Raw genomic sequence first — 57,671 nt, forward strand, 5'->3', positions numbered from 1 at the left:
CCGAACACGATGGTTAAGCTTCACAGTGCCGATGGTACTGCAGGGGAGGCTCTGTGGAAGAGTAGGTCGTTGCCAGGTTATAAAAAACACTAAGTAAAAACTTAGTGTTTTTTTCTTTTTTGCAAAAAAGTTTCCTATAGAATTACTATGCTTGAAATCGTCGTTTTGAAATTATCAATTTATAACTTAAATATTGAAAAAAATGCACAATATAAAACATTTTTTTCGTTTACATTAACGAAATATTAAAAACAATTATCTAGATAATTAAAGTATTTAATTTGAAGCAGCGTTTAAATATTATAATGTTATAATATATTTTTGTAGGCAATATAAGAGGTTTTTTATTGGCTTGCTTCTAATAAAAGAGTATAATATAACAAATATATAAATTCGATATAAGTGAAGGGAAAAGAACATGAAAGAAGTTACTAGTACTATTTTAAATAATATTATAGAAGAAGAATCTATAGAAGTGCATTATCAGCCTGTAGTTTCCATAGTCAAAAAATCAACTATAGGACTAGAGGGATTAAGTAGAGGAGTTTTTGAAAATGAACTTATAGATCCCCTTTCATTATTTAAAAAAGCATCTAAGGATAAAAAAAACGTATTGCTTGATAGAATATGCAGAGAAAAAGTTATTGAAAATTTTTGTGAAATTTATTTAAAACATAAAGATATGTTATTGTTTTTAAATATTGATATTTCTACTATGACAGATGAAACAGTAGGTTCAGGATTTGTTATAAATCTTGTCAATAAATATAATATTAAGCCTGGGAATATAGTTTTGGAATTTGTTGAATCAAAAGTAAGTAATGTTCAAGCTCTTACCAGGTTTATTGAAACTTATAGAAATTATGGCTTTTTAATAGCATTAGATGATATAGGTTCTGGACGTTCAAATCTTGATAGAATTGCTATTGTAAGACCAGATATAATCAAAATAGATATGGCTATAGTAAAAGAAATTCATATTGATTATTACAAGCAGGAAGTTTTTAAATCCCTTGTAAGTCTTTCTAAAACTCTTGGAGCAATGGTTGTAGCTGAGGGGATTGAAACTGAAGAGGAAGCAATGAAAGCTATTGAGCTTGGTGCTGATATGCTTCAGGGATATTACTTTGCTACTCCGCAAAAAATATCAAGCAGCATGATTAAAACCTTTAATCAGCCTATTAGAAAGGTTGCTTCCCACTATTCTACTTATCTTGAAGAAAAAATACGTCAGCAGAAAACAAAATCAAAAGAATATGGTGATATAATTAAAGATATTTTAAATGAAATTTCTCAGGTGGATGAAAGAAGATTTGATTATAAATTATTTGAAATAATTAATAATTATAAAATTATTGAATGTATCTATATTTTAAACCCAGAAGGTATACAAGTTACTGATACAGTATCTGCTTATGGCAATTATTTAAAGCGAAAAAGTCTTATATTTAAGCCTGCTAAAAAAGGCGAAGATCATTCTTTGAAAAAGTATTATTATTTTCTTAAAAATATGAAAGTAAGTAAGTATCTTACAGAACCTTATATTTCAAATGCTACAGGAAACTTATGTATGACTATGTCCTGTGTATTTAAGAGTATTGATAATAAAAAGTTTATACTTTGTATAGACTTAAATCCGGATTACTTTAACATATAGATTATAGATATACATGTAAGTGCAAAATGAAAGGTTAAGCCTGGAGTTTTGCATTTTGTTTTAAAAAGTCGAAGTTGTATTAATATACATATGAATTATTTCAAATAAATAATTGCAAAAATAACTTGAAATTTTGTCGGATTTTATGATAATATATATTAGAATTGAATAAAATTAAAAAAATATTGCATTTGTTTTTGAATAATAGTTAATTGCAATTTATTATAATGAAAGTTTTACAAATAAAAAATTAGGCGGTGACTTAAGTTGATAGAATTTCAAGGGGTTCATAAGTATTACGGAAATTTACATGTACTAAAAGGTATTGATTTAAAAGTTCAAAGCGGAGAAAAGCTTGTTATTATCGGACCAAGCGGTTCAGGGAAAAGTACTCTTATTAGAGGTATCAACCTTCTAGAGAGACCTGATGAAGGTAAAATTATTGTAGATGGTGTTGATATAACAGCGCCTAAAGCTCCAATAACAAAGGTAAGACAATCTTTAGCAATGGTTTTTCAACAGTTTAACTTATACCCACATAAAACAGTTTTAGAAAATGTAACCTTAGCACCTATATTAGTTAAAAAGGTTCCTAAAAAGGAAGCAGAAGAATCAGGTATGGCATTTTTAGAAAGGGTTGGACTTAAGGATAAAGCATCTTCATATCCATCTCAGCTTTCAGGAGGTCAGCAGCAGAGAGTTGCTATAGCCAGAGCATTAAATATGAAGCCAAAGGTACTTTTATTTGATGAACCAACTTCAGCTTTAGATCCAGAGATGATTCAGGAAGTGCTTGATGTAATGGCTGACCTTGCAAACGAAGGTATCACAATGGTAGTTGTAACTCATGAAATGGGCTTTGCAAGAAAGGTTGCAGATAGAGTTATTTTTGTGGATCAAGGAAAAATTCTTGAAGAAGGGCCTCCAGAGCACTTCTTTACTAATCCAAGCCATGAAAGAACTAAATTATTTTTAAGCAGAATAATGCACTAAATTATAGAATTTAAGGGGGAAATAAAATGAAAAAAGGTAAGTTAATAATCGGAGGATTACTTGTTTCATTAGCAGTTGCATTTACTGGCTGCTCTTCAACACAATCAAAGGCAGTTGGAACAGGTGAAGCAAAAGATATTAAAGCAATAAAAGATAGAGGAGTACTTAAAGTAGGAGTTAAGGTGGACGTACCAAAGTTTGGTTATAAAGATCCATCTACTTCAAAGATTGAAGGTTTTGAGGTTGACATAGCAAAGGCAGTAGCAAAGAAAATACTTGGTGATGAAAATAAGATTGAGCTTCAGGCTGTAAATGCAAAGACTAGAGGACCTTTACTTGATAGCGGAGAAGTAGATATGATAGCTGCAACCTTTACTATTACAGAAGAAAGAAAGAAGAGTTATAATTTCTCTGATTCTTATTTTACAGATGGTGTTGCTTTAATGGTTAAGAAAGCTTCAGGTATAACTGATTTGAAAGGTCTAGATGGAAAGAAAATAGGAGTTGCTCAAAGTTCAACAAGTAAGAAGTCACTTCAAGAAGCAGCAGATAAGGAAGGAATTAAACTTACATTTTCAGAGTTTGGAAGTTATCCTGAACTTAAGGCAGCTTTAGATAGTGGACGTATAGACTGTTTTTCAGTAGATGGAGCAATACTAAACGGATATGTAGATGATTCAACAGTTATATTAGAACAGCGCTTTACTCCACAAGAATACGGAGTAGCATCTAAAAAAGGAAACGATGCATTAGCTAAAGTGATAAACGATACAATAAATGAAATGAAGAAGTCTGGAGAAATTGATAACCTTCTTAAGAAGTGGGGTATAAAATAGTGACAGGTCCATTTGCTTTATTTAAATGGGAAGCCTTATTTCAAGATTGGACTATTTTTGCACAAGGCTTTTTTACAACTATTTTAATATCTTTATCTGCACTTGCTTTAGCTATATGCCTAGGAATTATCTTTGGTGTGTTTGGAGCGCTGCATTATAAAATTCCTAGAACAATAAGTAAAATTTATGTATCAATAATACAAAATACACCATTAGTTATTCAGATATTTTTTCTATATAACATGCTTCCTCACCTAGGTATTACCCTTCCAGTATTCACTGTTGGAGTGCTGGGAGTTGGCATATACCATGGAGCCTATATTTCAGAGGTTGTTAGAGGGGGGATTGGAGCAGTACCTGTAGGACAGATGGAATCAGCACTATCTCAAGGTTTTACTCATCTAGAAGGAATGAGATATATAATACTTCCTCAGGCAATAAGGCTTATGCTTCCGCCTCTTACAAATCAGGCAGTAAGTCTTATTAAAAATACTTCTGTTATGGCGATGATTGCTGGGGGAGATTTAATGTACCATGCAGATTCATGGGCAAGCAATAATCTTTACTATGGACCAGGCTATGTTGCAACAGCTATACTGTATCTTCTGCTTTGTTTACCTTTAGCTAAGTTTGCAGTAAGATTAGAGAAGAGAATCGGGGTGGCACGATGATAAGTGAACTTTTTAAATTGGAATTGCTTTTGTTTTTACTTAAGGGTTTAGGTACCACCCTATATATAGCTGCTATGACTATAATATTCAGTATCATATTTGGAGTAATTCTTGGGATTGCTCGTTATATAAACAATAAAGTTATCAGCAGAATTGCTGGTGTATATATTGAAGTAATTCGTAATACACCATTGCTTTTATTCATACTGGCTGTAAGGTTTATGACTAGTCTTAAGCCTATTAATGCTGGTATAACAGCTATGACTTTATTTACTAGTGCTATAATTGCGGAGGTAGTTCGTGCAGGAATAGCTTCTGTTCATAAGGGTCAGTGGGAGGCTGCTGAGTCTCAAGGGCTTACTTATACACAGACGCTTTTTCACATAATTTTACCTCAGGCTTTTCATAATGTACTTCCACCTTTGTTCTCAACCTTTATCACTGTTATTAAGGATACTTCGTTTGTATGGGCAGTTGGCATTGAGGAGTTGACAGGAAAGGGAATAATTATAATGGGACAGTATGCTTCAACGGTTCAAGTTTTCGCTATTTTTGGTATGCTTGGAGCTATTTATTTTGTTATCAACTATTTATTATCAATAATTGCTCATATGCAGCAGCTTAAGGTTGCTAGTTTAAGAAGAAAATAAAAAGGAAGGAGGTTTTTCTCCTTCCTTTTTATTTTTAGTATTAAATTACCGCTACAATAATATCAGGTTAATTCAATCGTTCTTTTAATCTTAATTCTAATAGTTTTTTTGCAACCTTAGGATTTGCTTTTCCTTTTGATGCTTTCATAAGCTGACCCATTAAGAAGCCTGCAGCTTGAGTTTTTCCAGAAGCGTAGCTTGCAATAGAGTCTGGATTGCTGTCTAATATTTCAGCAATAATTTTTTCAAGCTCTCCTGTGTCGCTTATTTGTGAGAGCCCCTTTTCTTTTACTATTTCTTCAGCGTTCTTCCCGCTATTAAACATTTCTTCAAAAACTTCTTTTCCAGCGGTGTTGCTTATTCTTCCTGATTCTATGAGGGTTAGAAGTTCACAAAGTGATTTCGGCTGTACTGGAATTTGTTCTGAGGGAATTTCTTTTTCTTTAAGGAGCCTTAAAATGTCTCCAAGCACCCAGTTTGCAGCTGTTTTAGGGTTTGCACCAATAGTTAAGACTTCTTCATAAAAATGAGATAGTGCCTTATCGTCTACTATAATTGAAGCCTCTTTTTCTGAAAGACCGTACTGTTTTAGGAATCTTTCCTGCTTTTGTGCTGGCATCTCAGGAAGACTATTTTTTATTCTCTCGATTTGTTCTTCTGCAATTATAATGGGAAGCAGGTCTGGTTCTGGAAAATATCTGTAGTCATGTGCATCTTCTTTTGAACGCATAGGTACAGTTCTTCCTTTTCCACTGTCCCAACGCCTTGTTTCCTGTTTTATTTTATATTCTTCTCCATAAGTGTATAGCTCTCTTTGACGGCTTTCTTCTTTCTCCAGTGCCTTTTGAAGCTCTTTAAAGGAATTAATGTTCTTTAGCTCTACTTTTGTATTATAAGTTTCCTGACCAAACTTTCTTAATGATATATTTGCATCACATCTTAAAGAACCTTGTTCCATTCTGCAGTCTGAAATCTCAGCATATTCAAGTATTGACTTGAGTGTTTTAAGAAAGATAACAGCTTCCTTAGGGGAACGCAAATCAGGTTCTGTTACAATTTCTATAAGAGGTACTCCAACTCGGTTATAGTCGATAAGAGAAACAGGCTCATCTTCCAGGTGCAAAAGCTTACCTGCATCTTCTTCTATGTGAATTCTGTTTATTCTTATTTTTTTCTTTACGCCTTCTATATCTATTTCCACATAGCCTCCGCTGCAGATAGGCAAATCAAATTGTGAAGTCTGAAAAGCCTTAGGAAGATCAGGGTAGAAGTAGTTTTTACGATCCATTTTATTCAGTTTATTTATTTTGCAGTTTAATGCAGTGCCAGCTTTTATTGCTAAATTTACTGCTTCCTCGTTAATAACTGGAAGAGTTCCAGGTAGTCCGAGACAAATCGGACAGGTATTGGCGTTTGGCTTTGCACCAAATTCTGTGGAACAGGAACAAAATAATTTAGACTTAGTGTGCAATTCAGCATGTATTTCAACACCTATTATAGTTTCAAAACTCATTAACTATATCCTCCTTTATTCTAAATTATAGTTCAGGTATTTTATCTGTAAGCTTTAAATCCTGTTCAATAGCATAGGCAGCTTTGAATATTTTTTCTTCTCCATAGTGAGATCCTATTATTTGAAGACCAATCGGAAGTCCTGTTTTGCTAAAACCGCAGGGCAAAGATAAAGCAGGAAGTCCAGCTAAATTTATATTAACTGTATATATATCCGCAAGATACATTTCAAGTGGATTGTGGCTCTTTTCTCCACTTTTAAAAGGAAGAATAGGAGATACAGGACTTAGTATAATATCATACTTTTCAAAAGCAGCTTTAAACTGTTCCTTGATTTTCTTTTTAAGTTTCTGTGCTCTGCTATAGTAAGCATCGTAATAACCAGAGGAAAGGGCATAGGTTCCAAGCATTATTCTTCTTTTAACTTCTCTTCCAAAGGCTTCACTTCTGCTTCTTTCCATTAAATCATCTATTCCGTCAAATTCTTTTGGTCTATATCCGTATCTTATTCCGTCAAATCTTGCAAGGTTTGAGCTTGCTTCTGCAGAGGAAATTATATAGTATGCAGATAAACCTTCTTCGGTTACAGGAAGAGATATTTCCTCAACAATAGCACCTAATAGCTTTAATCTTTCTATGCATTCTTTTATAGAAGCAGCTATTTCTTTGTCAAGACCAGCCTTGAAAAACTCTTTAGGAACTCCAATTTTCATTCCCTTAACGCCGTCTTCCAGGCAGCTTAAATAATCTTCCTTGATTTTATGTTTTACTGAAGTGTTATCAAGAGGGTCATTTCCTTGAATTACTTCGAGAGTTAAAGCGCAGTCTTTAACAGTTTTTGAAAAAGGCCCAATTTGGTCTAAAGAGGAACCAAAGGCAATAAGACCAAATCTGGAAACTAGGCCATAGGTTGGCTTAAGTCCTACAACACCGCAAAAGGCTGCAGGCTGTCTTATGGAACCCCCAGTATCAGAGCCTAAAGAAACTGGAGCTATGCCAGCGGAAACTACTGCCGCAGAACCTCCTGAGGAACCGCCAGGAACTCTTTCAAGGTCCCAAGGATTTTTAGTTTTCTTAAAAGCTGAGTTCTCTGTAGAAGAACCCATTGCAAACTCATCCATGTTTGTTTTTCCTATTATTATTGCATCAGCTTCCTTAAGTTTCTTTATTACTGTGGCATCATAAGGAGGTATAAAATCATGAAGCATTTTGGAGGCACAAGTAGTTTTTACTCCATCAGTACATATATTATCCTTAATAGCTATAGGAACTCCTGCAAATTTTCCGAGGGGCTTACCGGTTTTAACTTTTTCATCTATCTTTCTTGCCTGCAAAAGTGCATCTTCCTTACATAGTGTAATATAGGCATCCACCTTTGGTTCTATTGTCTTTATTCTTTCAAAAAGAGAGGTTATAACTTCCTCAGCGGTAAATTCTTTATGGGCAATACCGCTTTTTATTTGGTGTACAGTCATGGTTTCTATTTTCATATTTATTTCACCACCTATTCAATTATTTTTGGTACTTTTATACAAGTATTAGTCATGGATTTTACATTTTGGTAAAGTTTTTTCTTGTCTTCAAAAACAGAAGTTACATCTTTTCTTAGATGGGGCATTAAATCTTCGCTATAAATATCAAGCTGAACATCAGATAAATCAAATTTATCAATGGATTCAAAATGATTTAGAATGCCTTCAAATTCTTCTGCCATTTTTTCTGCTTCTTCCTCTGTAAATTTTAATTTTGCAAGCTTTGCAATATAATTAACTTCATCTATACTTATTTTCATTTATTTATTCCTCCTTTTCTATGGTTCTAGTCTTTTCATATCTCGTGGAAGCAGGGTAGCTTCTCTTATATTCTCAAGGTCAAGTATTTTCATGGTAAGTCTTTCAAGTCCTATGGCAAATCCACCGTGAGGAGGCATGCCGTATTTAAAACTGTCAAGATAGAAGCTGAAGTCATCAGGATTTAAGCCGAATTTTATTATATTCTCTTTCAGCATTTCATAGTCATGTATTCTTTGTCCTCCTGTTGTAATCTCAAGTCCTTTGTATATAAGGTCAAAGCTTTTAGTGACTCCTTCAATTTCGCTGTCTGGCATAGTATACATTGGTCTTTTTGAAACAGGATATTTAGTTAGGAAAACAAAGTCGCTGTGATAGGTTTCTTTAATATACTTAGAAAGCAGTACTTCTCCCTCAGCATCTATATTTCCTACAGGAGATTTCTTGTTGAATTTTTCAAGCAGAAGCTTTTGTACTTCTCCTAATGGTATTTTAGGAATTTCTACATTGTCTGGAAGCTCTATATTGTGCATTTGAAGCTCTTCACTGCAGGTTTTCTTTAAATGCTTGAATAAAAAGTTTATAAAGCCTTCTTCTAGTGTCATTAGGTCAAATTCATCTTTTATAAAGCCCATTTCCACATCGAGGCTAACATATTCGTTTAAGTGTCTCCAGGTGTTGTGAAGCTCAGCTCTATATGCATGACCTATTTCAAATACTCTTTCAAAGCCTGCTCCTACCATCATCTGCTTGTAAAATTGAGGGCTTTGTGCTAAAAATGCACGTCTGTTAAAGTAATTAACAGTAAACATTTCAGAGCCGCCTTCTGTGCTGGAGGATATGATCTTAGGAGTATGAATTTCTGAGAATCTTTTTTCTCTAAGATAGAGTCTGAATGCTTCTGTTATTTCTTCCTGTATTTTAAAAACTGCTCTAAGCTTTGGTCTTCTTAAACTTATTGTTCTATAATCAAGTTGTGTTTCAAGGGCTGCTTTTATTTTATAGTTATTTATTTCAAAGGGAAGGTTATCGTAGTAGGCTTTTCCTATAACCTGAATACTGTTTACCAGGATTTCTATCCCTCCTGGAGCTTTTTCGTTAAAAGCTTTCTCACCCAGTACTTCTATACACATTTCAAGTTTGAGACGTTCTTCAAATTTTTTATCCAGCACGAGCTGAATAATCCCTGTTTTATCTCTTAACTGAATAAAAGTAATTTTTCCAAGATCATGAATTTTATGAATCCATCCTCTTAGAAGCACGCTGGTATCTGTGCTTTCTTTAACTTCGCAAACATAAGTCCTTTCCATAATAAATTCCTCCTTTTTGTGCTAGTAAATAAAAAATCCGTCCCAATACTTTATATAAAAAAGTACTGGGACGGATAAATATTCCGCGGTGCCACCCATATTAGCAAAAATCTTATTAGGTTTATAGGAAAATAAAAAACCGTTCCTATATTTATATAGGAACGGATAAATCCGCTGTGCCATCCTAATAGATTTTACTCAACTCTGTCGGTACGGATAGTAATAGTTATCGATACCTAGCTATTTTAACGGTAAGCAACCGGTTAAGCCTACTTTTTGCATTTCGGTTAACATCTCAGAGGTGTTCTTCTATATAAGCTTCATATTAGGCTCACACCATTCCTAACTCGCTGAAAATCTACTTTATATATACTCTCCTCGTCATAGATAATAAATTTCTTTTTTATTATTATATAATTAGTATTACAAAAAAGCAATAATATTTATAAAAAAATATTTAAAATTAAGAATAATGAAGTTTGAATGTTATATTAAAACAAAAATATAGATTTAGTAAAATTATTATCTACACTTTGTATCAGTTCAATTTATTTTATATGTGTTTAAAAGTCCAGTCTAATAAATCAATTGCCAAATCAGCTGTAGTATCGTTTCTATCTAATAATGGATTTAATTCAACAAAATCCATGGATTTTATAAGCTTTGAATCTGCAAACATTTTTAGCAGGGTTTCTGTTTCTTCTATTGTCATACCATTATGTACAGGAGTACCTGTACCAGGAACAAACTGAGCATCTATAAAATCTAAGTCAAAGCTAAGATGAACATTTTCAATGTTTTTATTCTTAAGATTTTCAAGCACCTCATTTACTACGTGTTTTATGCCATATTCATGAATTCTTTTAGCTGTGTATACATTTAAATCTTCTTTTTTTATCAAGTCATATTCTCCTTTATCTAAATCTCTGGCTCCCACTATGTACACATTTTCATTTTCTACTTTTTTTCCCTTAAAGTATACATCAACTAAGTCAGGATAACCGATTCCCATAGCTTTAGCTAGAGACATACCGTGTACGTTTCCGCTTTCGCTAGTCTCTTGAGTATTGATATCTCCATGAGCATCTATCCATATAACCGCAAAGCTTTTAAAAGCTTTGCTTGCCCCAGCAACGCTACCAAGTCCTAAAGAATGATCTCCGCCAATAATTAGAGGAAAGCTTCCTCCCATTATTGAAGAGTATACAATATGAGCAAGATTGTTGTTAACCTGAACTATAGGATCAAGATACTTCATGTTAGGATGAGAGAAAAATTTATTATATTCTTTAACCTCAGGCACATAAAGGTCTCCGAAATCAAATACTCTATGATTATGTTTTCCTATTACTTCAACTATTTTTTTTTCTCTTAGTTTTGAAGGACCATATTCAGGTCCCTTTTTATCTGCACCGTAGAAAATTGGTACACCAATAATGCTAATATCCATATACATTACCACCTTTTTATAAACTATATTTAGTATTCCACTAACTACTGTAAAAAAATACTTATCCATATATATCCATAGAAAAATATTTTTATATGATTAAGATTGTGATAAATATATGTTATACTTACAGTAAATAATATTATTTAAGGTGAGTTGTTCTGGAGGACTTTTATGGAGCAATATGTAATAAAAAAAGCATTAAATAATAACGTAGTAATTGCAGAAAAAAATAATAATGAATTTGTTTTAGTTGGAAAAGCTATTGGATTTAACTCCCGTAAAGGCGATAAGATTTCTCAAGATAGAATTGAAAGTATTTTTGTTAAACAAGGGGAAGGGGAGGAGAATTTTAATAAGGTTTTACAGAATATTAGTATAGAGATAGTGGGGCTTTCTGAAGAAATAATATCTTTATGCGAAAAGGAGCTTGCAGTTAAGCTCAGTGAAGCTATACATGTATCTCTTCCGGATCATATCAATTTTGCTATTACTAGAATAAATCAAGGTGTAAGAATTGAAAATCCATTTTTACATGAATTAATGGCTTTATATCCAAAAGAGTATGATTTAGCAAGAAGAGCTTTAAAAATGATAAATGAGAGACTATCAGTTAATCTTCCAGAAGATGAAATAGGTTTTATTGCCATGCACATAAAAGCTGCTGTTAATCAAGAAAAAGTAAGTGCTGCTTTGACATTTACAAAAAAAATAGGTTCTGTTATGGATTTGATTTTAAAGCTTTTAAAAAAGAATTTAGACAAAAATTCCATAGAATATATAAGAACTATTACACATATTAATTTTATGCTTCAAAGAGTAGTTAATAAAAAAACTATTAAAAATTATTTGCTTGACAATATAAAAAAAGAAATGTATAATGAGTACGATTTAGCGATAAAAATCGCATTTAAAATTGAAAATTTGTTTTCAGTAAAAATTCCTGAAGATGAAATTGGTTATATTGCTCTTCATCTTAGAAGACTTTCAGAGATATAAGCAGTGTTACTATTAAATTAGGCACGAGCTTAAAATAATTGCTACTTGTAATTATTTTTTGCTCGTGCTTTATTTTTTTGTATTTACACATCTCTGAATAGGAATACTAGAAAACAAGAACTACAAAAAGGAGGACTTTTAGATGAAAAAATTATTTGCTGTACTTCAGAAAATAGGTAAGTCATTAATGCTGCCGGTTTCTGTTTTACCTGCTGCTGGACTTTTACTAAGGTTCGGACAGGCGGATTTATTAAACCTGCCTTATATGGCACAAGCGGGAGATGCTATATTTGGCAATCTACCAATGATTTTTGCAGCTGGTGTTGCTATAGGTTTTTCAGGTGGAGAAGGAGTTGCCGCATTAGCTGCAGTAGTAGGTCAGTTTATTCTTCAAGCTGTAATTAAAGTAGCAAGCAGCAATGCAGCTATGGCTCTTGCAGAAAAAGCTGCAGCAGCTCAGAATATGTCTATTAAAGACTTTATGGCTACTCCAGCATATAGTGATATAGTTTCTAAAAGTACTATAAACATGGGTGTGTTCGGTGGTATTGCTATAGGTCTTATTGCGGGATATCTTTATAATAAATTCCATAACGTAAAGCTGCCTCAAGTGCTTGGCTTCTTTGGAGGAAAGAGATTTGTACCTATAATTACATCAGTAGCAGCTCTAGCTTTTGGAATAGTTGGAGTTAATGTTTGGGAACCAATACAAAATGCAATAAATATATTTGCACAATGGGCAAGTACTTCAGTGCTAGGACCGGCATTTTATGCAGCTGGTAAAAGATTATTGATTCCAGTTGGACTTCATCATATGTATTATCCGCCATTTTTATACCAGTTTGGAGAATATGTTTCTAATGGTGTAAAATATTTTGGAGATTCTGCTAGATATTTTCAAGGCGATCCGACAGCGGGAATATTTATGGCTTCTGAATTTCCAATTTTAATGTTTGGACTTCCTGGAGCCGCAGTTGCCATTATTGCAGCAGCTAAAAAGGAAAATAGAAAGAAAGTATCAGGTATGATGATTTCTGCAGCCTTTGTTGCTTTCTTAACTGGTATTACTGAACCAATTGAATTTTCATTTATATTCGTAGCTCCTATATTATTTATATTCCATGTGCTTGCAGCATTTTTATCAGGAATTGTTACAAGCCTGTTAAAGATTAGATTAGGATATACATTCTCAGCTTCTTTTATAGACTATCTACTAGGCTTTAAGTTTGCTGGTAATCCTTGGCTTATTTGGGTAGTAGGTTTAGCCTTCTTTGCACTGTATTTTGTAGTATTTTACTTCACAATAAAGGCATTAAACATAAAGACACCTGGAAGAGAAGATGAAGATAACGATATGCAAATGCCTATAAATGCTAAAGGAAGTGAAAGAGCTTTTAAAGTATTAGAGGCTATAGGGGGTAAGGAAAACATTGATGTATTGGATGCCTGCATAACAAGATTAAGACTTACCTTAAAAGATGTAACTAAAGTAAATCAAGGTGCTTTAAAAGCTCTTGGTGCAGCAGGGGTATTAGTGGCAGGAAACAATGTTCAAGCAATATTTGGAACTGAAGCAGAAAAGATTAAAGATGATATAAAAACTATAATATCAAATGGCTATGTGCCTTCAGAAAATTCAGAAAGTCTTGATGATGTAGCTGTAGATAAAGAAAGCAAAGTAGAGTCTGGTTCTTATTCAATATTAAGTCCAATGGATGGAGAAGTAGTTGAATTAAGTGAAGTTCCAGATGAAGTTTTCTCAGGTAAGCTTTTAGGAGATGGTTTTGCAGTTGTTCCAAAAGGTAATAAGGTGTATGCTCCTGCAGATGGTGAGATAACTGTATTATTTCCAACAAAGCATGCTGCAGCTATAACTACAAAGGAAGGTTTAGAGATTTTAGTGCATATTGGTGTTGATACTGTAAGCCTCAATGGTCAAGGTTTTACAGCTCATGTTGAGCAGGGGGATAAAGTTAAAAAAGGAGACTTGCTTTTATCTTTAGATTTAGATTTTCTAAAAGAAAAAGCAAAGAGTGTGGTTTCTCCGGTTATAATAACTAATATGGATAAAGTAGAAAGCATTAAGTTAGAAACAGGAGTGAAAAACTCTGGAGATAAAGCAGCTCAAGTTACAATTAAATAAATTCATAAAAATCCGCATTAAATATAATGCGGATTTTTAGCATATATTAGGTTCTTGGATCAGGATTTTTATGAGAACGAGTAGTTTGAAGGGTATTCATTCCCATGCTGTTTCCTTTATTATTGCTGGGAGTTTTATTTTGTTGTTGATTTTTAGCTTTATTTTCTCCTTTTGTCATAATTATTCTCCTTACATATAAAATTTATATTTATATATAATTTTAGTATTTGCAAATGTTAAAGAATATATGTAAAAGAATTGAGGAAAAATGCTTATAAATGAGTTATAATATAAAAAGTTAAAATAAATATGTTTTATAAATGAAAATTTTATGTTATTATGATAATAACAATGATTAGTATATAATAATAAGTATTACATACTATATACGAGGTGATTTTATGTTAAAGATTGGGTCTCATGTTTCTATGAGCGGAAAAAAGATGCTTCTTGGTTCTTCGGAGGAGGCGGTTTCTTATGGTGCAAATACTTTTATGGTATATACAGGTGCACCCCAAAATACAGTACGCAAGGCTATAGAGGATTTAAATATAGACAAAGCTATAGAACATATGAATAGTAATGGAATAGAAGAGATTATTGTACATGCACCTTATATAATTAACTTAGGAAATAGTGAAAAACTTGAAACTTTTGAGCTTGCAGTAAATTTTCTTCGTGAAGAAATAAAAAGAACGGAAGCTCTGCAAAAAGCAAAACAAATAGTTCTTCATCCTGGAGCTCATGTAGGTGCTGGAGAAGAAAAGGGAATTGCTCAGATTATTAAAGGACTTAATGAGGTAATTGATAAAGAACAAAATGTTCAAATAGCATTGGAAACTATGGCTGGAAAAGGGTCAGAATGTGGCAGAAACTTTGAGCAGCTTGCACAAATAATTGAAGGGGTTGTGCATAATGAAAAGTTAAGCATATGCCTCGATACCTGTCATATAAATGATGCAGGCTATGATGTAGTTAATAATTTTGACGGCATACTTAAAGAGTTCGATAAAATAATAGGGCTAGATAGGTTAAAGGTTATTCACCTAAATGACAGCAAAAACCCATTAGGATCTAAAAAAGACAGGCATGAAAATATAGGTTTTGGAGCTATAGGATTTGAAGCACTATCTTACGTAGCTCATCACGAGCTTTTAAAAGATATTCCTAAGATTCTTGAAACACCGTATGTTGTAGATGAAAATGGGAATAAAAAGCCTCCTTATAAATATGAAATAGAAATGCTTAGAAACAAACAGTATGATCCAAAGGTTGTAGAACGTATTTTAGCTTAAAAGTAATTAAGATTAAACTTAAAGTTTTTTAGAATAAACTTTTCTCTTTATGAAAAAAATAAAATGAACAATACTGAAAGAGGTGAGTTATATGAGAAGAAGAAATAGAATGATGCCTTCTTTAGGTAAGATGGCACTTCTAGGACTTGGCGTTGGTGCTTATATGATGTTTAATAAAAATGATAAAAATCAAGGAAATAATACAAATAATGAGAATAGTAACCAAAATAATAATGGATAATTTAGAGAGCTTGGTATAACCAAGTTCTTTTTTATTGTATATTAAAGGATTGTATATTGTAAATTGCAGTCATAAAGTGCCTGTCTTATAAAATAAAATATAATAACCACAAATTTTTGGAGGTGGCCTATATGAATTTTAAGGACTTGATTAGTAATGATAGAGAGCAGCAGAAGAAGAACAAGTTTGAAGGGACCTTGCTTGATTATCTTGAAATTGTAAAGGAAAATCCAGATGTAGCAAAGCTTGCCCATAAAAGAATGCACGATATAATTGTAGGAAAAGGATTTGAGGTTTTAAAGCCAGAAGAAAATCAAAGGATTAGAAAGATATACGGTAATGAAGTAATAAAAAGATACAATTTTTTTAAGGATGATTTTTTTGGTATTGATAAAGTTTTGATGAAAATAGTTAATTATTTTCATGCTGCAGCTATGAAAGGCGAGGAGTCTAGACAGGTTTTATATTTAGTAGGACCTGTTGGTGCAGGTAAGTCTTCTTTAGTAGAAGCTTTAAAAAAAGCTTTAGAAGCAGCGCCGCCAATATATTCAATAAAAGGCTGTCCTATGATGGAAGAACCACTTCATTTAATACCGAAGCATTTAAGAAAAAACTTTGAAGAATTATTGGGAGTACAAATAGAAGGTGACTTGTGCCCTGCTTGCAGGTACAGGCTTATGCATGAGTATAATGGAGAATATGAAAAAGTTCCCGTAGTAACAAATACTTTCTCAATAAGGTCTAGAAAAGGCATAGGAGTAGTTCCGCCAGTAGATCCCAATAATCAAGATACATCCATACTTACAGGTTCAATAGATATATCAAAGATGGATATGTATCCAGAAGATGATCCAAGGGTATTTTCTTTAAATGGTGCTTTTAATGTTGGAAATAGAGGTATGGTAGAGTTTATAGAAGTATTTAAAAACGATGTAGAGTATTTACACACAATAATAACAGCCACTCAGGAAAAATCTATTCCATCACCAGGTAAGGGCTCTATGATTTATTTTGATGGAGTAATTTTAGCACACTCAAATGAGGCAGAATGGAATAGATTTAAGTCAGACCATACAAACGAAGCTATTTTAGATAGAATTGTAAAAATAGAAGTTCCTTATTGTTTAGAATTAAATGAAGAAATGAAGATATATGAAAAGATACTTAAAAAGAGTAACTTCAAGGCTCATATAGCACCTCACACAATAGAAACAGCTGCAATGTTTGCTGTGCTATCAAGGCTTACACCTTCAGCTAAGGCCGATCCTATGACAAAGCTTAAGATTTATAATGGAGATGAAATAGTTGAAAAGGGTACTACTAAAAAGATTGATATTACTGAGCTTAGAGAAGAAGCAGGTATGAGAGAAGGTATGTATGGCATTTCTACAAGATTTGTAGTTAAGGCTATAGATAATGCACTTACAAATTCTGAACATAATTGTATTAATCCTCTCAGCATTATGGAAAGTATGATAAAATCCGTAAAAGAGCTAGATATAGCTGAGGACGAGAAGAAGAGATATCTTGCTTTTATACAGGATACAATAAGAAAAGAATATAATAAAATTTTGGAAAAAGAAATTACAAAGGCTTTTATTGTTAGCTTTAGAGAACAGGCCGAAACCCTGTTTAACAATTATCTTGATAATGCAGAAGCTTATGTTAATAAGACTAAACTTAAGGATAAAGCTACAGGAGAAGAGCTTCAGCCTGATGAGAGATTTATGAGATCCATAGAAGAGCAGATAGGTGTTTCTGAAAGTTCGGCTAAAGGTTTTAGAACAGATGTTACTTCTTATATGTTCTATGTAGTTAGAAAGGGTGGAAGCATTGATTATACTTCCTATGAGCCGTTAAGAGAAGCTATTGAGAAGAAGCTTATGGCATCTGTTAAGGATTTATCGAGAATAATAACTAAGTCTAGAGTTAGAGATAAGGAACAGGAAACAAAATATAATGCAATGGTAGAGGAAATGAAGGCTAATGGATACTGTGAAAGCTGTTGCGATGTTATCTTAAAGTATGCAGCCAATAATCTATGGAAGGATTGATATTATGGCTATTTTCAAAGAATTTAATTCTATAGACCATGATAGAACTGTAGAAGATAGAAGAAGACATCGTCAGCTTGTTGAAAAATCTATTAGAGAGAATTTAGGTGATATATTATCCGAAGAAAGCATAATTGGTGAAGGGAAAAATAAGAAAATTAAAATTCCAGTAAGAGGACTTAAGGAATATCAGTTCATTTATGGAAGAAATACCCCTGGAGTAGGAAGCGGTGACGGTTCAGAAAAAAGGGGGGATAAAATAGGAAGCGACAAGAGCCAGAAAGGTAAGGGCAGCGGTTCTGCAGGAAATGAAGAAGGAGAAGATATTTACGAAACTGAAGTTTCTATAGATGACGTACTGAATTACCTTATGGAAGATTTAGAACTGCCAGATCTTGATAAAAAGAAATTTTCAGAAGTGCTTTCAGATAATGCTACTAAAAAGTCAGGGTATCAAAGGCACGGAATAAATCCGAGACTAGCTAAAAAGAGAACTGTTATAGAAAAGATTAAAAGAGAACAGGGGAAGAAAAGAGCAAACAGGGAAGCTGATATAGAGGAAGAAATAGAAAGATTTCCTTTTAAAGAAGACGATTTGAGGTATCACAGAGTAAAAAAGACTATGAAAAGAGAATTCAATGCAGTTATATTCTGTATAATGGATACCTCAGGTTCTATGGATAATACTAAAAAATATCTGGCTCGCTCTTTTTTCTTTGTATTATCTAGATTTATAAGAATGAAATACACTAATGTAGAAATTGTATTTATAAGTCACTCTACTACAGCAAAAGAAGTAAACGAAAACGAATTTTTTCATAAGGTAGAGTCTGGCGGAACTTATATTTCCAGCGGTTACTTTAAAGCTCTTGAAATAATTGAAGAAAGATATAGTCCAAGTGTTTGGAATATATATACATTTAATGTAAGCGATGGAGATAACTGGACTGAAGATAATGAAAGAGCTGTTAAAGCTGTTAAAGAATTAATTGAAGTGAGCAATTTGGTAGGGTATGCAGAAATTATGCCAAGTTTTTATTCAGCAGGATTAAAGGAGAGATTTTCAAGGGAAATTACAAGTAAAAAATTTATGTCAGTATCTATAAAACAGAAAGAGGACTTATGGGGTGCCCTCAAAGGTATTTTAAGAAAGGATATAAAGGAGGGCTGAAGATGGAATATACATTAAGTGAGCTTCAAAGTTGGAATGAAGAAATTGAGAATTTGGCTGAAAAGCTAGGATTAGATTTTTATGAGCAGGAATTTGAGATTATAGGCTATAATGACATGTTAGCTTATGAAGCTTATGTTGGTATGCCTTCTAGGTATCCTCACTGGAGTTTTGGAAAGTCTTATGAGAGAAATAGAACAATGTATAGGTATAATCTCACAGGGCTCCCTTATGAAATGGTTATAAATTCTGATCCTTGCCTTGCCTATCTTATGAAGGAAAATACTTTGCTGCTTCAAATATTAACTATGGCTCATGTATATGGACATAATGACTTTTTTAAGAATAATAGATTGTTTAGAGAAGGGACTAGAGCAGATTACACTATTGAAATGTTTAAAAGCCATGCAGATAGAATAAGAAGCTATATAAACGACCCTAGTATAGGTTATGAAAAGGTGGAGAGGGTTTTAGATGCAGCTCATGCTATAAAGCTTCAAATTTCAAGAGTGGCAGGAGAGAAAAAGATAACGGATAAAGAAATAGCTAAGAATCTTATAGAAGATTATAGGAAAAAATGTGAGGTGCGAAGCATCTTAGAGCCTTATGAAAAGCCAGAACCGCCAGATGTAAGCAAGATTCCCCTTGAGCCAGAGGAAGATATAATTTATTTTATTATGAAATATGGAAATTTAGCTGAGTGGGAAAAAAATATACTTCAAATAGTTAGAGACGAAACACTTTATTTTATACCTCAAATAGAGACAAAGATAATGAATGAAGGATGGGCAAGTTATTGGCACTATACTATATTAAAAGAACTTGAGCTTCCAGCTTCACTGCATCTTGAATTTATTAAGCGGCATAACGACGTAGTAGCACCTTGGAGAGGCGGTTTAAATCCTTATTTCTTAGGTTTTAAAATGTTTCAGGATATTGAAAAAAGATATGGAAGAGAAAAAATATTTGAAGTGCGTGAATTAGAGCGCGATTCTTCCTTCCTGAGAAGATATCTGACTCAGGAGCTAAGCGAAGAGCTTCACCTATTTGAATACGTAAAAAAAAGCAGCGACTACTTTATTGAGGAAGTTTCAGATGAACAGGGATTTCCTAATATTAGAAATGTTCTTTGTGAAAATTGCGGTATGGGAATGGTTCCTGTTATAAGAGTTATAGATATGAATTTGAAGGATAGGTCTTTAACGCTGGAGCATGTTTTTGACGGAAGGGAGTTGAATTTAAATTATGCAGAAGCCACGTTAAAGTATCTTCAGGAACTATGGGGACACAGCGTAACTTTAATAACCAAGTCTAATGGAAATGAGGTTAAGTTAAACTGCAATGAAAAAAAGGTAACTTTTAAATTATAGTATTTAACCCTGTTAAGCAGCTTTATTAAAGCTTATGCATAACAGGGTGTTTTTAAATATCTAATCACAAGAGTTTATAGAGGCTAGTAAAATAATAATTTAAGAAATAATTATTGTTTCACTAGCCTTTTTCATCTAATTTATGAAGTAGCTTTAATAACAACATGGTTTTTCCATTTTCCGTTTTTAAGCCTTATAAGGTATAAGGCTCCTCTAACAATCCAATCAATATACATACCTAGCCATACTCCAATAAGTCCTAATCCAAAGGTAATTCCAAGAAAATAACCTAGTGTGATTCTAAAAATCCACATGCCTATCACTGCAGTTATCATAGTATATTTAACGTCCCCAGCTCCTTTTAATCCAGCTGGAAGAACAAATGAACAAGACCAGGCTATAATAAAAAGAGCATTTATTTTTATAAGATTAGAAGATAAATTAATTACATCCATACTTGAAGTATATAAAGATGTTAAAAATGTAGACAAGGGAGCTGATATTAAACCTAATATAGTTAAACATAAAGTTGAAAATAAAACTAAGTATTTTAAAGAGCTTTCAGCTTCATCGCTTTTACCCTTCCCCATTTTCTGTCCTACAATAGCTGTAGCTGCAATACTTAGAGCCATGCCGGGAATATTAAGCATGCTGGCTATTGAGTCAGAAATTGCATTTGAAGCTATAGCTACTGTTCCCATACTTACAATATAAATCTGTGTAATAAGCTTTCCACAGTTAAAAAGTAAAGATTCAATACTGGCAGGTATGCCAATGTTGAATATAGGATTTAGAAGCTCTTTGTCAAAGTTAAACACAGTTAGTTTTGTGAGTTTTATTATTCTTGAGCCTCTTAATAATATATACATAATTATAAATGTTCCAAGGGCTCTAGATATAGCTATTCCAAGAGCTGCTCCTGTAATTCCCATACCAGCAATATTTACAGTAAAATGAGTATTATTTATGTATATACCATATATTAAAACATAGCTTAAAACAACATTAACAATGTTCATATAAATAGTAATCATCATTGGAGTTTTTGTATCACCTGCACCACGAAGTACACCTTTAGCAACTAAATCTATGGACATTAGAGGATAAGTAAGAAGAGTTATAGCTAAGTATATGAATACAGAGCTTATTACCTGAGCTTCTGCTGAGCCAAATAAAATATTTATTACAGGATATCTGAAAATCCAAGTAATAATAGTAATAACTAGAGAAAGTAAAATTGAAGCATAAAGAGCCTGTTTAGCAGAAGCATTTGCTTTTTTTATATTTCCCTGTCCTATAAATTGAGCTACAACTACAGTGCCTCCAACTGACAGTGCAGAAAAAAAGGCAATGAAAATATTGTTTATAGAGTTAACCATTCCTATTGCCGAAACTGCCTCTTTACCAAGGTTTCCTGCCATTATTGTATTAATCATACCCATAGACATTACAAAAACCTGCTCCCAAAGTATAGGCATTGCAAGTTTTAATACATCCTTTTTTATAAGTTTCATAGTTATCTCCTTTATTTTGAATGACTTTTTCAATAATATTATAACTCTATATTAATTAAAATTTAACATAGTAAACCGATTATTTACAATTTTGTAATAAGACTAAAGTACTAAAAAGTATGTGAAATTTATTACATAAATAGTTGAAAAGGACATGTTGAAAATTATTCATCATGTCCTTTATCGTAGGCAACCTTTTCGATTTTAACAGAATATTTTCCTTCAGGAGATACTACTGTTACTTCTTCATTAACTTTATGCTTGTATATAGCTCTTCCTAAGGGTGATTCTATGCTTATTTTATTGTTTATTGGATCTGCTTCTATAGTTGTAACGATATGAAAATCTTCTACATCATCATCAGATAAAAATCTAATAGAGACAATTTTTCCTATTCCCACTTCATCTTCAGCAGTATCATCTTGTATAATCTTAGCGGTTCTTATCATCCTTTCAAGATGGCGTATTCTGCCTTCGTTCCTAGCTCTGTCTCTTTTTGCTGCTTTGTATTCAAAGTTTTCGCTTAAGTCCCCCTGAGCTCTAGCTTCTTTAAGATCCTCGTTAATCTGTTTTCTTACTACTACCTTTCTGTATTCAATTTCTTCTTTCAATTTGTTTATTGCTTCTAAAGTGAGATAATTGTGCAATTTAATCCTTCTTTCTAATATATAATATGATATATTATATATTAGCATAATTTATTCAATTCTATAAGTTTTTCAGAAGGTACAAAATTTTTAAAAGAGTACCGGTATATTATCCATAAATATTTTCTTGAATAATAATTTTACATTACTTTATATTCAGTTTTGAGTTTTGTAAATTAAATTATATTATATATGGTTATATAGCTTATATATTAAAGTAATAGTATAATAATTCATAGCTATTTAAAAATAAGTCATAACAACTGATAATTGATATGTGCGTACTAAAAATGCAGGAGGGTATATATGGAACAAAATAATGAGTTAAAATATGAGATTGCAACCTTTGCAGGAGGATGTTTTTGGTGTATGATTTCACCTTTTAAAAAATTAGAGGGTGTGTTAGATATTAGAAGCGGGTATACTGGTGGGCATAAAGAAAATCCTACCTACATAGAAGTAAAGGCTCAGACCACAGGACACTATGAAGCAGTACAAATTGCTTTTGATCCTGATGTTGTAAGCTATGAAACCTTGCTTGAGATTTTCTGGAGACAGATTGATCCAACAGATGCGGAAGGACAGTTTCAAGATAGAGGAAGCTCATATAGAGCTGCAATATTTTATGAAAATGAAGAACAACGAATAAAAGCAGAGGCTTCTAAAAAAGTATTAGAAGAATCAAAAAGGTTTGATAAGCCAATAGTTACAGAAATACTCCCTGCTTCAGAGTTTTATCCGGCAGAAGAATATCATCAGGATTTTTATATTAAAAATCCAATAGAGTATATGAAAGACAGACAGGCGTCTGGGAGAGATGAGTTTATAAAGAAGTATTGGGGAGAATAACAGAAATTATTAAAATGCCACCTTATATTGAGTATAGTATAGTGCTAATGGGTACAATATATAAAATATATTGCATTATAAATTTATTTTTAAATGAGGTAATTTATATGAGAATAGGTTTAGTACGACATTTCAAAGTAGATTTATATAGAAGCAGGTTTATGACCTCAAGGGAATATAATGAGCATATGTACAATTACGACAGAGCAGAGGTTATTCCAAATGAACTTGTAATTGATAAGGATTGGGATAAGTGCTATTGTAGCAGCATGCCAAGAGCAATAACTACTGCTAGAACTATTTATCACGGAGATATGATAATTACTGATAAACTTGTAGAAATACCTGCAGCAGCCTGGTTAAATTTAAATATTAAGCTTCCTTATTATTTATGGGCAGTATTAGCTAGGTTTGCATGGATGAGGAATCATTTCTCTCAACCAGAAGGAAGAATTAAAACCTTAAAGAGAATCAATGAAATATTAAATGTTATTTTAAGTGAAAATGAAAAAGACAGCAATATTTTGATTGTAAGTCATGCAGGAACTCTTTATGAGATAAAAAAGCTACTAAGGAAAAAAGGTTTTAAAGGTGAAGGTTTTTTGAAGGCCAGCAATGGAAGATTATATGTTTATGAACGTTAATAAGCAGTTTTTAAGAAGGTGGTTAAATAACATTGACAAAGAAAGTTTAATATTATAAGATTACACTAAAATATGTGTAGAATAAGGAATAAAAGGGAGAATTCACAATGGTTAAAGTAGAAAGTTTTTTATTAGATCATACAAAGCTTAAAGCTCCATTTGTTAGAAAATGCGGTGTACTTCAAGGACCAAAGGGAGATTATGTTTCGAAGTTTGATTTAAGATTCATGCAGCCAAATTTAGAAGAACTTCCAACAGCTGCAATTCATACATTGGAACATTTATTAGCAGGATACATGAGAGAAAAATTAGACAGTATAATAGATATTTCACCAATGGGCTGCAGAACAGGTTTTTATCTAGTAGCTTGGGGTGATGTAGAAGTTGATGCAGTAATAGAAGCACTTAATTATTCCTTAAAAAAGGTTATAGAAACAGAAGCTGTTCCAGCAACTACTGCAGTAGAGTGTGGAAATTACAGAGATCATTCTCTATTTGCAGCAAAGGAATACGCAAAATATGTGCTACATAAAGGAATAAGCAGCAACATTTATGGTAAATAATATAGTCTAGTAAAATAAAGTGAAGTAAGATTCTTCACTTTATTTTTTTTCTAAATAATAGCCTATAACTAATTGACATCATTAAAACAAAGATATATAATTTTATTAATTTAATACGATAAAGTGATAAATTAATGAAGTGAAATTTAAGGATGTGAAACTATGAAAACTTTAAAAAGATATATACCAGAAGGTGCAAGAGATTTACTTTTTGAAGAATGCAGCAGCAAGTATGAAATACTAAATAAGTTAAGAAATTTATATATTGGAAGTGGTTTTTTAGAAATATCCTCTCCTACATTGGAGTTTTTCGATGTGTTTTATGATGAAACTATAGCTTTAGAGCAGGAAAGAATGTATAAGCTTTTTGATAATAGAGGGAGAATTTTAGTGCTAAGACCTGATATGACAACTCCAGCTGCCAGAATAGCTGCTACAAAGCTTAAAGAAGCAGTTTATCCATTAAGAGTCTGCTATAGTGGCAATATTTTTAGAATGAATGACTTTTACGAAGGGAAAAATAGCGAAATAACACAGTCTGGAATTGAGATAATTGGGACTGAAAATGTAAGAGCTGATTCAGAAGTCATAATAACTGCAATAAAAGGATTATTAGCTATAGGTTTAAAGAATTTTCAAGTGGAGCTTGGACAGGCTGAATTTTTTAAAGGTTTAATAGAAAATTTAGACTTGGATAATGAACAATTAGATAATCTTAGAACTTTTATTGAGAGAAAGAATTTTTCAGCCTTAAGAGAGTTTGTGGAGAAAAATGAGAAAAGTTTTAAAGAAAGTGCACAGGCGCTGAAAAGTTTGCCAGAACTATTTGGAGGAGAAGAAATTTTTGACAAGGCAAGGAATTTAACGGGTAATAAAAGAGCATTGCAGGCTATAGAAAATATTGAATTAATATATAAAAATATTGAAAGTGTGGGGTTATTGAAACATGTATCCATAGATTTAGGAATGATTCAGCACATGGATTATTATACAGGAATAATTTTTAGAGGCTACAGCAGCGAAATAGGCAGCAATATTTTAAGTGGAGGCAGATACGATAATTTAGTATCTAATTTTGGAAGCGGTATGCCTGCAACAGGTTTTGCAATAAATGTAGATAATGCTATGACTGCTCTTAAAAGACAAGGTTATAAAAAAGATGAGGAAAGAAAAGTTTTAATACATTACAGCAGTAATTTTACAAAAAAAGCTTATGAACTTGTTGATAATATAAGGGCAAAAGGAGTGGTAGCAGAACTTACACTGTTTGATAGGGAGGATAAAAGTTTAGAATATGCTAAAACTAAAGGTTTTGAAAAAGTGATATTTATAAAAGAAAATGGAACAGTTATTGAAGAAGATTTAAAGACAGAATAAGTAATAGGTTGGGTTTAAGGAGTATGGAGGAGAGTATGAGGAATATAAGAATTGCACTTACAAAGGGAAGATTAGAAAAATATGCAGTAAATATGTTTGAAGCTATAGGTGTAGATTGTACAGAGCTTAAGGATAAGGGTAGAAAACTTATATTTAAAGATGATAAAAGTGGAATAGAATTTGTTCTTGTAAAATCTGCAGATGTATTGACTTATGTAGAACATGGAGTTGTAGATATAGGAATAGTAGGTAAAGATACTTTAATGAATCAAAACAAGGATTTTTATGAGGTGGTAGATTTAAAGGTTGGAAAGTGTATGTTTGCACTGGCAGCTCTTCCTGATTTTTTAGATTCTCAGAGTTATAATGTTAAAAAAATTGCTACTAAGTATCCAACAGTAGCTAGAAACTATTTTAGAAACAAGGGAGAAGATGTGGAAATTATTAAAATTGATGGTTCTGTAGAATTAGCACCTATTTTAGGCTTAGCAGATGCCATAGTGGATATTGTTGAAACTGGAAGTACCTTAAAGGAAAACGGACTTATAATTGTAGATAAGATATGCGATATTAGTGCAAGAATGATAGTAAATAAGGCAAGCATGAAGATACGTAAGGAGAGAATAGGAAGCTTAATAGAGAAGGTACAAAGCTATGTAGATAATAATCAAGGGTAGGGTTAAGGGTTACTACTTGTCGCAGCAATATATAAAATATGTTATATGAGCAGGAGGCTTAACTAAGAAGTTTATAGTAAAGGAGAGTTAAGATGATTAAAATTGTTAGTGGCAATAGCTTAGAAGGCAAGGAATATATGAAATCTTTAAAGGAAAGAGCAGAAGCTGTTCAAGTCGATGTTATAAATAGAGTTAATAAAATACTTGAGGATGTAAAGCAGAGAGGAGAAGATGCTGTCATTGAATATACTCAAAAGTTTGACAGCGAAAAAGTAAATAGTGATAACTTTGTAGTTACAAAAGAGGAAATTCAGGAGGCTTATAATAAGGCTGATAAGGATTTTATAGAAGCTCTTAAAGCTGCAATAGTTAATATAAAGGATTTTCACGAAAAACAAAAGAGAAATTCTTGGATTACTACAAAAGATAAGGCAGTAATAATGGGGCAGACAATAAGAGGGCTTAGTAATGTAGGTATTTATGTTCCCGGTGGTACAGCTGCCTATCCATCTTCAGTGCTTATGAATGCTGTGCCTGCTAAGGTTGCTGGGGTTGAGAACTTGTACATGGTTACTCCGCCTTCAAAGGATGGCAGTATAAATCCTAATATACTTGTGGCAGCGGATTTAGTAGGGGTAAATAAGATATTTAAGGTTGGTGGAGCACAGGCGGTAGGGGCTTTAGCTTATGGAACAGAAAGTGTGCCAAAGGTAGATAAGATAGTTGGACCGGGGAATATATATGTAGCCATGGCTAAAAGAGCAGTTTATGGTGTAGTAGATATAGATATGATAGCAGGACCGAGCGAAATTTTAATAATTGCAGATGAAAGCGCAGACCCTAAGTACGTGGCAGCAGATTTAATGTCTCAAGCTGAACATGACGTTTTGGCTTCTTCAATACTTGTAACTACTTCTTTAAAATTAGGTGAAAAGGTAAAGGCTGAATTAGAAAGACAGATAGAAAATTTAAGCCGCAAAGATATTATTAAAACTTCGCTAGAAAATTACGGGGCTATTATTGTTGTAGAGAATATTAGTAAAGCTATTAAAATGGCAAATGAAATTGCTCCAGAGCATTTAGAAGTTATAGTTTCAGAGCCTTTATTACTACTTGGAGATTTAAAAAATGCAGGTTCTATCTTTCTAGGTTCTTATTCTCCAGAGCCTCTTGGAGATTATTTTGCAGGACCAAACCACGTACTGCCAACCAGTGGAACAGCAAGATTTTTTTCACCGCTTTCAGTAGATGATTTTGTAAAGAAATCAAGTTATATATATTACTCAAGAACTGCTTTAAAAGAGGCTAAGGATCAAATTATGAAACTTGCAGAGGTAGAAGGACTTACTGCTCATGCAAATTCTATTAAAGTGAGGTTTGAAGAATGATAAAAAACTTTTTTAGAGAAGACTTAAAGGATTTTAAGCCCTATGATGCAGAAAAAAATGAATACAGGATTAGAATGGATGCAAATGAAAGTTATTTACACTTTCCTGATGAACTGAAAGAAAAACTTTTAGAAGCAGTAAAAGACTTTGCACTTAATAGATATCCAGACCCAACTGCCAGTGATGTTTGCAGAGCCTATGCAGATTACGCAAAAGTAGATTTCAACAGTTTAATGGCAGGAAATGGCTCTGATGAGCTTATTCAGATAACGTCAAATGCCTTTATAAATGACGGTGATAAAGTAATGATATTAAGTCCCGATTTTTCAATGTATAATATTTACATTAAATTAGCTGGGGGAATTCCTATAGTGTTTGATTTAGATGAAGACTTTAAGCTGAATGCTGAAGAACTTATAGATAATGTCAATAGAGAAGAAGTTAAGCTTTTATTTATATCAAACCCTAATAATCCAACAGGTGGAGTAATATCAAGAGAAACAATTATAAAGATAATAGAAGGCTGTAATTGCATTGTAGTAATTGACGAAGCTTACTATGAGTTTTACGGAAAGACAGTAATTGACCTAATAGATAAATATGAAAATCTAATAGTACTTAGAACTTGTTCTAAGGCAATGGGACTTGCTGCACTCAGAGTAGGATTTTTGGCTTCAAACAAAATATTGTTAAATGAGCTGAGGAAGGCAAAACCGCCTTATAACTTAAATGCTGTGACCCAAACTATAGCAGAAGTTGTACTTAGAGAGACAGAGATTATTAACAGTAATATTAAAGCTATACTTGAAGAAAGAGAGTTTCTTCTTCAGGGACTTAAAGAAATTGAAAATATAAAAATATATCCAACAAATTCTAATTTTGTTACAATAAAAGTAAATGATGCGGAGAAAGTAAACAAGAAGTTTTTAGAAGAAGGAATAAAGGTTAGAAGCTTCAAGGCTGGAAGACTTAAAAATTGTCTGAGAATAACTGTAGGCAGCAGAGCAGAAAATGAAGAATTTTTAAAAGTTCTAAGGAGAGTTTAGTATGTATAGAAGTGCTAAGGTAGTTAGAAAAACTAATGAAACAAACATTGAAATAAATCTGAATTTAGATGGAGAAGGAAATTTTGCTGGAGGTACAGGAATAGGTTTCTTTGATCATATGCTTAATCTTTTTGCAAAGCATGGACAATTTGATTTAAGCATAAAGGCTGAAGGAGATTTATTTGTAGACTCTCATCACACTGTAGAAGATGTAGGAATTGTATTAGGAGCCTGCATTAAAGAAGTTTTAAAAGATAAAAGCGGAATAAAACGCTATGGAACAAGTTTTGTACCAATGGATGAAACGTTAGCCACAGTTTCCGTGGATATAAGCGGAAGACCATATTTAGTCTTGGAAGCTGACTTTACAGTAGATAAACTGGGAAATTTTGATACCGAGATGATTGAAGAATTTTTTAGGGCAGTAGCAGTGAATGCAGGACTTACTCTTCACTGCAGGGTGTTATACGGTAAAAATAACCATCATAAAGCAGAAGCAATGTTTAAAGCTTTTGGAAGGGCTTTAGGTGAAGCTGTTACTATTGACACTAGAATAAAAGGAGTTTTATCTACTAAGGGGTCTTTGTAGTTTTACTGAAAGGAGTGAAATTATTTGATAGCTATTATAGATTATGGTATGGGAAACCTAAGGAGCGTTCAGAAGGCTTTAGAGTATTTAGATGTTCCTTCAAAAATAACTTCTGATATAGAAGAGATAAAAAACAGCAGTAAAATTATAATACCTGGTGTTGGAGCTTTTCCTGATGCTATGGAGAATATGAAAAAAATGGGTTTGGATATTGTTGTAAAAGAGGAAGCAAAAAAAGGCAAGGGAATTTTAGGAATTTGCCTAGGAATGCAGCTTTTGTTTGAAGAAAGTGAAGAAATAATAAAATGTGAAGGTCTTGGACTGTTTAAAGGAAGCATAAAAAAGATAAAAGGAAATGTTAAAGTACCTCATATGGGATGGAACAATCTTATCTTTGAAGAAGATTGCAGGCTGCTTTATGGAGTAAAAGAAGGCAGTTATGTATATTTTGTCCATTCTTATTACGCAGAAATAGGCCAGGAGAAAATATTAAATGCTTATACTTTATATGACAGAAAAATACCAGGTATTGTAAGTAAAGACAATGTATTTGGAATGCAGTTTCACCCTGAAAAAAGCGGAGATTGTGGGATAAAGATGCTTAAAAATTTCGGTGAGCTGTAGTATTGGACTGGAGGAAGTTGAAATGATTATTTATCCTGCTATGGATTTAAAAGATGGAAAATGTGTAAGACTTTATCAAGGAGAGTTTTCAAGTTCACAGGTGGTTGCAGATGACCCTGTTTCTACAGCTTTAAAATTTAAAGAAGCAGGTTCAGAGTATATTCATATGGTTGATTTAGACGGGGCCTTGAAGGGAAATGTTAAAAATTTAGAGATTATAACTATGGTTATAGAAAGAGTTAAGCTGCCAATACAGTTAGGAGGAGGTATAAGAGATATTAATACTATAGAAGCTTTAATTAAGGCTGGTATTAGTAGAGTTATACTTGGTACAGCTGCACTTAATAATCCGGATTTGGTTAAAGAAGCTGTAAAAAAGTTTGGAGATAAAATTGCAGTTGGAATAGATGCAAGAGATGGCTTTGTAGCAATAGAAGGCTGGGTTAAGCTTAGCAAAGTAAACTATATTGATTTTGGGAAAAAGATGGAAGAAATAGGAGTTAAAACTATAATCTTTACAGACATAAGCAAAGATGGTACTTTAACTGGACCGAATTTTGAAGCTACAGGACTTCTGAATGAAAGTGTATCCTGTGACATAATCGCTTCAGGGGGAATTAAAGATATTGAAGATATAAAAATACTAACTAGTATGAATTTACATGGTGCAATTACAGGAAAGGCTATATACAGTAAAACTATTTCATTAGAAGAAGCTATAAAGGTTGGAAGAGGTGTATAGCATGCTTACAAAAAGAATAATACCTTGTCTGGATGTAAATATGGGAAGAGTTGTTAAGGGAGTAAACTTTGTAAACTTAAAAGATGTAGGTGACCCTGTAGAAATTGCAAAGTTTTATAATATTGAAGGTGCTGATGAAATAGTTTTTTTAGATATAACCGCAACTCACGAAGGAAGAAAAACAATGATTGATGTAGTTGAAAGGACTGCAGAGCAGGTTTTTATACCTCTTACTGTAGGTGGAGGAATAAGCACAGTAGAAGGTTTTAAAGAGATTTTAAGGGCAGGTGCTGATAAAATTTCAGTAAATTCTGCTGCTATTAGAAACCCAAATTTAGTCTGTGATGCTGCTAGAATGTTTGGAAGACAATGTGTGGTTGTTGCTATAGACGGAAAGAAAAGAGCAGATAATTCCGGTTGGAATGTATTTATAAATGGAGGAAGAATAGATACGGGTTTAGATGCTGTAGAGTGGGCTAAAAAAGTGGAAAGCTTAGGAGCAGGAGAAATACTTTTAACAAGTATGGATGCAGATGGAACTAAAAATGGCTATGATATTGAACTGACAAATGCCATAGCTGATAGTGTAAATATTCCAGTTATAGCTTCCGGCGGTTGTGGAAAACTTGAACATTTTACTGAAGTATTTCAAAAAACTAAGGCAGATGCAGCCTTGGCAGCTTCTTTATTTCACTATAGAGAATTAACTATAGCAGAAGTAAAGCAGTCTATTAAAAATAGCGGTATTGAAGTTAGAATTTAAAATTTAGGTGAGGGTTTATGAATATTATAGATGGAATTAGATTTGACAAGGGATTAGTACCTGCAATTATCCAGAATTATAAAACTGGGCAGGTATTGATGCTTGCTTATATGAATAGAGAGTCTTTTGAAAAAACCTTAGAGACAGGTACAACATGGTTTTGGAGCAGGTCAAGGCAAAAGTATTGGAACAAAGGGGAAACTTCAGGGCATTTTCAGTATGTTAAAAGCATAAGCTTAGATTGTGATGGAGATACGCTTCTTATAAAAGTAGATCAGGTTGGAGCTGCCTGTCATACAGGAGAGGAAAGCTGTTTTTATAGAGAGGTTAAAATTGGAGGGAACAACTAAATGAGAGAAAAAAATGTATTACAGGAATTATATAATGTTATTGAAGATAGAAGGGATAATCCAATTGAAGGATCTTACACGAATTATTTATTGGAAAAAGGTATAGATAAAATATTAAAAAAAGTTGGAGAAGAATGTTCTGAGGTAATAATAGGCAGTAAGAATAATAATAAAAATGAAATTATATATGAAATTTCTGATTTAACCTATCACCTTTTAGTACTAATGGTTTCTCAGGGTATTAAATTAGAAGATATAGAATCTGAACTTGAAAAAAGACGTGAGAAGATAGGTAACAAGAAGTCAGGATTGAAATAGAATAAGTTTCTAAATATATTTTATTTGCCTATTGCATATTATTTCAAAACGTGTTATTATAACATAGTGCTTATAGTCTTAATGATTGTTGGCAGCAGATTTAAATTAGATCAACATATCCTCTTTTAAGGAATCTATGTTAGTCAATTTTTAAATCTAATATTTCAGAAAAGGAGGAATGTTGAAATGGCAGATAAGAATCTAGTATGTAAAGATTGCGAAAAAGATTTCGTATTTACAGAAGGCGAGCAGGCTTTCTACAAAGAAAAAGGATTTGAAAATGAACCACAAAGATGCCCAGAATGCAGAAAAGCAAGAAAGGCTCAAAGAAACAATAACAACAATAGAGGATTTAGAAGATAGTTCTAATATTGTATGTTTACCCTGCAGGATTCATCCTGCAGGGTTTTTTAAAATTTTAATAGCAAATAAAATAATCTATTCTTCTTGTATCAACTCCAAAATAAACCCATCTACGGCCATTCCATCTAAAGCCTGATACAGAACGTCTGCCAACAAAAGTTAAATATGCCCAGAAACTTCTTCCTCCTTTTAGCCATAAGTAAACAAATCTAAATCTGCAAGGTCTTAATGCACCTGGATCTACTGCTAAAACTCCAGGGGTTCCAGCACCAAGGCTTTGAGCTTGAGATAGTGAAGGTGTAAAACTAGGTGGCGGCGTTGCAGGTGTACCAGGTTCACCTCCAGGTGTGCCAAAAGGTGGTCTAGGCGGAGTTACGCCTCCCCCTGGGAATGGAAATTGCTGACGGTATAATGGGCAGCTAAAAGGTGGGGTGAATTCAAAGAAATCATCTTCGTCATCAAAGGTAAAAGGTTCAAAATCGTTAAAGTTATCTTCGTACATTAAAATGCTCCTTTAAAAAAGATTTCATTACATTTTATGTTATAAGTGTAAAATTGGTTAATGTTTTTTGTTAATCTATAAGACATAAAAAAAATTATGGTATAATGTGTTTACTATTTAAAAAATAAGTGGGAAGTTTTAAAAATGTTTATAAAGGAGATTAAAAATGGAAGTTATAAGTTTTAAAGTTAATATGAAAACAGCCTATTCAGATACAGCACTTATTAAAGGTGGGTGGATTGCAGAAGAAAAAGATAAGCTTTATTATAAAATAAAAGATAAATATAGATATAATTATATAATTAAGAGTTTTGGCAAAATAAGAGTAAGTGAGATTCAATGCATATTAAATACTGAACAAAAGCTAAGTTATGAAGATATGTTTGAATTTAATTTTGAAGATGCTTGGAGGATTCTTTGGAACAAGAGCTTTATTCCAGAATCTCTGGAAATACTAATTGAAAAAAACATTTTTGATAGATTAGTACAAAATGGATGGAAACCTGCTGTACTTGGAGTAATTGAGTATGTAGAAAATGGTAATTATTTAAGTTATTATTATCCTGCTCCTGAAGGAGAAAATTTATATAAAATTGTTGATGACAACCCAGGAGATGTTTTAAAACTTTTAGTAAAGCTTAAGAGTTTAAATATTCTTTAAGTAAATATCGTTAAAACTTTAAGTGAATATTTTTTGCAAGTTATAAATTAATAAATTCATATGTAAGTTTAAATAATAATTTTTGTTCAGATTTATTGTTAAAAAATATACAGCAATTCAAAAGTAATTTCTTTTGTATTTAATATATGAATATTTATGTTAAGTACATAGTTTTGCAAATCGTTTTCAAGAAACCTTGAAAATGCTTATTTTGTAGAAATGAGATGAATAAAAAATTTTAAAATAAATTTGTATAAATTTTAACAAAAGCTATTGATTTTTTATAAAAGGCAATATATAATAAAAATGTAGTTAAAAGTTTAACAAACTTTTGGTACATAATGGTGTTAAGAATGCAATTTGATATTCAAGAAAAATTTATGAATATAAGGAGGTAACATTATGAAAGTTACAAACATGGAAGAATTAGCTTTAAGAATTGAACAAATCAGGGAAGCTCAAAAGAAGTTTGCTACTTATACACAAGAACAGGTAGATGAAATTTTCAGACAAGCTGCCATGGCTGCAAACAATGCAAGAATAAAATTAGCTAAAATGGCTGTTGAAGAAACTGGTATGGGAATAGTTGAAGACAAGGTTATTAAAAATCACTTTGCTTCAGAATATATATACAATCAATATAAAGACGAAAAAACATGTGGAGTTATAGAGACAGACGAAGCTTTTGGTATAACAAAGGTTGCAGAGCCAATAGGAGTTATAGCTGCTATAGTTCCAACAACAAATCCAACTTCTACAGCAATTTTTAAGGCACTTATAGCTTTAAAAACAAGAAATGGTATTATTTTCTCACCACACCCAAGAGCAAAGAATGCTACAATAGCTGCTGCTAAAATAGTTTTAGATGCTGCTGTTAAAGCTGGTGCACCAGAAGGAATAATTGGCTGGATAGATGAACCAACAGTTGAAATGTCTCAAATGGTTATGGCACAGGCTGATATAATACTTGCAACTGGTGGACCAGGAATGGTAAAAGCTGCATACTCTTCAGGAAAGCCAGCTATCGGTGTTGGAGCAGGAAATACACCAGCTATTATAGATGAAACAGCTCATTTAAAGATGGCTGTAAGTTCAATACTTTTATCAAAGACTTTTGATAATGGTGTAATATGTGCATCTGAGCAAACAGTTATTGTAATGGATGAAGTTTATGATGAAGTAAAGAATGAATTTATAGAAAGAGGAGCTTACTTCTTAAAAGGTGAAGAAGTAGATAAAGTAAGAAATGTTATATTAAAGAATGGAGCATTAAATGCAGCAATAGTTGGACAACCTGCTTATAAAATAGCTGCAATGGCAGGAGTAACTGTTCCAGAGGATGCTAAGGTTTTAATTGGAGAAGTTGAATCTGTAGAACTTGAGGAAGCCTTCTCCCACGAAAAGTTATCACCGGTACTTGGTATGTATAGAGTAAAGAGCTTTGATGAAGCACTTCAAAAGGCTGCTAGACTTATTGAGCTAGGCGGGTTTGGACATACTTCTGTTCTTTACACTGATCAGGTTAAATGCAAAGACAGAATTGAAAAATTCGGTGCTGCTATGAAAACTGGTAGAACAATTATTAATATGCCGTCTTCACAAGGTGCTATTGGAGATATTTATAACTTTAGATTAGCTCCATCACTTACTCTTGGTTGCGGTTCTTGGGGTGGAAACTCTGTATCAGAAAACGTTGGGGTAAAACATCTTTTAAACATTAAGAACGTAGCTGAGAGGAGAGAGAATATGCTTTGGTTTAGAGTTCCAGAAAAAGTTTATTTTAAATATGGTAGCTTACCAGTTGCTTTAAGAGAATTAAAGGATTTAGGAAAGAAGAAAGCATTTGTAGTAACAGATAAGGTATTATATGATTTAGGCTTTGTGGATACAGTTACAAAGGTGCTTGAAGAGATTGGTGTGGACTATAAGGTGTTCTTTGATGTTGCACCAGACCCAACACTTGCTACAGCAAGAAAAGGTGCTGCTGAAATGAAGAGTTTTGAGCCAGATACAATTATTGCAGTAGGTGGAGGTTCACCAATGGATGCTGCTAAGATTATGTGGGTATTATATGAGCATCCAGAAGTAAAATTTGAAGATTTAGCAATGAGATTTTTGGATATAAGAAAGAGAGTATACAGATTCCCTGTTATGGGACAAAAGGCTATGATGGTTGCTATTCCTACTTCAGCAGGAACTGGTTCAGAAGTAACTCCATTTGCAGTTATAACTGATGAGAAGACAGGAATAAAATATCCACTTGCTGATTATGAATTAACTCCAGATATGGCTATAGTTGATGCAGAACTTATGATGAAGATGCCAAGAGGTTTAACAGCTGCTTCAGGTATAGATGCTTTAACTCATGCTTTAGAAGCTTATGTATCAGTACTTGCTTCAGAATATACAAATGGTTTAGCACTTGAAGCTATAAGATTAATATTTAAATATCTTCCAGCTGCATATAACGAAGGAACTACAAATATTAAGGCAAGAGAAAAAATGGCACATGCTTCTACAATAGCTGGTATGGCGTTTGCAAATGCATTCCTTGGAGTATGTCACTCAATGGCACATAAATTAGGAGCTGCACATCATATACCACACGGAGTTGCTAATGCTCTTATGATAGATGAAGTTATTAGATTTAATGCTGTTGATAATCCAAGAAAGCAAACTGCGTTCCCACAATACAAGTATCCAGTTGCTAAAACTAGATATGCTAAGATTGCAGATTACCTAAATCTTGGTGGAAATACTGAAGAGGAAAAGGTTGAACTTTTAATTAAGGCTATAGATGAATTAAAGGATGCTGTAGGAATGCCAAAAACAATTAAAGATGCTGGAGTATCAGAAAGAAACTTCTATGCTAGCTTAGATGAAATGGCAGAGCAAGCTTTCGATGACCAATGTACAGGAGCTAATCCAAGATATCCATTAATAAGCGAAATTAAGCAAATGTATATAAATGCATTTGAAGGAACCAAGGTAGAAGAATAATAAATTTTAAAAAGATCCGCAGGAGAAATCAAGCGGATCTTTTTTTCTTTTCGTTTTGTATCGTATTAAAAATTTTTATTTTAACATATACTAAACCTGTCTATTATCTATTAAATAATGAGAGGTGTAACTAATGAGTGTAACAAATGTAGATGAACTTATCCAGAAGGTTAAAGAAGTAAGAGCGGCACAGAAAAAATTTGCTTTATACTCACAGGAACAGGTTGATGAGATATTCAGGCAGGCTGCTATGGCGGCAAATAACGCAAGAATAGAGCTTGCAAAAATGGCTGTTGAAGAAACCGGAATGGGAATTGTAGAGGATAAGGTTATAAAAAATCACTTTGCAGCTGAGTATATATATAACCAGTATAAAGATGAAAAAACTTGTGGAGTTATAAGCAGGGACGAATCTTTTGGTATTGAAAAGATAGCAGAACCAATAGGAGTTGTTGCAGCTGTAATACCAACTACAAATCCAACCTCAACTGCAATTTTTAAATCATTAATAGCTTTAAAAACAAGAAATGCTATAATATTTTCTCCACATCCAAGAGCTAAAAATTCAACTATAGCTGCAGCTAAGATTATACTTGAGGCAGCTGTAAAAGCTGGAGCTCCTGAAGGAATAATCGGATGGATTGATGAACCATCACTGGAAATGACTCATACTCTTATGAGCGAAAGCGATATAATATTAGCAACTGGAGGACCAGGGCTTGTAAAAGCAGCTTATTCTTCTGGAAGACCTGCAATTGGTGTTGGTGCTGGAAATACACCAGCTATTATAGATGAAACAGCTCACATAAAAATGGCTGTAAGTTCCATACTTTTATCTAAAACTTTTGATAATGGAGTAATATGTGCTTCTGAGCAGTCAGTTATAGTATTAGATGAAGTTTATAATGAGGTTATTGAAGAGTTTAAAGAACGAGGTGCTTATATTTTAAAAGGAGAAGAAATAGATAAGGTTAGGAAAATAATATTAAAGGAGAATTTGCAGTTAAACGCAGATATAGTAGGCCAAACTGCTTATAAAATAGCTAAAATGGCGGGGTTAGAAGTACCTGTAACTTCTAAAGTTTTAATAGGAGAAGTAGAAAATGTAGATATTAAAGAAGCTTTTGCTCATGAAAAATTATCTCCTGTGCTTGGAATGTATAGAGCTAAAAACTTTGACCATGCACTGCAATTAGCTGTCAAACTTATTGAATTAGGTGGATTTGGTCATACTTCAGTTCTTTATACAGACCAGGTTAAATCAAGAGATAGAATTGAAAAGTTTGGAGCTTATATGAAGACTGGAAGAACTATAGTTAATATGCCTGCTTCTCAGGGGGCTATAGGAGATATTTATAACTTTAAGCTAGCTCCTTCTTTAACTCTTGGCTGCGGAAGCTGGGGAGGTAACTCTGTATCAGAAAACGTAGGAGTTAAACATCTCTTAAATATTAAGAGTGTAGCTGAGAGGAGAGAAAATATGCTTTGGTTCAGAGTTCCTGAAAAAATTTACTTTAAATTTGGTTGCCTTCCAATAGCTCTTAGAGAATTAAAGGAAATGCATAAGAAAAGAGCTTTTATTGTTACAGACAAAGTTTTATTTGACTTAGGCTTTGTAGATTTAGTTACTAATGTACTTGAGGACATAGGACTGGAATTTAAGATATTTTTTGATGTTGAACCAGATCCTACCTTGGCTACAGCAAGAAAAGGTGCTCAGGAAATGGTTTCCTTTAAACCTGATGTAATAATTGCAGTAGGTGGAGGGTCACCTATGGATGCAGCTAAGATTATGTGGGTTTTATATGAGCATCCGGAAGTAAGGTTTGAAGATTTAGCAATGAGATTTATGGATATAAGAAAAAGAGTATATACATTCCCTAAGCTGGGAGAGAAAGCTATGATGGTTTCTATACCGACTTCAGCAGGAACTGGTTCAGAGGTAACCCCTTTTGCAGTTATAACTGATGAAAAGACAGGAATTAAATATCCACTGGCTGATTACGAGCTTACACCAGATATGGCTATTATCGATGCAGAACTTATGATGAATATGCCAAAAGGTTTAACAGCAGCTTCTGGTATAGATGCTTTGACACATGCTATAGAAACCTATGTTTCAGTACTTGCTTCAGAATATACTAATGGCCTTGCTTTGGAGGCTATCAGATTAATATTTAAATATCTTCCTGTAGCTTATAATGAAGGTACAACTAATGTTAAAGCAAGAGAAAAGATGGCTCATGCAGCAACAATGGCAGGTATGGCTTTTGCTAACGCATTTTTAGGTGTATGTCATTCTATGGCTCACAAGTTAGGTGCAATGCATCATGTGCCTCATGGTATAGCAAATGGAATGCTTATAAATGAAGTTATAAGATTCAATGCAGTAGATAATCCTAGAAAGCAGACTGCATTTCCACAATATAAATATCCAAATGCCAAGTGGAGATATGCTCAAATTGCTGACTATCTAAGACTCGGAGGTAAAGATGAGGATGAAAAAATAAATAATCTGATTAAGGAAATAGATGATTTAAAAGCTAAAGTAAATATTCCAAAAACTATAAAAGAATTTGGAATATCTGAGCAAAAGTTTTATGCTACACTTGATGAAATGGCAGAATCAGCTTTTGATGATCAATGTACAGGAGCTAATCCGAGATATCCATTGATTTGTGAATTAAAGCAGATGTATATAAATGCTTTTGAAGGAACCCCAGGCAATACAGGAAAATGCGAAGAAAAATTTGAAGAAGAAATGCATTAAAAGTAAGGGCAGTTTGCTTTTTAGTGAACTGTCCTTAAATTTTATATAAAGTAATTGTAAATTTTATAGTTTTGCAGACAAATTAATGTGAAAATATGTTAAAATATAATTGTAAATGGTTTCTAAAAAATAAGATATAGGAGAACGAAGACAGTATGAATATAGCATTTTTTCTTACGCCTAAAAGTGATGTTGTTTATGAGACTCAAAATTCAACAATGAGACAGGTTATTGAAAGAATGGAGTATCATAAATATACTGCAGTTCCTATTATTGATGAGAAGGGGCGGTATGTAGGCACACTTACAGAAGGTGATTTGCTCAGAAAGTTAAAAAATACACCAGAATTAAGTATTAAAGATACAAGCAGTATTAAAGTATGTGATATACCAAGAAAAGTTATAAATAAACCTGTATTTATAGATGCTAGTATGGAAAGCCTTATAAATTTGGCTATAAATCAGAATTTTGTGCCTGTTATAGATGATAATGGTGTGTTTATAGGTATAATTAAAAGAAGCGACATTATTAATTATTTCTACAATTTTGTTGTAAAACCAGAAAGAGAAACTTTATTAAAATCTAGTTGTACTAACGCCAAGTAACAACACAGAAGTGGAAGGGTTAAATCTCACACTTTTTTTATATATTTTGTTATAATTGATTTGAAATAATATTTTTAATGTTGTTGAGGTGAATTGAAATGGATAAAAACTTAAAATTTGTTCAAGAACAAATGATAAAGCGAACTATGGAAAATTTGGAAAAGAATAATATGGAAGCTTTTTATGTAGAGGATGAAGTAGGAGTAATCAAAAAAATTAGTGAATTTGTAAAAGAAGGAGATACAGTTTCTGTTGGAGGTTCACAAACACTTTTTGAAACTGGCGTAATAGATTTTTTAAGAAGCGGAAAATTTAATTTTCTCGACAGGTATGCAGGAAATTTAAATGCAGAAGAAATTAAAGAAATATATAGAAAAAGTTTTTTTGCTGATGTATATTTAACAAGTACTAATGCACTAACTGAAAATGGAGAATTATATAATGTTGACGGTAATGGAAATAGAGTTGCTGCCATGCTTTACGGACCAGATTCTGTTATTGTTATAGCAGGAGTAAATAAGATAGTAAAAGATTTGGAAGCTGCCATTCTAAGAAACAAGCAAATAGCTGCTCCGGCAAATAATATAAGATTAAATAGAAATAATCCGTGCACTAAGGTTGGATACTGTATGGAATGTAAAAGTCCTGAAAGAATATGTAATGAATATGTACTTATTAGAAGACAAGGCAAAAAAGGAAGAATAAAGGTTATAATAGTAGGAAAAGAATTAGGTTATTAAAGTAAATATTAGAGTTCATACTTGCACATAATATTATCGAGTACTTTAATATAAGAAAGGAAGGATATTATTATGTCTAACAGAAGCCACATATGTTTAAACAAGCTAGACAAGGTTCCAGCAGGAAAGCCTTTTGAATATAAAGATATTGTTCAAGATGATTTTGCACTTGAAAACCATACAGAAGATGGAAAAAGGTTTAAAGCTGAAGTTGAACAGGGAATGTACAGCAATGTAAAAATAGAAAAGGATACTGGAAGTCATTTGCTGTATAGAAAGTTATAAAATAATGGCTGGAGTTCATTCTCTAGCCTTATTTTTTTTGATATAATATATATAATATATATTTTTAAATGTATTTATCAAAGGGAAATTTTAATACATTATGTAAGAATGGAGTTTACATATATATAAAAAATAATAAATTAATAGATTAATCGTAATAAGGAGGAGGGTATTATGCAGTTAGATGCAGTTCAAAATAAAATAGTTAGAAGCAGGCCCTTAGGAATAAGTTTGCTAAAGGGCACAAGTGGTTCAGGAAAGACAACAACTGCAGTATATAGAGCCCTTTACCTAAAGAATAACTATTGTCTTTATAATGAGGATAAAATTTTAATTTTAGCTAAAGACAGCATAAATAGAGATGATATACGAGAAAAATATAATAAAATAGAAGATGAAACTAAAGTTGATTATAAAACTTTGTTTAGCAATAATATAGATAGAGTTGATGTATTTACTATAGGAGATATTATAAATAGATTTTATTTTGAATATACAAACAGTACAAAGCAGTGGTTTAAAATTCTTCAGGAAGATAAAGAGAAGAACGAGATTATTGCAGAATGCACTAAATTTTTAAAAAGAAAGTATGGAGTAAGTAAAATTCTAGATAATAAATATTTAGATTTTTTAAGAGAAGAAATATCATGGATTAAAGCTTGTGGTTATGACAAAATAGAAGATTATCAAATCGCTGATAGAATTGGCAGAAAAGCAAAAAAAGACTTTGGACCAGCAAGATTTTTAAAAAATTCAAAGGAAAGAGAAATTATTTTTGAACTTTTAGAAAGTTATAATCATAAGTTGCAAAGTAGCAGTTTAATAGATTATGAAGATATATGCAGCCTTGCTTTAAAAAGAGTACAAAGTGCAATGGGAAATAAATATACTCATATTTTAGTAGATGAAGCGCAGGTTCTTACTAAAACTCAGATAGATTTTATAAAAAAGCTGCTTATTTCTAAAACTTATTCTAGTATTACTTTTATAATAAATAAAACAGAGAAAGTGAATTCTAATTCATGGTTTATAAAAGGAAGAAAACTTTGCAATCTGGATTTAGGAAATAAAGTTAAAAACTATATATTATCTAAGACATACATAGATAAGGCAGAGAAGAAAATAATAGATATGGGTAAACAAAAAGAAATAAATATTTCTATGGAAAATTTTCAATATATTGATTTAAAATATCATAGAACATATGATTTTAAAAGGGATTACAATACAATAGATGAAATATTTATAGTTGAAGGTGATAAAGAAGAGAGTTTAAAAGGAGATGCCTTAAAAGCAGTACCGGTATATAGCGATATTGCAGCAGGAGAACCAATAATGATAAATGATGAGATGGAGTCTGAATTTTATCTTCCACAGTATTGGTTTAAAGGGATAAAGGATTGTTTTATATTAAAGGTTAAAGGAGATAGTATGATAGGAGCAGATATATTTGATGGTGATTATGTTGTTATAAGAAAGCAATCTACTGCTCAAAAGGGAGATATAGTAGCTGTTGATTTAGAGGGAAATGCTACTCTTAAGAGGTTAAGTTATCAAAACACTAATGTAGTACTTATGCCTGAAAATGATAAATACGAGCCTATTTTTATCCATGATAAACAAGCTTCTGTGCTTGGAATTGCTGTAGGGATTATAAAAAATAGATAAGAATGGAAAATGAGGATATTTTATTAAAGGAAGATAAAATTTTGTTTATCTTCCTTTAATTTTATAGAGTATTATTTTAAAATCAGCACAAACTTATAGTACAAAGCAACACCAAATAAAAAATATAAAATTTTGAGGAGGAATTAATTATGGCAAGCAGAAATAACAGAGCATTAGTACCACAAGCTAAAGCAGGATTAGATAAATTTAAGATGGAAGCAGCAAGTGAAGTAGGAGTTAACCTTAAAGATGGTTACAATGGAGATTTAACTTCAAGAGAAGCTGGATCAGTAGGCGGACAAATGGTTAAGAAAATGGTTGAAGCTTACGAAAGAAACTTATAATCCAACATATACTTGAAGTATAGGATTAAATTCCATATTATAAGGAAGGGCTGGAACCTAATGGTTTTAGCCCTTTTTATATAAAATCTTTAAGCGGTTTCTGAAGAAGATTATCAATTTTATTACTTGAGAATTCATCTATTAACGTTTTTAATTCAGTACTTTCTAATAATTTAGTGTAATTTGTTTCTATAAAGCTGTTTATCAGTTTATTAATATTATTGGCTAAGATTTCAGAGTTTTCGTTTAGCAGAGAAAACTCATATTTAAGCATTTCTTCAGCTTTATTAATAACCATATTAATAAAATTTTCTGAAAGAAGTTTATTTGTTAAATTATTAGACATAGAGTTTACTAAGGATTTTCTGCCTTCTACTGGAAAGTAAACTGCAAATTCTGAAATTTTCTTTTTCATAAGATTATCAAGCTGACTATTAAGCATATTTATTATGTTTATTATATTTTTGGGATCATCTATATATTCATTTATAGCATCTAATATCTTTGTGTTAATGATATTTGCATTAATAAATTTTGATGCCATTGGATTTATACTGTTTAATATTTTTATAATTTCTTCATTGATTTTTTTATCTATATTTTCACTTGTTAAAAATTTTTTAAGTGAAGCAACTATTTCCCCACTATTGTTGTATATATATACTTTAATACCATTAATAAACGCAGCAGGTATTATAGTGTCTAGAGTGCTATTTGAATTTTCAAGAGATTTTAGATTACTATCTATAAATTTGTAAACATCCTGTTTTAAATCGCCATTTTTTAAAGACTCTGTTATTCTGACTTTGATATTTTCTTTAATATTTATATAACCTTCAGCCTCAAATAATGTTTCTTTTTTTAATAGTATGGTTTTCTTGAGTTCTTCATTAATAAGGGAAGTTATGTTTTCTTTAAACTTATAACTGCTTAATATATCAAATATAAATTTATTTAACTGAGTTTTAAATTCTATAGTTTTATCCATTTCAGAGCACCTCCTCATAAAATCTTCTTTATAAGTATATTATAATATTTTTAATAGTAGTATTTAAAAATACCAATTATCATAGTTTTCATTTAATTTTTGTGAATTTATATTATAATAGTATTTGAATAAGAATTATTTATTAATAAATTTTATAATGGGGTGTATTTATATATATATATGGATGTCAGTAAAGTTATGCAAATAATTGAAAGGGACCCTTATTATATAAGAGTTGTTGAAAATCCTTCAGAAGAAATGATTTCTGCAGCTGTAAGGAAAAATGGAGTATTGTTAAAGTATTTTAAAAATTCTTCTGAGGAAATAAAATGGAAGGCTTTAAAATCAAATGTTTGGGCTATGGAATATATAGATGAGCCTAGCGAAGAAATGTGCGTTTATGCTGTACAGAAAGCCTGGAATACTTTAAAATTAATTAAGAATCCTTCAGAAAGGACGATAAGAGAAGCAATAGGTGTGAAAGGCTGGGCAATACAGTATTTGGATAATCCTTCTGAAGAATTGCAAGCTTTAGCAGTAAATAAGGATTGGGATTGTATACAGTATATAAAGGAGCCTTCGGAATATATTCAGCTTCTTGCTGTTAACAAGCATTTTAGTGCTATAAAATATATAAAAAATCCTACTTTAAAGGTTAAGAGGGCAGCTATTTTTAAAAATGCAGAAGCTGTTTTGTATATGAAAGAAATAGATGATGAAACCAAGCTTCTTTTTGCAGCAGATAATATAGATGTAGTAAAATACATAAAAGATATTGATATAAAAGCTTTGGAGATAGTTTTGAAAAAAAAGCTAAGTGATGAAAATATCAGTAACAATTATGTTATTAATTTTATTAATTGTCATTCATTAAATATAAATAAAACTAGGTTTATATACAACTATGGAAGCAAAGCTGCCAAAAGAGCTTTAGTAGATTACAAATTGAGTGTATAAAACAAGGAGTATTACTATGAATTTTAAAGATGCATTACAAACAATTGAACTGGTGCTAGAAAGCGGAGATGTACCTTTATTAATAGGAGAGAGCGGTATTGGAAAAACTGCTCTTATTAAAAGACTTTGCAGGGAGAAAGGTTATTATAATATTGTTATAGATGGAAATTTGCTGAAGGAAGGAGAAATAGGAGGACTGCCTATAGTTGAAGAATATACTGCCTTCATTGATAGAAAACAAGTTAAAAAGAAAAAAACTGTATATGCAGTTCATACTAAGCTTCAGGAAATTGATGAGATTCTTACAAAAGAGCCTGAAAGTACGGTTCTTCTTTTTATAGATGAGATAAACCGATGTGAACATTCAGTACAGCAGGAGATAATGAACATTATATTAAATAGAGAGATTAATGGATATAAGCTTCCAGAGTCTGTTAAGGTAGCTGCTGCTATGAACCCTTCTAATAAATATGAAAACTACAGTGAAAGTGATTATCAGGTTGTGGATATGGATCCTGCTCAGGAAGACCGTTTTGTATGGATCGAAATGGAATCTGATGTAAAGTCTTGGATTTCTTGGGGCATAGAAGAAGGGGGAATACATGAGGATATTTTAAATTTTATTTCCAGTTTCCCACAATATTTGCATACGCCATATTCAAATGAAATGGTGAAGGCAACTCCAAGAAGCTGGGAGAGGGTTTCAAAGGCTTATAAGATCTATTTAAATAAAAAAGATGATATTCCAAGTAGAATTTTTCAAAATGTAGTAAAGGGCAATGTTGGTGTTAGTATTGCACAAGAATTTTATAGTTTTTTAGAAAACAATAAAAATCCTCTTATTAGACCAGAGGATATTTTTGCAGAGGAAGAACTTACTGAAACTTTAATAAATAAAATTAAAAAGGAAAATCATTCAAGACTTTATATGTCAGCTAAAAATGCATTAAACTACATTAAAGATAAAGAAGAGAAGAATAAAGAGATAAAATTATTCTCTGAATTTTTGCAGTACTTTCCTCCAGATTTAAAGATGGCTGTTATGAAGGAAATAAGAGAAGTTTATTATGAAGAATTATATAATGAATTTCTTATGGAAGATACTTTTATAGAAGGTTTTTTTAAAATTTACAATGAAATAGAGGTATAGGCAATATAATGGAAGTAAATATGTTTGAGAAGCTAAGAGGAGAGCTGCTTGCTGAAGTATCAATCTTGGATGAAAATGCAAGGATAACTGAGGAATTTAAAAAAAAATTTTTTAAGCTTATTGAAATTTGTGCTTTATCCATGATGAATAAAGATGATAATTTCTTTGCTTTCTTTTTTATTCAAATGAAAAGGGAAATAAAAATAGATTTGCCTTCTGCTACTGGAACAAGGATAACTAATCAAGGATATGTTATTTATTTTAATCCTTTAGTCGTTTTAGACTGTAGTAGGCTTGAGCTGGAGGCACTTATTAAGCACGAAATATACCATATTATGAGTGGACATCATACGAGAGCCAGAGTTCTTAAAAATATGTACAGTGATTTGGCAGTTAATATAGCAATGGATATTTCCGTAAATCAATATATTTTAAATTTGCCTCTTTGGTCTTACAATATAGAAAATGTAAAACGAAGCTATGATGTGGATTTGAAGGAAGAACAGACTATGGAGCAGTATGCAGCTGCAATACAGGCTGCATTAAATAAACGAAAGAGAGTAAAAGATACAGAAGAAGGATTAAATAACTTTGATGAAAATTTAATAAAAGAAAATAGCCATATTTTTAATACCCATGATATATGGGATACAGATGAAGAATTAGATGGAGCAATGATAAAAGAAATGACAAAAAAGATGGCTTTAAGTGCATTAAAGGGGAAAATTCCTGAAAGTATTGATGAGCTTATAAGAGAACTTAATAGAAAAGCTGAAATAAGCTGGAAAGATTATCTTAAGAAACTTTTAGGAAGTCTGCCCTATGGCTATAAAAAGGTTATTACAAGAAAAGACAGGCGACAGCCAGATAGGCTGGATTTAAGAGGACGTCTTTCAAAGCATATTGCTCAAATTGTAGTTGCAATAGATATTAGCGGAAGTATAAGTGATAAGCAGATTGAAAATATAATGACAGAGATTTTTTCAATAGTTAAGAATTATCCTTCAGAAATAACAATTTTAGAATGTGATAGTGAAGTAAGAAGAGTTTACAAGGTTAAGGATAAAAAAGGAATAAAGAAAAAATTAAATACAAGAGGAAGTACAAAATTTTCTCCTGTGATATACTATATGTCTCAAAAAAGAATGAGAAATCATATTTTAATCTATTTTACAGATGGCTTAGGAGAAGAGGAATTAAGTTTAGTACCAGTTCATAAAAGAACTATATGGGTGCTTACAGGGAAAAATGAAGAGCTTTCTCTTAAAAGACCTTATGGAGTAATAAAAAAGCTTTCTAATGTAAAAGCTGCAGAGCCAACTCTAGATTATGCTCCTGATGCCATAAAAGAATATAGAATGCTTGAATGGCAGCAAAGCAGTTAAATATGTATAATAATGTTGAAACTTTTGGAGAATATAAGTATTGAAAATCTACAAAATGTGGAGGTAAATATAATGAATTCTGTGGATAAGTATTCAAAAGTTTCTATAGTGCAGTCAGAGAAGGCTTGGGCAAAGGAACTGACCTACGAAGATATTAAAACTATGGTAAAAGAAGCTATAAATCTTGCAGGTGGTTTTAATAATTTAATTAAGCCAGGAGATACTGTTGTTATAAAGCCTAATTTAGTAAGCAGTAAAGATAGTATTACAGGAGAGCCTTTGGATAAAGAAATTAATGGTATTACAACGGACTGGAGGATTACTAAAGCAGTAGTTGAAATGGTCAGAGAGCTTAACAGCATTGGCAAGGTCTATATAATGGAAGGTTCTGCGGAGTATAAAACAACTGATGTAATGAAAAATCTAAATTATTCTCATGAATATATAAAAGATGTAGATGGATTTATAGGTATTGAAGAAGACAGCGGGCTTTGGCAGGACTATAATTCGCCTAGCTTGGTCAAAGTTAATCTTCCAAATGGACTTTTGCATAAAGAGTATTATTTAAACAAGAGATATAAAGAAGCGGATGTGTTAATAAGTATAGCCTGTTTAAAAACTCATGCCAGTGCTGTAGTTACAGGGGGTATAAAAAATCTTAGTATTGGAGCTACACCGGCAAATATTTATGGAGCTTCTCAAACGGATAATTCAAGAATGAATATGGTTCCTCATGATAATAAGGACGGAGATTTGCATAAGTGGATACACGATTATTATCTTTGCAGACCTGCAGATTTTGTTATACTAGATGGCTTGCAAGGCTATCAAAATGGATCTGCACCAGGATATGTAAACAGCAGTAAAGAAGATAGGATGAATATGAGACTTGTGATGGCAGGGCGGGATGCTGTAGCAGTAGATACAATTGCTGCTTTGGTTATGAACTGGGATCCAGGTTCAGTGGGATATTTAAAGTATTTAAGTGACAGCGGTGCTGGTGTTATGGATGTAACAAAGATAAGAGTAGCTGGAAAAGCTGTAGATGATGTTAGAAAAGATTTTGGAACTTTAAAGGTACCTCCAAGCGGTGCAAAGAGAATTGGAACCAAAATTGCTCCAAGGTTTAGGGTTAAAAGATTTGAAGTGAAAGAAAATGAACTAAATATAGATATCGCTGCATTTAAAGATGTGAAAAAGGTAGAATACTACATAGATGATAATATATGCAGTGAAGATTTAAACTTTAAAAATATTCATGGAAGTTCTAAATTCAAGAAACTTCCTCAAGGAGAACATAAATTAAAGGTTTGTGTATATGACAGCTTTTTAAATCGATCAGAACAAACCATACCTTTTTTTATAAGTTATTAAATTTAGAAGTAAGTCAGCAAGAGTGATTTTAAACTTGCTGGCTTTTTGCTTAAATTTATGATAAATTCAATTATAAATATGAAGATTTTAAAGTATATATTAATATGGAGATGTTATTAATGGGAGAAAAAACCATACTTAAAGAGGATGCTAGAATAAAGGTTAAAAAACCAAAAATGTACCATGTTTATATGCATAACGATGATTATACTACAATGGATTTTGTTGTAGATATATTGATAAAATTTTTTAACAAAACACCTTCAGAAGCAACAAAGATTATGCTAGATGTACATAAAAGGGGGATGGGCTTAGCTGGCACTTATCCTTATGATATTGCTGTAACTAAAATTAGTCAGGTTCATAAAGAGGCAAGGGAAAATGGTTTTCCGTTAAAATTAAGTTTGAAAGAGGAATAGGTATGGAAATAGATAGACTTTTAAATGAGATTTTTATTGCTGCATATAATGAAGCTAAAGCTGAAAAACATGAATACGTAACTCCTGAACACATATTGTATTCTGCCCTGTTTTTTGATGAAAGCAAGGAAATAGTGGAGAACTGCGGGGGAAATATCGAAAAGTTAAAAGAAGATATAAGAGGTTATTTTAGAGATTATGTAGGAAAAACAGATGGTAAGGAGCCTGCACAAACTTTAGGTGTAGAAAATATTTTGTCTTCAGCTGCAAGCCATGTTTTAGCCTGCGGCAAAAAGGTTATTACCTTTGGTGATGTACTTGTTGCAATATATGATGAAGAAGAAAGTTTTGGAAGCTTTTTCTTAAGAGAGCAAGGGATAAGAAGAATAGATATTTTAAATTATATTACTCATGGGGTTTCAAAGGACAATAATTATGAACAGACTTCTGATAAGAATTCAGAAGATAAAGATTTAAAAGAAGACATGCTAAACAGTTTCTCTGTAGAACTTACTGAAAAAGCAAGAAGGGGAGAGCTTGATCCTTTAATTGGCAGAGAAGAAATTTTGGAAAGAACACTCCAAGTGCTTTGCAGAAGATTGAAAAACAACCCTATACATGTAGGAGATCCAGGTGTTGGAAAGACAGCAATTACTGAAGGAATAGCACAGCTTATAGTACAAAACAAGGTGCCTAATCTCCTTAAAAATTATAAAATATATTCCATAGATATGGGAGGTATGCTGGCTGGTACTAAATATAGAGGAGATTTTGAAGAAAGAATAAAAAAGGTATTAAATCAAATAGTAAAACAAGAAAAAGCTATTGTTTTTATAGATGAAATACATACAGTAATTGGGGCTGGTTCAATTTCAGGAGGTACTATGGATGCTTCTAATATACTTAAGCCCTTTTTAGATAGGGGAAAACTTAGGGTAATTGGTTCAACAACCTATGAGGAATATAAAAAGATTTTTGAAAAGGACAGGGCACTTTCAAGAAGATTTCAAAAAATAGAAATACCTGAAACTTCCTTAGATGATACTTATAAAATATTGCTTGGACTTAGGGAAAGATATGAAGAGTATCATAATGTGTCCTATACGGATAATGCCCTTATGGCAGCTTGTGAGCTTTCTATTAAATATATTCAAGACAGACATCTTCCTGATAAGGCTATAGATGTTATAGATGAAGCAGGAGCTTATGCAAGGCTGCATTCTAAGGATAGTAATGAGAGGCTTATTATAACAGAAAAAGAGATAGAAAAGATAGTTTCTTTTATTGGAAAGGTTCCTGAGAATAGTGTATCAGTTAATGAAATAGATAAGTTAAAAACTTTGGAAGATAGACTTAAGGAAGTTATATATGGTCAAGATAAAGCAATTGATACAGTAGTTAAGGCAATTAAGCGTTCTAGAGCAGGGTTTAACGAAGGAGAGAAACCAATAGCTAATCTGCTCTTTGTTGGGCCAACAGGAGTAGGAAAAACGGAACTTTCAAAGCAGCTTGCGGTAACATTTGGAATTCCATTGATTCGATTTGATATGAGTGAATACCAAGAGAAACATACAGTGGCTAGACTTATAGGAGCTCCTCCTGGATATGTAGGCTATGAAGAAGGAGGTCTTCTTACAGAGGCTATAAGAAAAACTCCTCACTGTGTTCTTCTTTTAGATGAAATCGAAAAGGTGCATCCAGATGTACTTAATGTACTGCTTCAAATTATGGATTATGCAAAGCTTACAGACAATACAGGCAAGAAGGCAGATTTTAAAAATGTTATACTTATTATGACATCAAACGCTGGAGCAAAAGAAGTTGGAAAATCTATGATAGGCTTTGGAGAAAGGATTTTGCATGAGGAGGCAATAAACCAAGAAGTTGAAAGGGTATTTTCTCCAGAATTTAGAAATAGACTTGATGATATAGTAGTGTTTAATAAAATGGATAAAAATATGGCAATTTTAATTGCTAAAAGGGCTATAAGAAAATTTGAGGAAAAACTTAAAGTTAAAGGCATAAATTTAGAAGTGAGCAGCAGCTGCTATGAATGGATTGCAGAAAAAGGAATTTCATCTATATATGGTGCCAGAGAAATAAATAGAGTAGTAGAGCAGAAAATTAAGCCTTACTTTGTTGATGAAGTTCTTTTTGGCGGACTTTCAAAGGGTGGTACTGCAGCTGTTGATGTTCAGGGTGAGACTATAATTATTAAAAAACTATAGCTGTTTAATATAATTTCAGACTCCTGTTATTGCAGGAGTTTTATTTTTTTGATAAGTTTACAAATTTGTAATGAAATATAAAAATATTCTTCACTTTTTAGAAGGTTAGAGAACTTTTTTATGCTGCAAAGTTGTGATACAATAGTTTTTGTTGAAAGTGTAAACACTTACAGATAGTGGTTATAAAATTGAATATCTGAAATTTTAGAAAAAGATGTACTGGAGGGAAAATAATTGATTCAGATTGAGAACTTGGTTAAGCGCTATGGACAAAATGTGATATTAAATGGATTAAATTTAACAGTAAACAAGGGAGAAATTCTTGGTTTTTTAGGTCCAAATGGTGCAGGTAAATCAACTACAATGAATATTATAACGGGATACATTTCCGCAACAGAAGGAAATGTGAAAATTGATGGGCTGGATATTTTAGAGCATCCAAAGGCAGTAAAGAAAAAGATAGGATATTTGCCAGAAATACCGCCTCTTTATACAGATATGACCGTTGAAGAGTATTTAAAGTTTGTGTGCAAAATTAAAAAGATAGAAAGGGATAAAATTTTTGAAACTATAGAAAGAGTAGCTGATATTGTTAAAGTCAGCCATTATAGAAATAGACTTATTAAAAATCTGTCAAAGGGATATAAACAGAGAGTAGGCCTAGCTCAAGCAATCATTGGAAATCCTGAATTGTTAATATTAGACGAGCCTACGGTAGGGCTTGACCCAAAGGAAATTATAGAAATAAGAAACTTAATCAAAGAATTAGGAAAGAATCACACTGTAATCTTAAGTTCTCATATACTTTCAGAAGTAAGTGCAGTTTGTGACAGAGTTGTAATTATTAATAAAGGTCAAATTGTTGTCAGTGGAACTCCTGAGGAATTATCTAAGAAACTAAGCTATAACAATAAGATGTTATTAAGAATTAAAGGTAATGGAAAAGAAGTTTCAAGAATGCTCAATGATATTAATGAAGTTGAGAAGGTTGAAATTCAAAACACTGTTGAAAATGGTACAATTGATATATTAGTGGTAGCTAAACAAGATAAAGATATTAGAGAAACTTTATTCTGGAAACTTTCAAAAGCAGAGGTACCTGTACTTATGATGAAGCCTGTAGACTTATCCTTGGAAGAAGTATTCTTGCAGGTAACAACACAATAAAGGGGGAGAAAAAGATGTTATCTATATTTAGTAAAGAATTTAAATCCTATTTTTACTCAGCAACTGGCTATGTATTTATGGGTGTGTTTTTATTTATATGTGGTCTCTTTTTTGCAAATTATAACATAATTCCAGGCAGTTCAGCTTACAGCAGTGTACTTTCAAGTATTACCTTTATATTTTTAATATTGGTGCCTATAATAACAATGAAGCTTTTAGCAGAGGAGAGACATCAAAAAACAGATCAATTGCTGCTCACTTCTCCTCTTAGCGTAAGCGAGATAGTAATTGGAAAATATCTTGCATCAGTTGCTTTATTTCTTGTTACATTAGCTATTACTATTTTATATCCTGTAATTTTAAGTGCTTATGGTAAGCTTCCTGTAGGAGAAATAGCAGCATCTTACATAGGATTTACACTTATGGGGGCAGCCTTTATATCTATTGGTGTTTTTGTATCTTCATTAACAGAAAATCAGGTAGTTGCTGCGGTTTCTTCCTTTGGTATATTGCTGCTTATATGGATTATAGATTGGATTCAGCAGGGTTTACCATCTGGAGCTAAAGCCGGTCTTGTTTTTGCTGCTATTCTAGTTTTAGGAATGGCTTTTATAGTTTACACATCTACAAAAAATATAGTTATTCCTGCGGCAATAGCTGTAGCGGGAGCAGCTGCAATCATTGTATTATATGTTAAGAAAGCAGCCTTATTTGAGGGCTTACTGCCAAAGTTTTTTAGATGGTTTTCTCTTTTAAACAGATATGAAAATTTTGGTTCGGGAGTACTTGATGTCAGTTCAATTGTATATTATATAACTTTTAATATAGCCTTTATATTTTTGGCTATACAAATGATAGAAAAGAGAAGATGGAGCTAAGGAGGGAAAATTTATGAAGAAATTAGATATAAAAAACTCGTTTAAAACTAAGAAGTTTAAATACGGCTCATATTCTACAGCAGTTACCGCTTTAGTACTTGCCATCCTTCTCGTAGTTAATTTTGTTGCTGGTAAAATTAATATAAAGAAGGATTTAACTAAAGAGAAAATATACTCACTTTCGGAAGAAAGCTATAAAATATTAAAAGATTTAAAGAATGATACAAAGATTATTGCTTTTTTCGAAGCAGGCAGCGAAAATAAAAATTTTACAATTATATTAGATAAATATAAAGCTGCTTCTGATAAAATTACAGTAGAATATAAAGATCCTATTAAAAATCCTCAAATAACTCAAAAGTATAGTAAGAGCGGTCAAACAGTGGGAGTTAACAGTATTGTAGTTGAAAGCGGAAACAAGTTTAAGGTTATTGATTATTATGATTTCTTTAACGTAAGCTATGACCAGTATGGTCAGCAAAAAGTAGACTCTTTTGCAGCAGAGCAGCAGCTTACTAATGCTATTGTATATGTAAATTCAGATAAAGAGCAGATTTTATATACGCTAGCTGGTCATGAAGAAAAAGGTTTAGGAGATAGTATAACAAAGCAGCTGCAGGCTGAGAATTATACTATTAAAGAAATTAATTTATTGCAGGGAGGTACGGAGTTAAACAAAGAAGGCACTTTAGTTGTTGTTTCTCCGAGAAGAGATTTATCTAAGGAAGAATTGGAAAAAATTAAAGCTTTCCTAACAAGCGGAGGGCGTGCTGCTTTATTTATGGATATAACTAAAGAAACTCTTCCTAACTTTGGCGAGCTTTTATCCTTTTATGGAGTTAAACTTCAAAACGCACTTGCTGTTGAAGGAGAAGTTCAAAATGTAGTTCAGCAGCCTATAGATTTATTGCCAGAAATGCAGACACATGATATTGTTAATTCTTTAAAATCAAGTAAGCTGCCTGTACTAATGCCTGTTTCCCAAGGTATAGATACAATAGAATTAAAGAGAAGTACTGTTAAAGTTGAACCACTACTTTCTACAACAAAAAATTCTTGGGCAAAGGTTAATTTAAATGCAACTTCAATAGTTAAAGAAGCTAATGATATACAGGGACCTCTTAATATTGCTGTGGCAATAACAGATGAAGATACAACTGCAGGAAGAAACACAAAGCTGGTTGTTGTAGGTGGTACTACCTTCATGGAAGATAATGTTAATTCAGTAACCAATGGAGCTAATATTGATTTCATTATGAATTCTTTTAATTGGCTTCAAGATAAAAAAGACAGCGTATCTATAAGACCAAAGAGTTTAACTACGGAAAGTCTTATGATAAACGTACTTCAGCAGCTGTTATTATCAGGTGTTGTGGTAATTCTTATTCCAGCGGTGATTATGATAATGGGAATTACTGTATGGCTTAGGAGGAGACACAGATGAGAAAGTCTTGGCGTGTTTTTGCATTAGTAATAATTTTGGGAGCATTAATTGGTACGTACTTTTATTTAAGTAAAAAACCACAGGACAATGTTAGTGAAAATACAGAAAGCACTCAACAAAGTATTGAGCTTTTAAAGTTAGATAGTGCCAACATAAATAAAATAGATGTAACTAATGAAAGTGGAAAATTTTCTTTAGAAAAGAATGATAACAAATGGGTTATTTCTGGAAAACAAAATTTAAAAGTAGACGAAAATATGATAAATACTATAGTAAGCAGTTTTACAGCATTAAATGCAGAAAAATTAGTCCAGAAGGAAACCTCTGACCTTGAAAATTTTGGACTGAAAAATCCTAAAGCTCAGGCAACAGCATATCTAAATGACGGAAGCTCAAAGACTATCTATATAGGTAATCAAACTCCTGAAGTCAGTACCTATTATATAATACTTAAGGATAGTAAGGATGTATATACAGTATCAGGGACAACAGCTCAAGCTTTAAATTACTCAATAAATGATTTAAGAAGTAAAGACTTAGCTTCTATAGATACTGCAGACCTTAAGTATCTTAAAATTATCAACTTTAATGGTGAAATTATTGAGATAAAAGCTAATGAAGGTCAAAATGAGCAGGAAAAGCAGTATGGTTTAAATGCATTTTTATTAACTAAACCTTATTCATCATCACATGGAGTAGATAGTGATAAATTTGAAGAGCTTAAAACAGCTATAGGAGGGCTGAAAATAAGCAGCTTTATAAATGACACAGCTAAGGAATTAACAAAATATGGACTGGATAAGCCAAGCTTAGAACTCTTAGTTAAAGATAGTAAAAGTGAACTTCATCTTTATTTTGGAAAAGATATAGATGAACAGCATGTTGCTTTTAAGGTAGCTGGTTCTCCAGAAGTTTACAGTATGGAAAAATCTAATATGGAAGCTTTAAATGTAAAGCCATTTGATATAGTAGATAAATTGGTTTATCTTCCATCCATTGATACAGTTGATGGTATTAATATAGAACAAGGTTCACAGAAAGATGTTTTAAGCTTGTCAAGAACAACAAAAAAGGCTGAAAAAGAGGGAGAGAAGGATGAAACTGTAACTACCTACAAGGTTAATGATAAAGAGGTTCAGGAAGATTCCTTTAAAAAGTTCTATCAAGCTATTATAGGTCTTAAAGCAGAGGGAATAAATGATAAAAAGCTCCAGGAAAAGCCAGATATAAGAATAGTCTATACCTTAAATCAGGGAGATAAGAAAAATACTGTAATTAGTTTTGTAAATTACAATACAGACTTTTATGCTGTATTTGTAGATGGCAAGACTGAATTCCTTACTTCAAAGCTGCAGGTTGAAACTGCACTTAAACAATTAGAAGATTTGAAAAAATAGGAAAATCCAGGGTAAGCCCTGGATTTTTAATATTATTTAATGAAAAATGTGGGACAGGAAGATTTATTTCCTGTTTTCTTAATGAAAAGCGTTCAGACGTTAATGCGTCGCAGAAGAAAAAAATTTTAACTTCTGAAAGCTTGAAGTACAACGTAGTCTTGACCTTCATCCTGTGCACATTTTTCAGCCATATCTAATGTAGCTCCATTAATAACTATATTGTCTTCCATAGTGTTAATTTCAGTTAAACTTTTTATAATAGTTTCATCACTTTCTCCTCTTTTTTGCATGCCTTTGATTTGATCATAAGTATTTTTGCTTATCTGCTTAACTGCACAATTGTATTCATCATACATCAATACTACACTATAATGTTCTTTCATAGCTTAGTCCTCCGTGAGTTTAAATTTTTATACACTTTATTTTTCCACTAATATGTTTTTTTATTATGCTTTATGCATAATTTTTTCAAATAATATGTAATATATATAAGAAAATAAATATGAGAGAAAATATAAAAAATTATTAAGGAGGAATAATAAATGGATGAAGAATTATTAATAGAAGAAATGGCAGAGTATCTTGAAGATAATGGAGAAATAAACATAATAGGTGAAGATTTAGAGCTTTTTATTCAAGCGGTAGATGATAAGGAAGGGTATGCTTATGTCAGCAATACTAATAAGGAATTTGAGGATAGCAGAGAGGCAATCGAGTGGGCAGTAGTTCAATTTGATGGAACTGAAAACATTGAATCCTGGGAGTAATTTTACTAATCTTACATAATTGTATGTATAAAATCCATATTGACAATAATTATAAATACCAGTATATTATTATGTAGATGCAAATCATTTGCATTAACGTATAATAAGGAGTGTATTTATGATTAAAAAATTTATTAAAGCAGCATTGATAATTATCATGTCTTCTTGTTTAGGAGCATGTAATAATAAAATAGGCAATAGTAATGAAATAAGCACTACTATAAAAGATGAAAATAACAGTAAAGTTTCTGTTGTAGTGTCCTTTAATCCTTTAAGAGAATTTGTTGAAGCTGTAGGAAAAGATAAAATATCTGTTAAGGTTATGGTTCCAGAAGGTATGGAACCA

Annotated in this window: 57 protein-coding genes, 1 rRNA gene and 1 other annotated feature (1 of these 59 running past the window's edge); of the genes, 47 read left to right on the forward strand and 11 right to left on the reverse strand. The window is 32.1% G+C overall.

What is annotated here, in order from left to right:
• The 6 genes from rrf to M2651_RS10380 all read left to right on the forward strand — a co-directional run.
• Nucleotides 1-78: ribosomal RNA gene (rrf, locus tag M2651_RS14500) — 5S ribosomal RNA — on the forward strand; the annotation flags it as partial.
• Between the two features lie 340 nt (nucleotides 79-418).
• On the forward strand, nucleotides 419-1,657 hold the full coding sequence (locus M2651_RS10360) for an EAL domain-containing protein (RefSeq protein WP_252132278.1): 1,239 nt from the start codon (nucleotides 419-421) through the stop codon (nucleotides 1,655-1,657).
• 267 nt (nucleotides 1,658-1,924) lie between these two features.
• Nucleotides 1,925-2,650, forward strand: a complete 726-nt coding sequence (locus M2651_RS10365) for an amino acid ABC transporter ATP-binding protein (protein ID WP_252132279.1) — start codon at nucleotides 1,925-1,927, stop codon at nucleotides 2,648-2,650.
• 26 nt (nucleotides 2,651-2,676) lie between these two features.
• Nucleotides 2,677-3,486: a transporter substrate-binding domain-containing protein gene (locus M2651_RS10370; RefSeq protein ID WP_252132280.1), complete on the forward strand. Its 810-nt coding sequence runs from the start codon at nucleotides 2,677-2,679 to the stop codon at nucleotides 3,484-3,486.
• On the forward strand, nucleotides 3,486-4,157 hold the full coding sequence (locus tag M2651_RS10375) for an amino acid ABC transporter permease (protein WP_252132281.1): 672 nt from the start codon (nucleotides 3,486-3,488) through the stop codon (nucleotides 4,155-4,157). Before M2651_RS10370 ends, M2651_RS10375 begins: the two co-directional genes overlap by 1 nt.
• A complete protein-coding gene (locus M2651_RS10380; RefSeq protein ID WP_252132282.1) occupies nucleotides 4,154-4,807 on the forward strand; it encodes an amino acid ABC transporter permease in 654 nt (217 codons plus the stop codon). The genes M2651_RS10375 and M2651_RS10380 overlap by 4 nt, the downstream gene beginning before the upstream one ends.
• Nucleotides 4,808-4,874: 67 nt before the next feature.
• Here M2651_RS10380 and gatB read toward each other — a convergent pair whose 3' ends face one another.
• The 5 genes from gatB to rocF all read right to left on the reverse strand — a co-directional run bounded on the left by gatB (nucleotide 4,875) and on the right by rocF (nucleotide 10,869).
• Nucleotides 4,875-6,320: an Asp-tRNA(Asn)/Glu-tRNA(Gln) amidotransferase subunit GatB gene (gene gatB, locus M2651_RS10385; RefSeq protein ID WP_252132283.1), complete on the reverse strand. Its 1,446-nt coding sequence runs from the start codon at nucleotides 6,318-6,320 to the stop codon at nucleotides 4,875-4,877.
• Between the two features lie 25 nt (nucleotides 6,321-6,345).
• Nucleotides 6,346-7,809, reverse strand: a complete 1,464-nt coding sequence (gatA, locus tag M2651_RS10390; protein ID WP_252132284.1) for an Asp-tRNA(Asn)/Glu-tRNA(Gln) amidotransferase subunit GatA — start codon at nucleotides 7,807-7,809, stop codon at nucleotides 6,346-6,348.
• A 14-nt stretch (nucleotides 7,810-7,823) separates the two neighbouring features.
• A complete protein-coding gene (gene gatC / locus M2651_RS10395) occupies nucleotides 7,824-8,111 on the reverse strand; it encodes an Asp-tRNA(Asn)/Glu-tRNA(Gln) amidotransferase subunit GatC (RefSeq protein ID WP_252132285.1) in 288 nt (95 codons plus the stop codon).
• A gap of 18 nt (nucleotides 8,112-8,129) precedes the next feature.
• Nucleotides 8,130-9,419 (reverse strand): aspartate--tRNA(Asn) ligase, encoded by a 1,290-nt coding sequence (gene aspS, locus M2651_RS10400; RefSeq protein ID WP_252132286.1) that lies wholly within the window; start codon nucleotides 9,417-9,419, stop codon nucleotides 8,130-8,132.
• A gap of 63 nt (nucleotides 9,420-9,482) precedes the next feature.
• Nucleotides 9,483-9,813, reverse strand: a binding site (T-box leader).
• A 159-nt stretch (nucleotides 9,814-9,972) separates the two neighbouring features.
• A complete protein-coding gene (gene rocF, locus M2651_RS10405) occupies nucleotides 9,973-10,869 on the reverse strand; it encodes an arginase (protein ID WP_252132287.1) in 897 nt (298 codons plus the stop codon).
• Nucleotides 10,870-11,043: 174 nt separating this feature from the next.
• Here rocF and M2651_RS10410 point away from each other — a divergent pair, with 174 nt between their 5' ends.
• Nucleotides 11,044-11,868 (forward strand): PRD domain-containing protein, encoded by an 825-nt coding sequence (locus M2651_RS10410; protein WP_252132288.1) that lies wholly within the window; start codon nucleotides 11,044-11,046, stop codon nucleotides 11,866-11,868.
• A 142-nt stretch (nucleotides 11,869-12,010) separates the two neighbouring features.
• Nucleotides 12,011-14,011, forward strand: a complete 2,001-nt coding sequence (locus tag M2651_RS10415) for a PTS sugar transporter subunit IIABC (RefSeq protein ID WP_252132289.1) — start codon at nucleotides 12,011-12,013, stop codon at nucleotides 14,009-14,011.
• A 46-nt stretch (nucleotides 14,012-14,057) separates the two neighbouring features.
• On the opposite strand, the gene M2651_RS14360 is transcribed toward M2651_RS10415, so the two are convergent.
• Nucleotides 14,058-14,189 (reverse strand): hypothetical protein, encoded by a 132-nt coding sequence (locus M2651_RS14360; RefSeq protein WP_286207985.1) that lies wholly within the window; start codon nucleotides 14,187-14,189, stop codon nucleotides 14,058-14,060.
• Between the two features lie 223 nt (nucleotides 14,190-14,412).
• On the opposite strand from M2651_RS14360, the gene M2651_RS10420 reads away from it, so the two are divergent.
• The 5 genes from M2651_RS10420 to M2651_RS10440 all read left to right on the forward strand — a co-directional run bounded on the left by M2651_RS10420 (nucleotide 14,413) and on the right by M2651_RS10440 (nucleotide 20,142).
• Nucleotides 14,413-15,306 carry a deoxyribonuclease IV gene (locus tag M2651_RS10420; protein ID WP_252132290.1) on the forward strand — a complete coding sequence of 298 codons (894 nt, stop codon included), beginning with the start codon at nucleotides 14,413-14,415 and terminating at the stop codon, nucleotides 15,304-15,306.
• Between the two features lie 91 nt (nucleotides 15,307-15,397).
• Complete coding sequence (locus M2651_RS10425; protein WP_252132291.1) at nucleotides 15,398-15,547, forward strand: hypothetical protein; 150 nt, start codon at nucleotides 15,398-15,400, stop codon at nucleotides 15,545-15,547.
• A 131-nt stretch (nucleotides 15,548-15,678) separates the two neighbouring features.
• A complete protein-coding gene (locus M2651_RS10430) occupies nucleotides 15,679-17,601 on the forward strand; it encodes a PrkA family serine protein kinase (protein ID WP_252132292.1) in 1,923 nt (640 codons plus the stop codon).
• A gap of 4 nt (nucleotides 17,602-17,605) precedes the next feature.
• The gene (gene yhbH / locus M2651_RS10435) at nucleotides 17,606-18,772 is read left to right on the forward strand and encodes a sporulation protein YhbH (RefSeq protein WP_252132293.1); all 1,167 of its coding nucleotides are present in this window, start codon (nucleotides 17,606-17,608) and stop codon (nucleotides 18,770-18,772) included.
• Between the two features lie 2 nt (nucleotides 18,773-18,774).
• On the forward strand, nucleotides 18,775-20,142 hold the full coding sequence (locus M2651_RS10440) for a SpoVR family protein (RefSeq protein ID WP_252132294.1): 1,368 nt from the start codon (nucleotides 18,775-18,777) through the stop codon (nucleotides 20,140-20,142).
• Between the two features lie 140 nt (nucleotides 20,143-20,282).
• Here M2651_RS10440 and M2651_RS10445 read toward each other — a convergent pair whose 3' ends face one another.
• Both M2651_RS10445 and greA read right to left on the reverse strand, forming a co-directional pair.
• On the reverse strand, nucleotides 20,283-21,656 hold the full coding sequence (locus M2651_RS10445) for an MATE family efflux transporter (RefSeq protein WP_252132295.1): 1,374 nt from the start codon (nucleotides 21,654-21,656) through the stop codon (nucleotides 20,283-20,285).
• A 164-nt stretch (nucleotides 21,657-21,820) separates the two neighbouring features.
• Nucleotides 21,821-22,303 (reverse strand): transcription elongation factor GreA, encoded by a 483-nt coding sequence (greA, locus tag M2651_RS10450; protein ID WP_252132296.1) that lies wholly within the window; start codon nucleotides 22,301-22,303, stop codon nucleotides 21,821-21,823.
• A gap of 306 nt (nucleotides 22,304-22,609) precedes the next feature.
• Here greA and msrA point away from each other — a divergent pair, with 306 nt between their 5' ends.
• The 14 genes from msrA (at nucleotide 22,610) to M2651_RS10520 (ending at nucleotide 32,596) form a co-directional block, all read left to right on the forward strand.
• On the forward strand, nucleotides 22,610-23,152 hold the full coding sequence (gene msrA, locus M2651_RS10455) for a peptide-methionine (S)-S-oxide reductase MsrA (RefSeq protein WP_252132297.1): 543 nt from the start codon (nucleotides 22,610-22,612) through the stop codon (nucleotides 23,150-23,152).
• A gap of 107 nt (nucleotides 23,153-23,259) precedes the next feature.
• Entirely contained in the window at nucleotides 23,260-23,796 is a 537-nt protein-coding gene (locus M2651_RS10460; RefSeq protein WP_252132298.1) for a phosphoglycerate mutase family protein, read from the forward strand.
• A gap of 107 nt (nucleotides 23,797-23,903) precedes the next feature.
• The gene (locus tag M2651_RS10465; protein WP_252132299.1) at nucleotides 23,904-24,359 is read left to right on the forward strand and encodes an S-ribosylhomocysteine lyase; all 456 of its coding nucleotides are present in this window, start codon (nucleotides 23,904-23,906) and stop codon (nucleotides 24,357-24,359) included.
• 162 nt (nucleotides 24,360-24,521) lie between these two features.
• A complete protein-coding gene (locus M2651_RS10470; RefSeq protein ID WP_252132300.1) occupies nucleotides 24,522-25,736 on the forward strand; it encodes an ATP phosphoribosyltransferase regulatory subunit in 1,215 nt (404 codons plus the stop codon).
• Nucleotides 25,737-25,771: 35 nt separating this feature from the next.
• Nucleotides 25,772-26,413 carry an ATP phosphoribosyltransferase gene (gene hisG, locus M2651_RS10475; RefSeq protein ID WP_252132301.1) on the forward strand — a complete coding sequence of 214 codons (642 nt, stop codon included), beginning with the start codon at nucleotides 25,772-25,774 and terminating at the stop codon, nucleotides 26,411-26,413.
• Between the two features lie 92 nt (nucleotides 26,414-26,505).
• The gene (gene hisD, locus M2651_RS10480) at nucleotides 26,506-27,801 is read left to right on the forward strand and encodes a histidinol dehydrogenase (RefSeq protein WP_252132302.1); all 1,296 of its coding nucleotides are present in this window, start codon (nucleotides 26,506-26,508) and stop codon (nucleotides 27,799-27,801) included.
• The gene (gene hisC / locus M2651_RS10485) at nucleotides 27,798-28,847 is read left to right on the forward strand and encodes a histidinol-phosphate transaminase (RefSeq protein ID WP_252132303.1); all 1,050 of its coding nucleotides are present in this window, start codon (nucleotides 27,798-27,800) and stop codon (nucleotides 28,845-28,847) included. The genes hisD and hisC overlap by 4 nt, the downstream gene beginning before the upstream one ends.
• A gap of 1 nt (nucleotide 28,848) precedes the next feature.
• On the forward strand, nucleotides 28,849-29,436 hold the full coding sequence (gene hisB, locus M2651_RS10490; protein WP_252132304.1) for an imidazoleglycerol-phosphate dehydratase HisB: 588 nt from the start codon (nucleotides 28,849-28,851) through the stop codon (nucleotides 29,434-29,436).
• A gap of 24 nt (nucleotides 29,437-29,460) precedes the next feature.
• A complete protein-coding gene (hisH, locus tag M2651_RS10495) occupies nucleotides 29,461-30,060 on the forward strand; it encodes an imidazole glycerol phosphate synthase subunit HisH (RefSeq protein WP_252132305.1) in 600 nt (199 codons plus the stop codon).
• 22 nt (nucleotides 30,061-30,082) lie between these two features.
• Nucleotides 30,083-30,802 (forward strand): 1-(5-phosphoribosyl)-5-[(5-phosphoribosylamino)methylideneamino]imidazole-4-carboxamide isomerase, encoded by a 720-nt coding sequence (gene hisA / locus M2651_RS10500; protein ID WP_252132306.1) that lies wholly within the window; start codon nucleotides 30,083-30,085, stop codon nucleotides 30,800-30,802.
• 1 nt (nucleotide 30,803) lies between these two features.
• A complete protein-coding gene (gene hisF, locus M2651_RS10505) occupies nucleotides 30,804-31,565 on the forward strand; it encodes an imidazole glycerol phosphate synthase subunit HisF (RefSeq protein WP_252132307.1) in 762 nt (253 codons plus the stop codon).
• Between the two features lie 17 nt (nucleotides 31,566-31,582).
• Nucleotides 31,583-31,915: a phosphoribosyl-AMP cyclohydrolase gene (gene hisI / locus M2651_RS10510; RefSeq protein ID WP_252132308.1), complete on the forward strand. Its 333-nt coding sequence runs from the start codon at nucleotides 31,583-31,585 to the stop codon at nucleotides 31,913-31,915.
• Nucleotides 31,916-32,233, forward strand: coding sequence for a phosphoribosyl-ATP diphosphatase (hisE, locus tag M2651_RS10515; RefSeq protein ID WP_252132309.1), 318 nt, complete (start codon nucleotides 31,916-31,918; stop codon nucleotides 32,231-32,233).
• 186 nt (nucleotides 32,234-32,419) lie between these two features.
• Nucleotides 32,420-32,596 carry a zinc-ribbon domain-containing protein gene (locus tag M2651_RS10520; protein WP_252132310.1) on the forward strand — a complete coding sequence of 59 codons (177 nt, stop codon included), beginning with the start codon at nucleotides 32,420-32,422 and terminating at the stop codon, nucleotides 32,594-32,596.
• 55 nt (nucleotides 32,597-32,651) lie between these two features.
• On the opposite strand, the gene M2651_RS10525 is transcribed toward M2651_RS10520, so the two are convergent.
• On the reverse strand, nucleotides 32,652-33,098 hold the full coding sequence (locus M2651_RS10525) for a hypothetical protein (protein ID WP_252132311.1): 447 nt from the start codon (nucleotides 33,096-33,098) through the stop codon (nucleotides 32,652-32,654).
• Between the two features lie 166 nt (nucleotides 33,099-33,264).
• Here M2651_RS10525 and M2651_RS10530 point away from each other — a divergent pair, with 166 nt between their 5' ends.
• The 8 genes from M2651_RS10530 (at nucleotide 33,265) to M2651_RS10565 (ending at nucleotide 43,171) form a co-directional block, all read left to right on the forward strand.
• Complete coding sequence (locus M2651_RS10530) at nucleotides 33,265-33,759, forward strand: hypothetical protein (RefSeq protein WP_252132312.1); 495 nt, start codon at nucleotides 33,265-33,267, stop codon at nucleotides 33,757-33,759.
• Nucleotides 33,760-34,161: 402 nt separating this feature from the next.
• Nucleotides 34,162-36,759: a bifunctional acetaldehyde-CoA/alcohol dehydrogenase gene (adhE, locus tag M2651_RS10535; RefSeq protein WP_252132313.1), complete on the forward strand. Its 2,598-nt coding sequence runs from the start codon at nucleotides 34,162-34,164 to the stop codon at nucleotides 36,757-36,759.
• A 133-nt stretch (nucleotides 36,760-36,892) separates the two neighbouring features.
• Nucleotides 36,893-39,529: a bifunctional acetaldehyde-CoA/alcohol dehydrogenase gene (adhE, locus tag M2651_RS10540; protein ID WP_252132314.1), complete on the forward strand. Its 2,637-nt coding sequence runs from the start codon at nucleotides 36,893-36,895 to the stop codon at nucleotides 39,527-39,529.
• Between the two features lie 155 nt (nucleotides 39,530-39,684).
• Nucleotides 39,685-40,134: a CBS domain-containing protein gene (locus tag M2651_RS10545; protein WP_252132315.1), complete on the forward strand. Its 450-nt coding sequence runs from the start codon at nucleotides 39,685-39,687 to the stop codon at nucleotides 40,132-40,134.
• Between the two features lie 98 nt (nucleotides 40,135-40,232).
• Complete coding sequence (locus M2651_RS10550) at nucleotides 40,233-40,874, forward strand: lactate utilization protein (protein WP_252132316.1); 642 nt, start codon at nucleotides 40,233-40,235, stop codon at nucleotides 40,872-40,874.
• A 72-nt stretch (nucleotides 40,875-40,946) separates the two neighbouring features.
• On the forward strand, nucleotides 40,947-41,159 hold the full coding sequence (locus M2651_RS10555; RefSeq protein ID WP_252132317.1) for a hypothetical protein: 213 nt from the start codon (nucleotides 40,947-40,949) through the stop codon (nucleotides 41,157-41,159).
• A 174-nt stretch (nucleotides 41,160-41,333) separates the two neighbouring features.
• A complete protein-coding gene (gene lexA, locus M2651_RS10560; protein ID WP_252132318.1) occupies nucleotides 41,334-42,827 on the forward strand; it encodes a transcriptional repressor LexA in 1,494 nt (497 codons plus the stop codon).
• Nucleotides 42,828-42,976: 149 nt separating this feature from the next.
• Nucleotides 42,977-43,171, forward strand: coding sequence for an alpha/beta-type small acid-soluble spore protein (locus M2651_RS10565; protein WP_252132319.1), 195 nt, complete (start codon nucleotides 42,977-42,979; stop codon nucleotides 43,169-43,171).
• A 76-nt stretch (nucleotides 43,172-43,247) separates the two neighbouring features.
• On the opposite strand, the gene M2651_RS10570 is transcribed toward M2651_RS10565, so the two are convergent.
• A complete protein-coding gene (locus M2651_RS10570; protein ID WP_252132320.1) occupies nucleotides 43,248-44,159 on the reverse strand; it encodes a hypothetical protein in 912 nt (303 codons plus the stop codon).
• A 198-nt stretch (nucleotides 44,160-44,357) separates the two neighbouring features.
• Between M2651_RS10570 and M2651_RS10575 the strand changes: the two genes are divergently transcribed.
• The 10 genes from M2651_RS10575 to M2651_RS10620 all read left to right on the forward strand — a co-directional run bounded on the left by M2651_RS10575 (nucleotide 44,358) and on the right by M2651_RS10620 (nucleotide 56,558).
• Nucleotides 44,358-45,116, forward strand: coding sequence for a hypothetical protein (locus tag M2651_RS10575; protein ID WP_252132321.1), 759 nt, complete (start codon nucleotides 44,358-44,360; stop codon nucleotides 45,114-45,116).
• Nucleotides 45,117-45,132: 16 nt separating this feature from the next.
• Nucleotides 45,133-46,266: an AAA family ATPase gene (locus M2651_RS10580; RefSeq protein ID WP_252132322.1), complete on the forward strand. Its 1,134-nt coding sequence runs from the start codon at nucleotides 45,133-45,135 to the stop codon at nucleotides 46,264-46,266.
• A 20-nt stretch (nucleotides 46,267-46,286) separates the two neighbouring features.
• Nucleotides 46,287-47,651, forward strand: coding sequence for a vWA domain-containing protein (locus tag M2651_RS10585; RefSeq protein ID WP_252132323.1), 1,365 nt, complete (start codon nucleotides 46,287-46,289; stop codon nucleotides 47,649-47,651).
• A gap of 72 nt (nucleotides 47,652-47,723) precedes the next feature.
• The gene (locus M2651_RS10590; RefSeq protein ID WP_252132324.1) at nucleotides 47,724-49,025 is read left to right on the forward strand and encodes a DUF362 domain-containing protein; all 1,302 of its coding nucleotides are present in this window, start codon (nucleotides 47,724-47,726) and stop codon (nucleotides 49,023-49,025) included.
• A gap of 119 nt (nucleotides 49,026-49,144) precedes the next feature.
• The gene (locus tag M2651_RS10595; protein ID WP_252132325.1) at nucleotides 49,145-49,444 is read left to right on the forward strand and encodes an ATP-dependent Clp protease adaptor ClpS; all 300 of its coding nucleotides are present in this window, start codon (nucleotides 49,145-49,147) and stop codon (nucleotides 49,442-49,444) included.
• 2 nt (nucleotides 49,445-49,446) lie between these two features.
• Nucleotides 49,447-51,672: an ATP-dependent Clp protease ATP-binding subunit ClpA gene (gene clpA, locus M2651_RS10600; RefSeq protein WP_252132326.1), complete on the forward strand. Its 2,226-nt coding sequence runs from the start codon at nucleotides 49,447-49,449 to the stop codon at nucleotides 51,670-51,672.
• A 234-nt stretch (nucleotides 51,673-51,906) separates the two neighbouring features.
• The gene (locus M2651_RS10605; protein ID WP_252132327.1) at nucleotides 51,907-52,839 is read left to right on the forward strand and encodes an ABC transporter ATP-binding protein; all 933 of its coding nucleotides are present in this window, start codon (nucleotides 51,907-51,909) and stop codon (nucleotides 52,837-52,839) included.
• 14 nt (nucleotides 52,840-52,853) lie between these two features.
• Complete coding sequence (locus M2651_RS10610; protein ID WP_252132328.1) at nucleotides 52,854-53,717, forward strand: ABC transporter permease; 864 nt, start codon at nucleotides 52,854-52,856, stop codon at nucleotides 53,715-53,717.
• A 13-nt stretch (nucleotides 53,718-53,730) separates the two neighbouring features.
• On the forward strand, nucleotides 53,731-55,161 hold the full coding sequence (locus M2651_RS10615) for a GldG family protein (protein ID WP_252132329.1): 1,431 nt from the start codon (nucleotides 53,731-53,733) through the stop codon (nucleotides 55,159-55,161).
• Complete coding sequence (locus M2651_RS10620; protein WP_252132330.1) at nucleotides 55,158-56,558, forward strand: DUF4340 domain-containing protein; 1,401 nt, start codon at nucleotides 55,158-55,160, stop codon at nucleotides 56,556-56,558. The genes M2651_RS10615 and M2651_RS10620 overlap by 4 nt, the downstream gene beginning before the upstream one ends.
• Before the next feature lie 125 nt (nucleotides 56,559-56,683).
• On the opposite strand, the gene M2651_RS10625 is transcribed toward M2651_RS10620, so the two are convergent.
• Nucleotides 56,684-56,941 carry a hypothetical protein gene (locus M2651_RS10625; protein WP_252132331.1) on the reverse strand — a complete coding sequence of 86 codons (258 nt, stop codon included), beginning with the start codon at nucleotides 56,939-56,941 and terminating at the stop codon, nucleotides 56,684-56,686.
• Nucleotides 56,942-57,100: 159 nt separating this feature from the next.
• Between M2651_RS10625 and M2651_RS10630 the strand changes: the two genes are divergently transcribed.
• Both M2651_RS10630 and M2651_RS10635 read left to right on the forward strand, forming a co-directional pair.
• Nucleotides 57,101-57,325: a hypothetical protein gene (locus tag M2651_RS10630; RefSeq protein ID WP_252132332.1), complete on the forward strand. Its 225-nt coding sequence runs from the start codon at nucleotides 57,101-57,103 to the stop codon at nucleotides 57,323-57,325.
• A 118-nt stretch (nucleotides 57,326-57,443) separates the two neighbouring features.
• Nucleotides 57,444-57,671, forward strand: partial view of a metal ABC transporter substrate-binding protein gene (locus M2651_RS10635; RefSeq protein WP_434062144.1) — the 5' end (the start) only. 693 nt of this gene lie beyond the right edge of the window; the window shows 228 of its 921 coding nt (coding positions 1-228); it begins with the start codon at nucleotides 57,444-57,446; its stop codon lies off the right edge, out of view.

Source organism: Clostridium caldaquaticum (genome assembly GCF_023806125.1).
GTDB classification, from domain to species: Bacteria; Bacillota; Clostridia; order Clostridiales; family Clostridiaceae; genus Clostridium_AT; species Clostridium_AT caldaquaticum.

Coding starts and splice junctions, on each gene's coding strand:
- M2651_RS10360 (WP_252132278.1), top strand. CDS start 419: ATGAAAGAAGTTACTAGTACTATTTTAAATAATATTATAGAAGAAGAA.
- M2651_RS10370 (WP_252132280.1), top strand. CDS start 2,677: ATGAAAAAAGGTAAGTTAATAATCGGAGGATTACTTGTTTCATTAGCA.
- M2651_RS10380 (WP_252132282.1), top strand. CDS start 4,154: ATGATAAGTGAACTTTTTAAATTGGAATTGCTTTTGTTTTTACTTAAG.
- gatB (WP_252132283.1), bottom strand. CDS start 6,320: ATGAGTTTTGAAACTATAATAGGTGTTGAAATACATGCTGAATTGCAC.
- gatA (WP_252132284.1), bottom strand. CDS start 7,809: ATGAAAATAGAAACCATGACTGTACACCAAATAAAAAGCGGTATTGCC.
- gatC (WP_252132285.1), bottom strand. CDS start 8,111: ATGAAAATAAGTATAGATGAAGTTAATTATATTGCAAAGCTTGCAAAA.
- aspS (WP_252132286.1), bottom strand. CDS start 9,419: ATGGAAAGGACTTATGTTTGCGAAGTTAAAGAAAGCACAGATACCAGC.
- rocF (WP_252132287.1), bottom strand. CDS start 10,869: ATGGATATTAGCATTATTGGTGTACCAATTTTCTACGGTGCAGATAAA.
- M2651_RS10410 (WP_252132288.1), top strand. CDS start 11,044: ATGGAGCAATATGTAATAAAAAAAGCATTAAATAATAACGTAGTAATT.
- M2651_RS10415 (WP_252132289.1), top strand. CDS start 12,011: ATGAAAAAATTATTTGCTGTACTTCAGAAAATAGGTAAGTCATTAATG.
- M2651_RS14360 (WP_286207985.1), bottom strand. CDS start 14,189: ATGACAAAAGGAGAAAATAAAGCTAAAAATCAACAACAAAATAAAACT.
- M2651_RS10420 (WP_252132290.1), top strand. CDS start 14,413: ATGTTAAAGATTGGGTCTCATGTTTCTATGAGCGGAAAAAAGATGCTT.
- M2651_RS10425 (WP_252132291.1), top strand. CDS start 15,398: ATGAGAAGAAGAAATAGAATGATGCCTTCTTTAGGTAAGATGGCACTT.
- M2651_RS10430 (WP_252132292.1), top strand. CDS start 15,679: ATGAATTTTAAGGACTTGATTAGTAATGATAGAGAGCAGCAGAAGAAG.
- yhbH (WP_252132293.1), top strand. CDS start 17,606: ATGGCTATTTTCAAAGAATTTAATTCTATAGACCATGATAGAACTGTA.
- M2651_RS10440 (WP_252132294.1), top strand. CDS start 18,775: ATGGAATATACATTAAGTGAGCTTCAAAGTTGGAATGAAGAAATTGAG.
- M2651_RS10445 (WP_252132295.1), bottom strand. CDS start 21,656: ATGAAACTTATAAAAAAGGATGTATTAAAACTTGCAATGCCTATACTT.
- msrA (WP_252132297.1), top strand. CDS start 22,610: ATGGAACAAAATAATGAGTTAAAATATGAGATTGCAACCTTTGCAGGA.
- M2651_RS10460 (WP_252132298.1), top strand. CDS start 23,260: ATGAGAATAGGTTTAGTACGACATTTCAAAGTAGATTTATATAGAAGC.
- M2651_RS10465 (WP_252132299.1), top strand. CDS start 23,904: ATGGTTAAAGTAGAAAGTTTTTTATTAGATCATACAAAGCTTAAAGCT.
- M2651_RS10470 (WP_252132300.1), top strand. CDS start 24,522: ATGAAAACTTTAAAAAGATATATACCAGAAGGTGCAAGAGATTTACTT.
- hisG (WP_252132301.1), top strand. CDS start 25,772: ATGAGGAATATAAGAATTGCACTTACAAAGGGAAGATTAGAAAAATAT.
- hisD (WP_252132302.1), top strand. CDS start 26,506: ATGATTAAAATTGTTAGTGGCAATAGCTTAGAAGGCAAGGAATATATG.
- hisC (WP_252132303.1), top strand. CDS start 27,798: ATGATAAAAAACTTTTTTAGAGAAGACTTAAAGGATTTTAAGCCCTAT.
- hisB (WP_252132304.1), top strand. CDS start 28,849: ATGTATAGAAGTGCTAAGGTAGTTAGAAAAACTAATGAAACAAACATT.
- hisA (WP_252132306.1), top strand. CDS start 30,083: ATGATTATTTATCCTGCTATGGATTTAAAAGATGGAAAATGTGTAAGA.
- hisF (WP_252132307.1), top strand. CDS start 30,804: ATGCTTACAAAAAGAATAATACCTTGTCTGGATGTAAATATGGGAAGA.
- hisI (WP_252132308.1), top strand. CDS start 31,583: ATGAATATTATAGATGGAATTAGATTTGACAAGGGATTAGTACCTGCA.
- hisE (WP_252132309.1), top strand. CDS start 31,916: ATGAGAGAAAAAAATGTATTACAGGAATTATATAATGTTATTGAAGAT.
- M2651_RS10520 (WP_252132310.1), top strand. CDS start 32,420: ATGGCAGATAAGAATCTAGTATGTAAAGATTGCGAAAAAGATTTCGTA.
- M2651_RS10525 (WP_252132311.1), bottom strand. CDS start 33,098: ATGTACGAAGATAACTTTAACGATTTTGAACCTTTTACCTTTGATGAC.
- M2651_RS10530 (WP_252132312.1), top strand. CDS start 33,265: ATGGAAGTTATAAGTTTTAAAGTTAATATGAAAACAGCCTATTCAGAT.
- adhE (WP_252132313.1), top strand. CDS start 34,162: ATGAAAGTTACAAACATGGAAGAATTAGCTTTAAGAATTGAACAAATC.
- adhE (WP_252132314.1), top strand. CDS start 36,893: ATGAGTGTAACAAATGTAGATGAACTTATCCAGAAGGTTAAAGAAGTA.
- M2651_RS10545 (WP_252132315.1), top strand. CDS start 39,685: ATGAATATAGCATTTTTTCTTACGCCTAAAAGTGATGTTGTTTATGAG.
- M2651_RS10550 (WP_252132316.1), top strand. CDS start 40,233: ATGGATAAAAACTTAAAATTTGTTCAAGAACAAATGATAAAGCGAACT.
- M2651_RS10555 (WP_252132317.1), top strand. CDS start 40,947: ATGTCTAACAGAAGCCACATATGTTTAAACAAGCTAGACAAGGTTCCA.
- lexA (WP_252132318.1), top strand. CDS start 41,334: ATGCAGTTAGATGCAGTTCAAAATAAAATAGTTAGAAGCAGGCCCTTA.
- M2651_RS10565 (WP_252132319.1), top strand. CDS start 42,977: ATGGCAAGCAGAAATAACAGAGCATTAGTACCACAAGCTAAAGCAGGA.
- M2651_RS10570 (WP_252132320.1), bottom strand. CDS start 44,159: ATGGATAAAACTATAGAATTTAAAACTCAGTTAAATAAATTTATATTT.
- M2651_RS10575 (WP_252132321.1), top strand. CDS start 44,358: ATGCAAATAATTGAAAGGGACCCTTATTATATAAGAGTTGTTGAAAAT.
- M2651_RS10580 (WP_252132322.1), top strand. CDS start 45,133: ATGAATTTTAAAGATGCATTACAAACAATTGAACTGGTGCTAGAAAGC.
- M2651_RS10585 (WP_252132323.1), top strand. CDS start 46,287: ATGTTTGAGAAGCTAAGAGGAGAGCTGCTTGCTGAAGTATCAATCTTG.
- M2651_RS10590 (WP_252132324.1), top strand. CDS start 47,724: ATGAATTCTGTGGATAAGTATTCAAAAGTTTCTATAGTGCAGTCAGAG.
- M2651_RS10595 (WP_252132325.1), top strand. CDS start 49,145: ATGGGAGAAAAAACCATACTTAAAGAGGATGCTAGAATAAAGGTTAAA.
- clpA (WP_252132326.1), top strand. CDS start 49,447: ATGGAAATAGATAGACTTTTAAATGAGATTTTTATTGCTGCATATAAT.
- M2651_RS10610 (WP_252132328.1), top strand. CDS start 52,854: ATGTTATCTATATTTAGTAAAGAATTTAAATCCTATTTTTACTCAGCA.
- M2651_RS10615 (WP_252132329.1), top strand. CDS start 53,731: ATGAAGAAATTAGATATAAAAAACTCGTTTAAAACTAAGAAGTTTAAA.
- M2651_RS10620 (WP_252132330.1), top strand. CDS start 55,158: ATGAGAAAGTCTTGGCGTGTTTTTGCATTAGTAATAATTTTGGGAGCA.
- M2651_RS10625 (WP_252132331.1), bottom strand. CDS start 56,941: ATGAAAGAACATTATAGTGTAGTATTGATGTATGATGAATACAATTGT.
- M2651_RS10630 (WP_252132332.1), top strand. CDS start 57,101: ATGGATGAAGAATTATTAATAGAAGAAATGGCAGAGTATCTTGAAGAT.